General features: G+C 58.4%; 54 protein-coding genes, 2 tRNA genes and 1 rRNA gene (1 of these 57 running past the window's edge). 15 read left to right on the top strand and 42 right to left on the bottom strand.

The features are described from left to right. Window positions 1–1,284, top strand: the 3' portion of a protein-coding gene (locus MK745_RS12785; RefSeq protein WP_243613691.1) for a vWA domain-containing protein. The gene continues 567 nt to the left of window position 1, outside the view; only the last 1,284 of its 1,851 coding nucleotides appear in the window; its start codon lies beyond the left edge, outside the window; it ends in the stop codon at window positions 1,282–1,284. A 168-nt stretch (window positions 1,285–1,452) separates the two neighbouring features. On the opposite strand, the gene MK745_RS12780 is transcribed toward MK745_RS12785, so the two are convergent. From MK745_RS12780 to MK745_RS12740, 9 genes are all read right to left on the bottom strand, one after another. Then, a complete protein-coding gene (locus MK745_RS12780; protein ID WP_243613690.1) occupies window positions 1,453–1,920 on the bottom strand; it encodes an Hsp20 family protein in 468 nt (155 codons plus the stop codon). A 129-nt stretch (window positions 1,921–2,049) separates the two neighbouring features. Beyond that, complete coding sequence (locus MK745_RS12775; RefSeq protein ID WP_243613689.1) at window positions 2,050–2,802, bottom strand: trypsin-like serine peptidase; 753 nt, start codon at window positions 2,800–2,802, stop codon at window positions 2,050–2,052. A 62-nt stretch (window positions 2,803–2,864) separates the two neighbouring features. After that, entirely contained in the window at window positions 2,865–3,644 is a 780-nt protein-coding gene (locus tag MK745_RS12770; protein WP_243613688.1) for a trypsin-like serine peptidase, read from the bottom strand. Between the two features lie 52 nt (window positions 3,645–3,696). Next, window positions 3,697–5,019 (bottom strand): glycolate oxidase subunit GlcF, encoded by a 1,323-nt coding sequence (gene glcF, locus MK745_RS12765; RefSeq protein WP_243613687.1) that lies wholly within the window; start codon window positions 5,017–5,019, stop codon window positions 3,697–3,699. 4 nt (window positions 5,020–5,023) lie between these two features. Further along, a complete protein-coding gene (gene glcE / locus MK745_RS12760) occupies window positions 5,024–6,130 on the bottom strand; it encodes a glycolate oxidase subunit GlcE (RefSeq protein WP_243613686.1) in 1,107 nt (368 codons plus the stop codon). A 58-nt stretch (window positions 6,131–6,188) separates the two neighbouring features. Continuing rightward, on the bottom strand, window positions 6,189–7,628 hold the full coding sequence (locus MK745_RS12755; protein WP_243613685.1) for an FAD-linked oxidase C-terminal domain-containing protein: 1,440 nt from the start codon (window positions 7,626–7,628) through the stop codon (window positions 6,189–6,191). Window positions 7,629–7,789: 161 nt separating this feature from the next. After that, window positions 7,790–8,266, bottom strand: a complete 477-nt coding sequence (gene rlmH / locus MK745_RS12750) for a 23S rRNA (pseudouridine(1915)-N(3))-methyltransferase RlmH (RefSeq protein WP_243613684.1) — start codon at window positions 8,264–8,266, stop codon at window positions 7,790–7,792. Between the two features lie 20 nt (window positions 8,267–8,286). Continuing rightward, on the bottom strand, window positions 8,287–8,670 hold the full coding sequence (rsfS, locus tag MK745_RS12745) for a ribosome silencing factor (RefSeq protein ID WP_411028169.1): 384 nt from the start codon (window positions 8,668–8,670) through the stop codon (window positions 8,287–8,289). Window positions 8,671–8,822: 152 nt separating this feature from the next. Next, window positions 8,823–9,572 carry a phosphocholine cytidylyltransferase family protein gene (locus MK745_RS12740; protein ID WP_243613683.1) on the bottom strand — a complete coding sequence of 250 codons (750 nt, stop codon included), beginning with the start codon at window positions 9,570–9,572 and terminating at the stop codon, window positions 8,823–8,825. Window positions 9,573–9,661: 89 nt separating this feature from the next. Here MK745_RS12740 and MK745_RS12735 point away from each other — a divergent pair, with 89 nt between their 5' ends. From MK745_RS12735 to MK745_RS12725, 3 genes are read left to right on the top strand one after another with little or no spacing between them, the layout of a single operon-like run. Next, complete coding sequence (locus tag MK745_RS12735; protein ID WP_243613682.1) at window positions 9,662–10,768, top strand: glycosyltransferase family 4 protein; 1,107 nt, start codon at window positions 9,662–9,664, stop codon at window positions 10,766–10,768. 53 nt (window positions 10,769–10,821) lie between these two features. Next, window positions 10,822–12,360, top strand: a complete 1,539-nt coding sequence (locus MK745_RS12730) for a xylulokinase (RefSeq protein ID WP_243613681.1) — start codon at window positions 10,822–10,824, stop codon at window positions 12,358–12,360. Window positions 12,361–12,371: 11 nt separating this feature from the next. Next, the gene (locus MK745_RS12725) at window positions 12,372–12,989 is read left to right on the top strand and encodes a CDP-alcohol phosphatidyltransferase family protein (RefSeq protein WP_243613680.1); all 618 of its coding nucleotides are present in this window, start codon (window positions 12,372–12,374) and stop codon (window positions 12,987–12,989) included. Here MK745_RS12725 and MK745_RS12720 read toward each other — a convergent pair. From MK745_RS12720 to MK745_RS12710, 3 genes are read right to left on the bottom strand one after another with little or no spacing between them, the layout of a single operon-like run. After that, entirely contained in the window at window positions 12,953–13,726 is a 774-nt protein-coding gene (locus MK745_RS12720) for a Frag1/DRAM/Sfk1 family protein (protein WP_243613679.1), read from the bottom strand. The genes MK745_RS12725 and MK745_RS12720 overlap by 37 nt on opposite strands. A 2-nt stretch (window positions 13,727–13,728) precedes the next feature. Next, window positions 13,729–15,429 carry a cyclic peptide export ABC transporter gene (locus tag MK745_RS12715; protein WP_243613678.1) on the bottom strand — a complete coding sequence of 567 codons (1,701 nt, stop codon included), beginning with the start codon at window positions 15,427–15,429 and terminating at the stop codon, window positions 13,729–13,731. Between the two features lie 28 nt (window positions 15,430–15,457). After that, a complete protein-coding gene (locus MK745_RS12710; RefSeq protein ID WP_243613677.1) occupies window positions 15,458–16,450 on the bottom strand; it encodes a hypothetical protein in 993 nt (330 codons plus the stop codon). A 166-nt stretch (window positions 16,451–16,616) separates the two neighbouring features. Between MK745_RS12710 and MK745_RS12705 the strand changes: the two genes are divergently transcribed. Next, window positions 16,617–18,263: a glucosamine inositolphosphorylceramide transferase family protein gene (locus MK745_RS12705; RefSeq protein WP_243613676.1), complete on the top strand. Its 1,647-nt coding sequence runs from the start codon at window positions 16,617–16,619 to the stop codon at window positions 18,261–18,263. Between the two features lie 52 nt (window positions 18,264–18,315). Here the strand turns inward: MK745_RS12705 and MK745_RS12700 are convergent, their stop codons facing one another. The 5 genes from MK745_RS12700 to MK745_RS12680 form a co-directional block, all read right to left on the bottom strand. Then, window positions 18,316–19,437 (bottom strand): THUMP domain-containing class I SAM-dependent RNA methyltransferase, encoded by a 1,122-nt coding sequence (locus MK745_RS12700; RefSeq protein WP_243613675.1) that lies wholly within the window; start codon window positions 19,435–19,437, stop codon window positions 18,316–18,318. 60 nt (window positions 19,438–19,497) lie between these two features. After that, entirely contained in the window at window positions 19,498–20,487 is a 990-nt protein-coding gene (locus tag MK745_RS12695; RefSeq protein WP_243613674.1) for a hypothetical protein, read from the bottom strand. Then, a complete protein-coding gene (gene aepY / locus MK745_RS12690) occupies window positions 20,480–21,625 on the bottom strand; it encodes a phosphonopyruvate decarboxylase (protein ID WP_243613673.1) in 1,146 nt (381 codons plus the stop codon). Before aepY ends, MK745_RS12695 begins: the two co-directional genes overlap by 8 nt. Beyond that, window positions 21,625–22,899 (bottom strand): phosphoenolpyruvate mutase, encoded by a 1,275-nt coding sequence (gene aepX / locus MK745_RS12685; RefSeq protein WP_243613672.1) that lies wholly within the window; start codon window positions 22,897–22,899, stop codon window positions 21,625–21,627. The genes aepY and aepX overlap by 1 nt, the downstream gene beginning before the upstream one ends. 247 nt (window positions 22,900–23,146) lie before the next feature. Further along, a tRNA-Pro gene (locus MK745_RS12680) sits at window positions 23,147–23,223 on the bottom strand. A 127-nt stretch (window positions 23,224–23,350) separates the two neighbouring features. Between MK745_RS12680 and MK745_RS12675 the strand changes: the two genes are divergently transcribed. Next, window positions 23,351–24,946 carry a Na/Pi cotransporter family protein gene (locus MK745_RS12675; RefSeq protein ID WP_243613671.1) on the top strand — a complete coding sequence of 532 codons (1,596 nt, stop codon included), beginning with the start codon at window positions 23,351–23,353 and terminating at the stop codon, window positions 24,944–24,946. A 2-nt stretch (window positions 24,947–24,948) separates the two neighbouring features. Here MK745_RS12675 and leuB read toward each other — a convergent pair whose 3' ends face one another. Next, window positions 24,949–26,052: a 3-isopropylmalate dehydrogenase gene (gene leuB, locus MK745_RS12670; protein WP_243613670.1), complete on the bottom strand. Its 1,104-nt coding sequence runs from the start codon at window positions 26,050–26,052 to the stop codon at window positions 24,949–24,951. Between the two features lie 58 nt (window positions 26,053–26,110). Beyond that, a complete protein-coding gene (locus MK745_RS12665) occupies window positions 26,111–27,004 on the bottom strand; it encodes a LysR family transcriptional regulator (protein WP_243613669.1) in 894 nt (297 codons plus the stop codon). 93 nt (window positions 27,005–27,097) lie between these two features. Between MK745_RS12665 and MK745_RS12660 the strand changes: the two genes are divergently transcribed. Beyond that, window positions 27,098–27,967 (top strand): NAD-dependent epimerase/dehydratase family protein, encoded by an 870-nt coding sequence (locus tag MK745_RS12660; RefSeq protein WP_243613668.1) that lies wholly within the window; start codon window positions 27,098–27,100, stop codon window positions 27,965–27,967. Here the strand turns inward: MK745_RS12660 and MK745_RS12655 are convergent, their stop codons facing one another. The 5 genes from MK745_RS12655 to leuC all read right to left on the bottom strand — a co-directional run bounded on the left by MK745_RS12655 (window position 27,968) and on the right by leuC (window position 33,138). Further along, window positions 27,968–28,912 (bottom strand): endonuclease/exonuclease/phosphatase family protein, encoded by a 945-nt coding sequence (locus MK745_RS12655; protein WP_243613667.1) that lies wholly within the window; start codon window positions 28,910–28,912, stop codon window positions 27,968–27,970. Between the two features lie 107 nt (window positions 28,913–29,019). Continuing rightward, window positions 29,020–29,853, bottom strand: coding sequence for a hypothetical protein (locus MK745_RS12650; RefSeq protein ID WP_243613666.1), 834 nt, complete (start codon window positions 29,851–29,853; stop codon window positions 29,020–29,022). A 346-nt stretch (window positions 29,854–30,199) separates the two neighbouring features. Further along, window positions 30,200–30,805: a 3-isopropylmalate dehydratase small subunit gene (gene leuD / locus MK745_RS12645; protein ID WP_243613665.1), complete on the bottom strand. Its 606-nt coding sequence runs from the start codon at window positions 30,803–30,805 to the stop codon at window positions 30,200–30,202. A 51-nt stretch (window positions 30,806–30,856) separates the two neighbouring features. After that, window positions 30,857–31,735 (bottom strand): hypothetical protein, encoded by an 879-nt coding sequence (locus tag MK745_RS12640; protein WP_243613664.1) that lies wholly within the window; start codon window positions 31,733–31,735, stop codon window positions 30,857–30,859. Continuing rightward, a complete protein-coding gene (gene leuC, locus MK745_RS12635; protein ID WP_243613663.1) occupies window positions 31,735–33,138 on the bottom strand; it encodes a 3-isopropylmalate dehydratase large subunit in 1,404 nt (467 codons plus the stop codon). The genes MK745_RS12640 and leuC overlap by 1 nt, the downstream gene beginning before the upstream one ends. A gap of 250 nt (window positions 33,139–33,388) precedes the next feature. On the opposite strand from leuC, the gene MK745_RS12630 reads away from it, so the two are divergent. Beyond that, complete coding sequence (locus MK745_RS12630; RefSeq protein WP_243613662.1) at window positions 33,389–34,807, top strand: mechanosensitive ion channel family protein; 1,419 nt, start codon at window positions 33,389–33,391, stop codon at window positions 34,805–34,807. Here the strand turns inward: MK745_RS12630 and MK745_RS12625 are convergent. The 15 genes from MK745_RS12625 to MK745_RS12560 all read right to left on the bottom strand — a co-directional run bounded on the left by MK745_RS12625 (window position 34,722) and on the right by MK745_RS12560 (window position 49,764). Continuing rightward, complete coding sequence (locus MK745_RS12625) at window positions 34,722–35,891, bottom strand: LptF/LptG family permease (protein ID WP_243613661.1); 1,170 nt, start codon at window positions 35,889–35,891, stop codon at window positions 34,722–34,724. The two genes, MK745_RS12630 and MK745_RS12625, sit on opposite strands and share 86 nt — an antisense overlap. Further along, window positions 35,888–37,006, bottom strand: a complete 1,119-nt coding sequence (locus tag MK745_RS12620; RefSeq protein ID WP_243613660.1) for an LptF/LptG family permease — start codon at window positions 37,004–37,006, stop codon at window positions 35,888–35,890. The genes MK745_RS12625 and MK745_RS12620 overlap by 4 nt, the downstream gene beginning before the upstream one ends. 40 nt (window positions 37,007–37,046) lie before the next feature. Continuing rightward, window positions 37,047–37,931: a phosphatidate cytidylyltransferase gene (locus tag MK745_RS12615; protein WP_243613659.1), complete on the bottom strand. Its 885-nt coding sequence runs from the start codon at window positions 37,929–37,931 to the stop codon at window positions 37,047–37,049. Further along, complete coding sequence (locus tag MK745_RS12610; RefSeq protein ID WP_279391802.1) at window positions 37,928–38,722, bottom strand: SDR family oxidoreductase; 795 nt, start codon at window positions 38,720–38,722, stop codon at window positions 37,928–37,930. The genes MK745_RS12615 and MK745_RS12610 overlap by 4 nt, the downstream gene beginning before the upstream one ends. A 5-nt stretch (window positions 38,723–38,727) precedes the next feature. Next, complete coding sequence (locus MK745_RS12605) at window positions 38,728–39,840, bottom strand: inositol-3-phosphate synthase (RefSeq protein WP_243613657.1); 1,113 nt, start codon at window positions 39,838–39,840, stop codon at window positions 38,728–38,730. Beyond that, entirely contained in the window at window positions 39,837–40,472 is a 636-nt protein-coding gene (locus tag MK745_RS12600) for a DUF4833 domain-containing protein (RefSeq protein ID WP_243613656.1), read from the bottom strand. The genes MK745_RS12605 and MK745_RS12600 overlap by 4 nt, the downstream gene beginning before the upstream one ends. A 5-nt stretch (window positions 40,473–40,477) precedes the next feature. Next, complete coding sequence (locus MK745_RS12595; RefSeq protein WP_243613655.1) at window positions 40,478–41,728, bottom strand: aminotransferase class I/II-fold pyridoxal phosphate-dependent enzyme; 1,251 nt, start codon at window positions 41,726–41,728, stop codon at window positions 40,478–40,480. Window positions 41,729–41,845: 117 nt separating this feature from the next. Further along, the gene (locus tag MK745_RS12590; RefSeq protein WP_243613654.1) at window positions 41,846–43,501 is read right to left on the bottom strand and encodes a U32 family peptidase C-terminal domain-containing protein; all 1,656 of its coding nucleotides are present in this window, start codon (window positions 43,499–43,501) and stop codon (window positions 41,846–41,848) included. A gap of 66 nt (window positions 43,502–43,567) precedes the next feature. Next, window positions 43,568–44,296: an SDR family NAD(P)-dependent oxidoreductase gene (locus tag MK745_RS12585; RefSeq protein WP_243613653.1), complete on the bottom strand. Its 729-nt coding sequence runs from the start codon at window positions 44,294–44,296 to the stop codon at window positions 43,568–43,570. Then, window positions 44,293–44,847, bottom strand: a complete 555-nt coding sequence (locus MK745_RS12580; protein WP_243613652.1) for a DUF3833 domain-containing protein — start codon at window positions 44,845–44,847, stop codon at window positions 44,293–44,295. Before MK745_RS12580 ends, MK745_RS12585 begins: the two co-directional genes overlap by 4 nt. Further along, window positions 44,844–46,067, bottom strand: coding sequence for an MFS transporter (locus tag MK745_RS12575; RefSeq protein WP_243613651.1), 1,224 nt, complete (start codon window positions 46,065–46,067; stop codon window positions 44,844–44,846). The genes MK745_RS12580 and MK745_RS12575 overlap by 4 nt, the downstream gene beginning before the upstream one ends. Continuing rightward, on the bottom strand, window positions 46,064–46,540 hold the full coding sequence (locus tag MK745_RS19890; RefSeq protein WP_411028177.1) for a chalcone isomerase family protein: 477 nt from the start codon (window positions 46,538–46,540) through the stop codon (window positions 46,064–46,066). The genes MK745_RS12575 and MK745_RS19890 overlap by 4 nt, the downstream gene beginning before the upstream one ends. 43 nt (window positions 46,541–46,583) lie before the next feature. After that, window positions 46,584–47,744: an SAM-dependent methyltransferase gene (locus MK745_RS12570; RefSeq protein ID WP_243613650.1), complete on the bottom strand. Its 1,161-nt coding sequence runs from the start codon at window positions 47,742–47,744 to the stop codon at window positions 46,584–46,586. Then, on the bottom strand, window positions 47,741–48,490 hold the full coding sequence (locus MK745_RS12565) for a DUF1365 domain-containing protein (RefSeq protein WP_243613649.1): 750 nt from the start codon (window positions 48,488–48,490) through the stop codon (window positions 47,741–47,743). The genes MK745_RS12570 and MK745_RS12565 overlap by 4 nt, the downstream gene beginning before the upstream one ends. Beyond that, on the bottom strand, window positions 48,487–49,764 hold the full coding sequence (locus MK745_RS12560) for an NAD(P)/FAD-dependent oxidoreductase (protein ID WP_243613648.1): 1,278 nt from the start codon (window positions 49,762–49,764) through the stop codon (window positions 48,487–48,489). The genes MK745_RS12565 and MK745_RS12560 overlap by 4 nt, the downstream gene beginning before the upstream one ends. A gap of 97 nt (window positions 49,765–49,861) precedes the next feature. Here MK745_RS12560 and MK745_RS12555 point away from each other — a divergent pair, with 97 nt between their 5' ends. Together MK745_RS12555 and MK745_RS12550 are read left to right on the top strand one after the other, a co-directional pair. Then, entirely contained in the window at window positions 49,862–50,527 is a 666-nt protein-coding gene (locus tag MK745_RS12555) for a sigma-70 family RNA polymerase sigma factor (protein WP_431978974.1), read from the top strand. After that, window positions 50,524–51,159: a ChrR family anti-sigma-E factor gene (locus MK745_RS12550; RefSeq protein WP_243613647.1), complete on the top strand. Its 636-nt coding sequence runs from the start codon at window positions 50,524–50,526 to the stop codon at window positions 51,157–51,159. Before MK745_RS12555 ends, MK745_RS12550 begins: the two co-directional genes overlap by 4 nt. Window positions 51,160–51,216: 57 nt before the next feature. Here the strand turns inward: MK745_RS12550 and MK745_RS12545 are convergent, their stop codons facing one another. Next, complete coding sequence (locus tag MK745_RS12545) at window positions 51,217–52,719, bottom strand: alpha/beta hydrolase (protein ID WP_243613646.1); 1,503 nt, start codon at window positions 52,717–52,719, stop codon at window positions 51,217–51,219. Between the two features lie 216 nt (window positions 52,720–52,935). Between MK745_RS12545 and MK745_RS12540 the strand changes: the two genes are divergently transcribed. The 5 genes from MK745_RS12540 to MK745_RS12525 all read left to right on the top strand — a co-directional run bounded on the left by MK745_RS12540 (window position 52,936) and on the right by MK745_RS12525 (window position 56,431). Continuing rightward, window positions 52,936–53,286, top strand: coding sequence for an STAS domain-containing protein (locus tag MK745_RS12540; protein ID WP_243613645.1), 351 nt, complete (start codon window positions 52,936–52,938; stop codon window positions 53,284–53,286). Window positions 53,287–53,332: 46 nt separating this feature from the next. Then, window positions 53,333–53,560, top strand: a complete 228-nt coding sequence (locus MK745_RS19885) for a DUF1127 domain-containing protein (protein ID WP_431978973.1) — start codon at window positions 53,333–53,335, stop codon at window positions 53,558–53,560. Between the two features lie 118 nt (window positions 53,561–53,678). After that, entirely contained in the window at window positions 53,679–54,506 is an 828-nt protein-coding gene (locus MK745_RS12535) for an oxygenase MpaB family protein (RefSeq protein ID WP_243613644.1), read from the top strand. 167 nt (window positions 54,507–54,673) lie between these two features. Further along, window positions 54,674–55,747: a class I SAM-dependent methyltransferase gene (locus MK745_RS12530; RefSeq protein WP_243613643.1), complete on the top strand. Its 1,074-nt coding sequence runs from the start codon at window positions 54,674–54,676 to the stop codon at window positions 55,745–55,747. A 168-nt stretch (window positions 55,748–55,915) separates the two neighbouring features. Continuing rightward, entirely contained in the window at window positions 55,916–56,431 is a 516-nt protein-coding gene (locus MK745_RS12525) for an isoprenylcysteine carboxyl methyltransferase family protein (protein WP_243613642.1), read from the top strand. Window positions 56,432–56,628: 197 nt separating this feature from the next. Here MK745_RS12525 and MK745_RS12520 read toward each other — a convergent pair. Together MK745_RS12520 and rrf are read right to left on the bottom strand one after the other, a co-directional pair. After that, a tRNA-Met gene (locus MK745_RS12520) sits at window positions 56,629–56,705 on the bottom strand. Between the two features lie 199 nt (window positions 56,706–56,904). After that, window positions 56,905–56,990, bottom strand: a 5S ribosomal RNA gene (gene rrf, locus MK745_RS12515); the annotation flags it as partial.

Raw genomic sequence — 56,990 nt, 5'->3', positions numbered from 1 at the left:
AACTCGCTTGAGACCGGCACGTTGCCGCCGAAAGACGCGGTGCGGATCGAGGAAATGGTGAACTATTTCCCCTATGACTACGCCGCACCCGCCGGCGACACCCCCTTCGCAACGCATCTCGCTACGATGGTGACCCCGTGGAACCCGGATACCCGTCTCCTGCGCATCGCGCTTCAGGGGCGCCTGCCGGACATCGCCGCGCGCCCGCCCCTGAACCTCGTCTTCCTCATCGACACCTCCGGGTCAATGGACGCGGCCAACAAACTACCCCTCCTGAAACAGAGCTTCTCACTGATGCTCTCCGAACTGCGCCCCGAGGATAGCGTCGCCATTGTGACCTACGCAGGCTCTGCCGGACGTGTCCTCGATCCGACACCTGCCAGCGACCGCACCACGATCCTCGCCGCGCTCGACCGGCTGACGGCTGGCGGCTCCACCGCCGGACAGGCCGGACTGCAGCAGGCCTATGCCACTGCCGAAGCGATGCAAGACGGCGAAGAGATCTCCCGCGTGATCCTCGCCACCGATGGTGATTTCAATGTCGGCCTCTCCGACCCGGACGCCCTCAAAGACTACATCGCCAAGAAACGCGAGAGCGGCACCTACCTCTCCGTCCTCGGCTTCGGGCGCGGCAATCTCGATGACGCCACGATGCAGGCCCTCGCCCAGACAGGTAACGGACAGGCCGCCTATATCGATACACTGCACGAAGCCCGCAAAGTTCTTGTCGACCAACTCACAGGCACGCTCTTCCCCATCGCCGACGACGTGAAAATTCAGGTAGAGTTCAACCCCGCAACCATCGCCGAGTACCGTCTGATCGGCTACGAGACACGCCAATTGAACCGCGAAGACTTCAACAACGACAAGGTCGATGCGGGCGAAATCGGCGCGGGCCATGCCGTGACCGCGCTCTACGAACTGACCCCAACTGGCTCCCCGGCGCGGCAAACCGATCCGCTGCGCTATGGCACGGCTCCCGAATCCTCGGTTTCCGATGAACTGGGGTTCCTCAAACTGCGCTACAAAGCCCCCGGCGCATCCACGAGCCAGCTGATCGAAACACCGATCACCGCTGATCTCAAAGACGACACAGACGCACAGTTCGCTGCCGCCATCGCCGGGTTCGGCCAGCTTCTGACCGATGCGCGCTATCTTGGCGACTGGGGCTGGGACGAGGCCATCGCGCTCGCCACAGAACATCGTGGCGACGATCCTTTCGGCTATCGCACCGAGGCCGTGCGCCTGATGCGCCTCGCCCAAAGCCTCGCGGACCGCGATTGATCTTCACCTTTGTATAAATACTCCGGAGCGCGAGGCAGAGCCTCGCAACTGCACGCCCTGAAAGGGGCGTGCGAAACCTGCGCGCGCGGCACGCGCGCTCCGACAAAAAACCCCCGGCTGCGGCGCAACCGGGGGTCTCGTCCGGGAATTGGAAAACCGGATGCAGGCTTAGTTGACGGCTTTCGCGTCAACCACGTCCTTCTCGACCTCCTTGCCGTTCGCAATCGCAATGCGGCGCGGCTTGAGCGCTTCGGGAATCTCGCGCTCGAGGTCGATATGAAGCATCCCATCCTCATGGCGCGCACCAATCACGCGCACATGGTCTGCAAGATGGAACCGGCGCTCAAATGCGCGGGTGGCGATACCGCGATGAAGATAGGTTCTGGCATCATCCTCTTCCGCCTTGCGCGCGGTCACGACAAGCGCGTTTTCCTTGACTTCGATGCCAAGGTCATCCGCGCCGAACCCGGCAACGGCAATCGAGATGCGATAGGCATCTTCAGCGGTTTTCTCGATGTTATAGGGGGGGTAGCTCGGCTGTCCTGCCTCGGTCGACAGGGCACGATCCATCAGGCTGGCAAGCTGGTCGAAACCGACCGACGAGCGGTAAAGCGGTGCGAAATCAAAGTGACGCATGTGTCATCCTCCTTTGAGCGACAACTATGGTTTGGCCTTCCCATCGGGACAGGCGTTTGGTGACACGGAACCCTGTCTAGGCGTCCCGCTTCCCAAGAGATGTGTGCACCGAGGCGGCTTTTCAAGGGATCAATCGACCCGAAGAAACTTTGCCCCCGAGGCCTTGCGCGCACCGCCCACCATGACCCGTCGCGCGCCGTCTGTGCCCTTCACCGTAGCAAGCCCCTGCCCGCGCATCCGCGCCTTGAGCCGGGCCACGATCTGGGGGAGTTCCATCCCATAGCCTACTTTGCGCCCTTCCCTATCGCGCCCCATGGCCGACACGAGCGACAGGATTCGCACCCGGTTCCCATAGCGCGCGAAGACCGGCGCCCCAGACGATCCGAACGTGACATCGCAGTCAAAGCTCATCAAACCGCGTCCCCGCTCAAGGATCGCGCAGTCGCGCTGCCAGGAAAGATGCTCGCTGCGTCCCTTGCCATAGCTGAGAACTGAAACGCGGTCCCCCGCCTGGGGTTCATCATAGAGCGCAAAAGGATTCGCCTCACTGATCGTGATCGGAAAGGCGAGCCTTAGAAGCGCAATGTCGTGCCGCATCATTGCGGTCGCGATCCGCCCATCCCGGCTAGGCACGAACCCCTCTTCTGCAACGACCCGGTCCACTTTCCTCTCGGCAAGAGCAGACCCCGACACATAGCCCGCCTCGAACCGGATGCGCTCCGGCGGGATCGCCTGTCCCTCTTCGTCATAGACACAATGCGCCGCCGTCAGAACAAGTTCGCTCGAAATGAGCACCCCGGTGCAATAACCCTTCCCCGCAAGCGCCACGCGGCCCACGGCCTCCCAGCCGATCAACTCACCTCGGCTACGCAGCGCGCGCAAACCTTCCTCCCCAAACGCGGGCATCGCCGCGACACACGCCGCACCTATGACAAACCATATCCTCATGGCCTCAGGAATTTTGCCCCGGTCGCACCCCGGTCGCCCTCGGCATCGAGCGCCGCGATGAGCCGCTGCAGACGTCGATCCAGCGCCACGCCAAGCGCCACATCCCGCGCGCCAAGCCGGCTCTTGGCCGAGATCACAGAGATAAGCTTCGGCGTACCGCCCTCAAAGCTGAACACTGGCGCGCCGCTGCTTCCGAAATCAACGCGACAACTCGTGGCATAGACCCCCTGTTGCCGCCCGATCACTTCGCAGCTCTCCTGAAGCGCGGGCACGTCGTCCCGGTCGCGCGCGTAGGACACAACGCCAACCTTAGCGCCAGGCCGCATTGCCGGACCAACCTCAAAGGGCTGCATCTTGGGATTGCGCACCGGATGGTGCAGCCGCAGAAGCGCAAGATCGCGCCCCACTTGCCGGGCGCTTTTCTCGTCATCATAGCGATATTCAGGATGCACAACCGCCTGCCGAACCGAACGATAGGCCGCCGCGCGCCCGTTGCGCCATCCGGCGCGGAACTCGATCTTCCCGGCCCCGATCCGTTTCCGGCTCACCTTGTCAAAAAGACAATGCGCCGCCGTCAGAACAAGATCCGGCGCAATAAGCGCCCCTGTGCAGAACCCCTTGCCGCCAATCTCGAGCCGCCCGACAGCCTCCCATCCGCGCACCGCATCGCCGCTCTCAAGCCGCGACACTGCGGAATCCCCCGCCACCGCGCCCCGCGCGATGCCAAGCATAAGCACAAGCAATAATCCGACCTGCCGCATTTGGCTCCCCATCATGTGTCGCCCCTTGATACCGAACCGAAAAGGCGAAACTGGGGCAGGATCGCGACTACCGCAGGATCGGCACCTGTGGGGCGCGTTTGCCCGGCTCAGTGAGCGCCGCAGGTTGAGGCCCGCCCGTCGCCCAGTCGAGAAGTTCAACCGTATGGACAATGGGAATCTCCGTACCGGATCCGATCTGTACCATACATCCGATATTCCCCGCCGCGATGATATCCGGTTTCTTAGCCTCGAGCGTGCGCACTTTGCGCGCCTTGAGCTTACCCGAGATTTCCGGCTGCATGAGGTTATATGTCCCCGCCGACCCACAGCAGAGATGGCTATCTGCCGGCTCCACAACGGTAAACCCGGCGCGTTTCAAGAGATCCTTGGGATAGGTCTTGATCTGCTGTCCATGCTGCAACGAACAGGCCGCGTGATAGGCGACAACCGTCTCCTTGTCCGCTCCTTCCGGCAGGTCGAGCTTCATCAAGACCTCTGAGACGTCCATCGCGATGTCGCTGACCCGCTTGGCATCCTCCGCAAGCGCCTCGTTGCGGAACATATGCCCATAGTCCTTGACCGTCGTGCCACAGCCCGAGGTATTGATGACAATCGCATCAAGCCCCTCGCCATCCATCTCTCGTGCCCAGGCGCGAATATTCTTCGCCGCCGTGGCATGGCTTTCCTTCGCCTTGCCCATGTGATGTGTGAGCGCCCCACAACACCCCGCCCCCTCGGCAACAACGACCTCGCAACCAAGCCGCCTCAAAAGGCGGATCGTGGCATCGTTGATATCGGTATTGAGCGCCTTCTGCGCACAGCCCGTCATCAAGGCCACCCGCATTTTCTTTGGCGTGTCCGGCGCAAAGCTTTGTGGGTCGTCATTGCGGCTCACTGGCGGGATCGACTTCGGCGCCATCTCAAGCATCGCACGCAACCGCGCATCCGGCATCAGGAAAGCGAACGGCCGCCCGATTTTCGCCCCGAGTAGCGCAAGCCGGAACCGCGTCGGATAAGGCAATATGCGCGCCAGAACCCAACGCAAGGCCCGATCCATGAAAGGCCGCTTGTAATTGGTCTCGATGTACTCCCGCGCATGATCGACAAGATGCATGTAATGCACGCCCGAGGGACAGGTCGTCATACAGGCAAGGCAAGACAGACACCGATCCACATGCAAGACGGTCTTTTCGTCCGGCACTCGCTCGTTCTCGAGCATATCCTTGATCTGGTAGATGCGCCCCCGCGGGCTATCCAACTCGTCGCCAAGAACCTGATAGGTCGGGCAGGTCGCCGTGCAGAACCCGCAGTGCACACAGGCGCGCAAGATTTCATTCGCCCGCTGGATACCGGGGTCTTTCAACTGGTCTTCGGTGAAATGCGTCTGCATGTGCCTACCCCATCAATCCCGGATTAAGAATGCCGCGCGGATCAAACTTCTCGCGCAGGCCCCGACTGATCGCCGCAAGTGGTGCCGCCTCCGGCTGAAATGCTGGGATCGTCGCGCGGATCGCATCCGGCGCCCGTACAAGCGTCGCATGACCGCCAAGCCGCGCGACCTCTGCCCGCACCCGTGCCGCCGCATCCTCTTCGACCAAGAGCCAGACAAGGCCACCCCCCCAATCAAGGATTGCCTCCGGCCCGCCAAGCGCCGCGACAAGCGCCGGGCCGTCTGATGGCTTCACCGAAACGCGCCAGACCGTGCCTGCGCGTCCGGCAAAGGACGTCACATCGCGAACATCCCGCCAAAGCGCCGCGCTTGCCTCGCCCTCAACAACCTCCCAGCCTGCGCACGCGGCATCCAAGAGGCGTTTCACCCGGTAGGAAACAGAATCCCCAAGCCCCTCAAGCCGCACCAATGCCGCATCGCCGGAGACCGCCGCACCGCTGACATCATAAGGCGACCCAAGCGCAGCAGAGAGCACCTTGACCGCCGCCCCGGCCTCCATCCCGCGCCCCACAAGCGTCGCCTCCGCCTCCGGCACCGCCTGAACCTTCAAAGATACTTCGCTCAACACGCCAAGCGTTCCCCACGACCCGGCCATGAGCTTCACAAGGTCATAGCCCGTCACATTCTTCATCACGCGCCCGCCGTTCTTGAGCACGCACCCCATGCCATCGACAAACCGCACACCCAAAAGGGAATCCCGGCACGCCCCAACTTGGATTCGCCGCGGCCCCGAAACATTCGCCGCCACGACCCCGCCAATCGTCGGCGTCCCGTCGGTGCCAAGAAGCGCACGGTGATCCATCGGCTCAAACGCAAGGCGCTGGCCTTCCGCCGCAAGCACCGCTTCAATCTCGGCCACAGGCGTCCCCGCCTGCGCCACAAGCGTGAGCGCGCCCGGCTCATAGAGCGTCACGCCACTCAACCCCGCCGTCGAGAGCGCCTCGCCCACGACCGGCGCGCCAATATCCCGCGTGCCACCGCCGACAATCCGCAACGGCCCCTCCGCGCTTTTCACGATCTCGGCCAGTGCCGCTTCAGTCTCAGGTGTCATAGGCTTCTTCTCTGGAAAAATACTCTGGGGGAGGCCGCAAGGCCGGGGGCAAAGCCCCCTATTCCGCTGCCATCCGCCGGGCTTCGCTCGCCGCGAGCGGAAAGACCTTTGCCGGGTTCAGGAGCCAGCTAGGGTCAAACACGTCCTTGACCGCCATCTGTATCTCAAGGTCCTCCGGCGCATACTGATCCACCATCAGATCGCGCTTTTCGATCCCGACCCCGTGCTCTCCCGTCAGGCAGCCACCAACTTCGACACAAAGCTTCAGGATATCCGCCCCGAACGCCTCGCACCGCTCAAGATCACCCGGCTTGTTGGCATCAAAGAGGATCAGCGGGTGCATGTTGCCGTCCCCCGCATGGAACACGTTGCCCACGTCGAGCCCGTACTCTTTCGACATCTCCCCGATCCGTCGCAGCACATACGGAAGCTGCGAAACAGGGATCGTGCCATCGAGGCACATGTAATCGTTGATCTGCCCCATCGCCCCGAAGGCCGATTTGCGCCCAAGCCAGATCTTCGCGCTTTCTTCAGGGCTACCACTCTCACGGAGTTCGACCGGGTTATGCTTCCGCGCGATCGCCATGATCCGCGCGAGCTGGGCGTCGATCTCTTCCTCGCTGCCCTCGACTTCCACGATCAGGAGCGCCTCGCAATCGGGATAGCCCGCCCCGGCAAACGCCTCCGTCGCCCGGATACAAGGCCGATCCATGAACTCGATCGCGACCGGCAGGATACCTGCCTTGATAATGTCGCTCACGCATTCCCCGGCGACTTCGTTGCTATCAAACCCCATAAGCACAGGTCGCGCACCCTCGGGCTTGCGCAAGATGCGCAGCGTCGCTTCCGTCACCACGCCCAATTGCCCCTCGGAGCCACAGATCAACCCGAGAAGATCAAGGCCACCTGCATCAAGATGTGCGCCGCCGATCTCCACGATCTCACCATCCATCATCACCATCGTGACACCGAGAAGGTTATTTGTCGTCACCCCATATTTCAGGCAATGCGCGCCGCCAGAATTCATCGCGATATTGCCCGCGATGGCGCAGGCAAGCTGCGAGGACGGGTCGGGCGCATAGAAGAACCCGTCTTCCTCCACCGCGCCCGACACGCTGAGGTTCGTGCGCCCGGTTTGCACCCGGATGAATCGGTTTTCATAGTCGGTCTCAAGAACCTCGTTCATCCGCGCCACCCCAAGGATGATCGAATCCGCCGTTGGCATCGCCCCTCCGGCAAGCGATGTCCCCGCCCCGCGCGGCACGACTGGCACGCCCTCTTCGTGGCAAATCTTCAACACCGCCGCGACCTCTTCGGTTGTTGCAGGAAGAACCGCCGCGAGAGGCGGGCACCGATACGCCGTCAGCGCATCGCACTCATAGGCGCGCGTCTCGGCCTCGTCGTCGATCACTGCATCGCTGGGAAGAACACCACGCAGCCGCGCGACGATCCGCTCTTTGCGGGCAAGAATGGCCTGATTGGGGGCTGGCATCTGCATGGCGGGCTCCGCTCTCTTAGGATTGGTAAGGAAATATAACCAATTCCACCATCAGGCAAGCCCAAACGAGGCACCACGCCGCGCGCAGACCTGCAAACCCTTCCTCTTGCTGGAAATATCCCGGGGTGAATTGGGCCAAAGGCCCAAGAGGGGCTGGCCCCTCAGACCCGGTGGTACGGCGCGCCCGCGAGAATCGACGCCGCGCGGTAAAGCTGTTCGCCAAGCATCACCCGCACAAGCATATGCGGCCAAACCATCTTGCCAAACGAGAGCTTGGCATCCGCCTGTGCCCGTAGGCCCGGATCAATCCCATCCGCACCGCCAATCACAAAGGCCACGTCGCCGCGCCCCATATCCCGCCATCCGGCAAGCATGTCGGCAAACTCGGGCGAGGACATGAGCTTGCCGCGCTCATCAAGGGCACAGATCACCGCGCCCTTGGGGATCACCCCCTCCAAAAGAGGCGCCTCGGCGCTCATGCCGCCGCCCTTCTTGTCTTCGACCTCATGCACCGTCGCAGGGCCAAGGCCGAGGCCCCGCCCTGTGCGGTCGAACCGTTTGAGGTAGTCATCAAGGAGATCACGCTCCGGACCGGACCGTAGCCGACCCACCGCGCAAATATGCACGCCAAGCGCCATGTCTTACCTTTCGACGTGGATCAGGCGGTGCCGCCCGGTAGCCACATCTTTTCGATCTGGTAGAACTCGCGCACTTCTGGCCGGAAAACGTGAACAATCACGTCCCCCGTGTCGATCAGCACCCAATCGCCGGTTTCCTTACCCTCGACCTTGGAAAGCCGCCCGAACTCGGACTTGATCCGATCAATAAGCTTTTCCGAAATCGCCGCGACCTGCCGCGTAGAGCGGCCAGAGCAGATTACCATGTAATCCGCCATGGCCGATTTGCCGCGCAGATCAATCTGCACGATATCTTCGGCCTTGTCGTCGTCGAGTGAGGTGAGGATACGCGCGAGCAAAGCGTCGCTGGTCGCACCCTCGGTGGCGCCCGCTATGTCGGGCCCGGTATCAGCGGCTGGAGCCACGTCAGAATTCAGAGACAGAGATCTGCCCTCCTTATAGCGCACCGATCCGCCCCGGTGCCGGGCATGTTTTCAAGATAGCATTCCGCCTGCCCCGGCTCAATGGCACTGCGACATGTTGTGCTTTTCGGGTCACAAAACGGCGGGTCTTCGCCTTATCGCGCGCCGTCCCGCGCAACGATCTTTGGCCAAACCTCTTTGAGAGCATGGGCATACATGATCTCGCTATCGATCTCGCTCCATGCCAGATCCTCGATCTTGCGACAGGCGATATCCTGCGTTCTTGCCATGTGGATCACGGTCTCCTCGTAGTCCGCCTTGGGATCTTGCTCTAGGACTGTCTCCGCCGCCGCCTTGAGTCGCTCCGTATCTTCGGCCGTAAACCGGCTGATTCCGACCAGTTCGCCAAAGTGCTGTGCCTCCACTGCCGCGATATTCTTCGACATCATGTCAAAGACAGGTCCGCCATCGGCCCCTTCTCGCGTCCAGATATAGACCTCATCGCCCGCATTGGACTCGCCCGACACAAGGATACACGACTCGCCCTGATGCAAAGAGCCAAGCGCCGCTGCCTCATAGACGAGATCGGACTCCAAAAGGAGGACCGGCCCCGCCATCTCTGCAAGCCCGGTCATCATCGAAAGCCCGCTGCCTGTCGTCGCAAACGCAGGGTTATGAACAAGGTCAACGCCCTCCATATCGCCAAAGGCCGCCTCATATTGCTCGGCAAGATGGCCGGTCACGATCCGCACCCGCTTGACCCCACTTTTCTTGAGAAGAGCAACCGAGCGCGCAACAAGCGCCGTGCCGTCAATCTCCAAAAGACCTTTCGGTGTCATTTCCCCGCGCGATCCCATGCGGATACCTCGCCCTGCCGCTACGATCAGCGCGCTCACTTCGCTCATTTTAAGAAGCCCTTCCGAAAGCCCTCGAATACAGGGTTAACCCTATGGTAAGGCTATTTCATTCGCAAGTTGGGGCTCTCGCGGCGCGCATGAAAATCGTCCATATCACACCCTATGCCATGACCCGCCCCGGCGGCGTGCAATCCCATATCCGTGCGCTTGCAGGCTGGTGTGGGGCCGCGGGCCACGAAGTCCGCATTGTGGCCCCGCCCGGCGAAGGGGATGCCGCGCCGGATGTGCTCACGCTTGGGCGTGTGCGCAATATCTCCGTGCACGGCACCCGTTTTGAGCTGACCCGGGCAACCCGCGCGGAAATCTCCGCTGCGGTCGAGACCTTGCAGGACTGGGGCGCCGATGTGGTGCACCTCCACACACCTTGGACGCCGCTCCTGCCATGGCAGGTCTGGCGCGCGCTCAACCTTCCCACCGTGGCGACCTTTCACGCAACGCTGCCCGAAGGTGGGTTCGATCCCTTGACCTGGGCGCTCGGCAAGGCCGGTGACTATTTCAACGCCCGTGTGTCTCGGGTTGTCGTGCCCTCCCGTGCACCGCTGGACCAATGGCAACGGCGCGGCGCAGCCCCCCTTCCGTTGATCCTGCCGCCCACGATCGATCTCTCCGATTGGCGCGCCGCAAAGCGCGACATGCCTCTGCGGCGTGATGCACCGCAGATCGTCTATATGGGGCGCCTCGAAGAGCGCAAAGGCGTGCAAGTGCTTCTCGAGGCCTGGCCGGAAGTGGCCGCCGCCCTCCCCGGCGCAACGCTCACAATCGCGGGGAGTGGCGCACTCGAGGCCGATCTGCGCAACCGCGCCGCGCCCTTTCCCTCGATCCGCTTCCTGCCGCCACCCGATGCCACCGCCGCGCGCGCCTTGATCGCCGGCGCTGACCTGTTCGTCGCCCCGGCCCGCGGCGGCGAGAGCTTTGGCCTCGTCCTGATCGAAGCCATGTCCGCCGGAACAGTCCCTATTGCAGCTCAAAACGCCGGTTATGCCTCCGTTCTCAGCGGCGAAGGCACGGCACTTCTTGCGCCGCCCGGCAACGCCTCGGCTTTGGCCGAACGCATCATCGCTCTCGCCTCTGATCCGGTCGAACACACCCGCCTGCGCGATTGGTGCGCCACCCGCGCCGCCGAGTTCGATGTGTCGGCGCTGGGGCCCGACTACCTCTCACTCTACCGCGCAGCGCTTGCCTGAGGCCCGGTTCCATGCAAGCTTGCGCGCAAGATAAGACTGAAAGGATTTCTCCCGTGCCGAAGGGCGATCTCGTGATTTCCGCCGATTTCGGCACATCCGGCGTCAAGGTCGGGGTTGTTGATGACGATCTTCGGCTCCTCGCCCGCGCCACAGAAACCTACCCGCTTTCGCTTGCGACCGGTGGCATCGCCGAACAAAGCCCCCCCGATTGGTGGGACGCCCTCGCCCGCGCCTTGGCAACCCTGCGCGACGAGGTGCCTGCGTTGCGCGACCGTGCCGCTGCGCTCGTCTTCTCTAGCCAGCTTTGCGGCGTCATCTGCACCGACGAACAAGGCACCCCGCTACGCCCCTGCCTGACGTGGCTCGACAAACGCGCTGCCGAAACCGGACGCGCCATGATCGGTGGTTTCCCCTCGGCGCATGGCTACCGCATCGACAAGCTCGCCCGCTGGCTCCGCATCGCCAACGGCGCGCCCGCGCGCAACGGCATGGACCCCACGGCCAAGATCCTCTGGATCAAGTCGCAAGAGCCCGAGATCTACCGCCAGACGCGCTGGATCCTCGACGTCAAAGATTGGCTCCTGCACCGCGCCACGGGCCGCTTTACCACATGCCCCGAAAGCGCCAACCTCACATGGCTTATGGACACCCGCCCAGGCCAAGAAGGCTGGTCCCCCGCGCTCTCTGCCATGACCGGTATCGCGCTCGACCGGATGCCCGAGATGGTCGATGGCGAAGAGGTGCTCGGCCCCCTGACCAAACAAGCCGCCGAAGACCTCGGCCTTGCCCCCGATACCCTCGTCCTTGGCGGCACATCCGACGTGACGGCCGCCGCCCTCGGGTCTGGACAGGTCGCAGATGGCGCGCTCCATATCGCCGCCGCGACAAGTTGCTGGATCGCTGGCTTCATGCCGGGCCGCGTGCTCTCGGTCGCGTCTTCCTACGCCACCCTGACCTCGAGCCTCGCCTACCGCCCGCTCCTCATCGCCTCGCAAGAGAACGCCGGATCGGCCCTCGAATGGGCGGTCCGTGTGAGCGGTGGAGAAACCGAAGGCGAAGCCCTCAAAGGCGCTTTTGACAACATGGGAGCGCCACAAGAGGACGACCCGTTCTTCCTGCCATGGCTCGCGGGCGAACGCGTGCCCGTCGACAATGACGCGATCCGCGGCGTGTTCCATGGGCTTGCGCTGCACCATGATGCCTGCGCCCTGCGCCGCGCCGCCCTCGAAGGGGTCGCACTGAACCTGCGCTGGTCCTATGGCAAACTGATGCGCGAACGCGCGATCCATAAGGACGGCCCTATCTCGATGGTCGGTGGCGTCGCGGCCAACGCCGCCTTTGCCCAAACGGTTGCCGATGCGCTCAACCGCGAGGTCTGGGTCGGCGAAGCCCGGCACGCCGGTGTCCTTGGCACGGCGACCCTTGCGGCGAAAACCCTCGGCTGGGCCGCCTCGGCGCGCGACGCGGCAGCAACCCTGCGCACACGGACCACCGGCGTCTTCGCCCCCGATCCGGCCCGTGTCGAAGCCCTCGCCGCCCGCAATGCGCGCCTCGAGAAAATTCGCCGCCACATCCTCAAGAGCTATCCGTAGAAAGCCCCGCCATGATCGACGGCCTCATCAAATCCAAGATCGACCCGCTTTGGGAAGCGATGGCGACGCCCCTCGTGCGTGCCCGCATGACCCCGAACCAGGTCACCTTCGCGGGTCTGGTCCTCGTGACCCTCGTCTCCGGCCTCTACCTTTGGCACACGATGCCCGTGGTCTATGGCCTGACGCTCGCGCTCGCCTTCGTCTTTGATGCCCTCGATGGGGCCGTGGCCCGCCGCCGTGACATGCGCTCGCGCCGGGGCGGCTATTTCGATGCGATGGTGGACCGCTACCAGGAACTGATCGTGCTCGCGACGCTCGGCTATATGCATGACGCCTGGCCGCTGGCGATGTTCGCCCTCGCCGGAAGCGTTTTCACAAGCTACGCCAAGGCCCGCACCGCGATCGAAACCCCGATCAACAACGACAACTGGCCGGATTTTTTCGAACGTATGGAACGGGTGATCTTTCTCTGCGGGATGCTCGTCCTCGCGGGCATCCTCTCGGCCCATTCGGATCGCATCGTCGTCTACGGCCTCGCGCTCTTCGCGATCCTCGCCCATGTTACGGCACTGCAACGCGCCCGCCGGGCCGCTCAGATGCTCTTGGCGCTCGACCGCGACCGCAAATAGGCCCAAAGCGCCTGCCCCATATCAAAATGATAGGTTAGAACATAGCCAAGGAATGACGTGAGCAACACCGGCTCGGTGAGCGTATAGGTGAGATAGGCCGCGTCATAGATCGCGCCGAGGTCATACCCCTTGAGCACGAAAAGCGACAGGTACAGCACCCCAAGACCAATTGGCACCCAAACATACCAACGACGCAGGCGCGCCCCGGCATCGCTGAGAAAGCTCGCCCCGTCCGGCTGTCTCGCATAGGCACGTGAGAGCATCTCTCCGACCACGATCACAAAGGCCTGCGAAAAGAAGAAAAGATAAGACCCCTGCATGTGCAGGACGTGATTGTCTGGAAACCGGAAGTGGCTCAGCATCACCATCCCGACGGATGCCCCCGCCTGAAGTAGGACGACAAGCCCCGACAGAATCTGGATGCGACGCATCTCAGGCGCTGTGCCAAGCTTCGAACGCCGAAACTCGACCCACGCCGCCCACACGAGAAGCGCGACCCCAAGAAACAGGATCGGCGCACAGACGAGCATCCATGTCGCGAAAAACGGCCCGATATAGGCATCTGACAGGGTCTGGCTGATCGTTGCGGGCTGAAGCGCGACATACTCTGGATGATTGACCGCATAGAGGGCGCGTGCCCAATAAATCAGGACATTGACCGCCACGATCACGAAACCCGTCGCCACCATGGCAAGCGCAATGAGGCGCGCGGTCTGTCGCGTGACCGTCTGCGCCATGCTTATGCAACCTGCCGCGGTTTGGTGACGCTCTCGACCTTCCCATCCGCCATCTTGATAAGGCGATCGCACTTATCGAACTGGTGGTCGTCATGGGTGATCGCGATCACGAGTTGTCCACCTTTAGAAAGCTCAGGAATCAGGACATCATAAAAGAACGCCCTGTGCGCCGGATCTTGGTCGGCGGCGAACTCGTCAAGAACGATGATCGGGCGGCGTTCGGCAAGCGCCACTGAAAGCGCGAGCCTGCGTTTCTGCCCTGCCGAAAGCGCCAGCGTCGAAAACTTGTCCTCGAGGATCGTCACGCGCCCTGAGAGGTTGAGCTCCCCAACGCGCTTCTGCAACTGGTCAAGCTCTTCCGCCTTAAGACCATAGGCCCGCGAGAAAAGATGGAAGCTGCTGAACACCGAAGAGAACAGCTCACGATACGACGCGCGGCTTTCCGCGTCGAGCGGCACGCCATCAAGACGCACCTCGCCGCTATCGGGATGCCGCAAGCCTGTGATGATATCAAGAAGCGTCGTCTTGCCGGATCCGTTGCCGCCACAGATGAACACTGTCTCGCCAGGGGTGAACGTGAGGTCGACCGGGCCAAGCTGAAACGCTTCTCCGCCATGACCATCATCCTCGCCAACCCGCGCCGCGATCTGTTCGAGACGGATTTCCTTGAACCCGTCCGGAACCTCGACCGGACCATCAAGCGCAGAGGACTGCGCCTTGAGAAGCGCCTCTTCCACCGCTTGAATGCGATAGTAGGAATGCTCCGCCCGGCTCAGAACCGGGAAAGCGCCAAACATCATCTCGATGGGGCCGCTCGTCAGGAAGATCACCGTGAGCACCTGGAACATCACTGCCACGCCCCCACCCGGCAAAAGCGGAATCACGATCACCACGAAACATAGAAGAAGCACCACCGCCGCCTGCCCGATCGCGTTGCTTGCGGCATAGTATTTTTCAGCTGCAATCGTGTGCTGCGTGACCTCGCCGATGACTTCGATCGTCTCTGCCTCAAGCGCCTTGCGCCGCGCACTGCGCAGGCGGAGTTCTTTCCATCCCGACAACAGATCGCGCGCTCGGTCAAAGAACCGCCCCCGCGCATCCGACGCAATCGACATGCTACGACGTGCCGGACGGTCGAAGAACAGATAGCCGAGTGTACCCACCGTGATCGCCGCCACGGTCGCCATCCCCGAAGTCCAGCTGATCCAGAACAGGTAAGGTACGACAAAGATCACGATCACGAGCGCCTCAACGGTCTCGACCACGTTGACGATCGCCCCCGACATCTGGTCAACCTCGTGGGTGATCGCGCTATGAACCTGCCCGTGCGGGCTCGACTGCAGGAAATCGATATCCGCCCGCAAAAGTGTCCGTGCAAGCCGGATTCGCGTCGCCTCGCGCACCCGCGTGATGAGCTTGTGGAGACGAATCCGAAGCACATAGCCGAAGAACAACATCGCCAGCGCACAGGCGATAATTCCAAGCGCCCAATAGCTGATCCCGTCCTCCGCAGTGCGCGCGGTTTCGTTGATCGAATACATCAACCCCGTGCGCGACAGGCTGCTGAGAAAGGTCAGAACGATAATCGGATCCCGCACAACCCCACTTGTCACGAGAAGATAGCGTAGAACCGTGCGCCGCCGCTCAAGCGCGCTATCAGGGCGCGAGCTGTTCGCCACTAGATCGGATAGGGATTTGCTCACCAATGAACCTCGTCTTTTGTCGCTGACGCTACCGGGTTTCCCGCGCCTTGGCCAGAGATGGACCACCGACGCGCCACCGCTCTGCGTAGTGCCGGATCGCAATGGTGTTCGAGCGGTTTTCGAGGCTGCCATCGCCCGCGTTGATGTGGCCAAGCGCCGTATCCTGCAACTGCCCCCAATCCTTGCGCGGAATAAAGCTTAGACCGCGGGTCGGCACGACCATCTTCGGGGCCTTACATAGCGCGCTCGTGCGCACATCGTCGGCGAAGAAACAGGCCCGCGGGATATCGGAGAAATCCGCCAACACCGCGAGATCGAAGAACCGGGGCCGCAGGGCATAACCAAACACCCCAAGAAGCACGTCGGTCTCGCGCGGCACACGAAGGCGCGTCCCCCGCAATGGCGCGGGCGGCAACATGAAAAGATTGCTTCGGATCGTCGTCGGCGCATCCACAAGCGTTTCCGGTACGGTCCACCCCGCATAGCAAACCGCACAATCGGGAAGCGCCGCCGCCGCCTTCTCGATCCCCTCCACGGCATCGCGCGGATAGATCCGGTCATCGTCGACCACCATCACGACCTGATCCGCCTCTTCGGCAAGCAAGGTCGGGATCGCCTTGGTCGCGGGGCCCATATCCTCACAGCGCCGGATTTCGATGCCGCGCAATCCTTCAAGATGTTCTGGCACCTCATAGGCGCAATCTTCGCGCAACGACCGGTACGGCACATTGAGAACGATTTTTCTTGGCGGCCGACTCTGGTCGAGAAGCCCCTTGAGCGCGTGGTCTATGACGCCAATCCGGCTCGGGATCGTGGTCAGGCTAACAACAACATCCGCCTTGTCCTCGACCAAGGCCCAGCGCGCGTCCCATTCGGCAAGGCTCGCCCCGGCCAACCGCCGCTCACGGAGCCGATCTCGGACATAGCGCTCTCCCTCGAACAGGTGATGCACATACCATGCCCCCCCTGCGAGCACGGCCAACCCGCAAATCCCCACGATAACGCCAATGGCCAGGCTCATACCGACTTCCTTCTTTCAAAAGCGTTTTGCCCAAAACCAAGTCTCAGGGTCTGGCAGAACGCTTCAGGACAAGGGCTTTAACAGTCACCGCGCCTTAGGCAAACCACGAACTGGCAAACCCGGCAAAAACCCGGTTAAGTAACCTCAGACAGAGTGGAAAACCGGAATGACAGACCCCCACCCCCTTTACGTGACCGGCGCCGACGCGCGCTATGCGCGTTGCCTGCACCAACTCTTTGGCGCAGCCCACCGCAAAGGCTGGACGCGGGATGCGCAATGGGTGGTCTACGATCTCGGCATGACATTGGCGCAACGCACCTCTCTGACCGAACATTTCCCATGGCTGCGCTGGGAAACCCTCGATTTCGAGACCCTTCCGCCGCATTACCCGCCGCATCACGGCAATTACGCGTGGAAGCCCGAGGTGATCTGGCGCGAGGTCGCCGCCGCCCAAGGGCCCGTGATCTGGATGGATAGCGCAAATATCCCGCTCACCCGGCCAGATGCGATGCTCGCCCACGTGCGCGACAACGGTCTCTATCTCTTGCGCGGACAGGCCCCGATACAGGAACGTTGCAATCCCGAGGTGCTCGACCGGCTTGGCGCTCCACGCTGGACTTGGGGCATGCGTGAATGCGTGACTGGGATCGTGGGGCTCGACGCCACAGCCCCCCGCATTCGTGCGCTCGTCGAGGACTGGGCGAACCATGCCCGCGACCTCGAAACCATCCGCCCGACGCAACGCATCGAACGGCATATGAACGATCAGGCCGTCATGAACGCTCTCATTGCCGGGCCGGTCTGTCGCGGCGAGATCGTACTGCCCGAAGAAGATGTCGATATTAGTTCGGGCCGCCCAACCCGCCTGCTTTCGACCCGAAACAAGCTCAAACCGGATTTCCCTCTCTGGGCCGGTTTTCTCGCCCGCGCCTATTACCGCCTGCACAAACGCATCGATCAGTTCCTCTATCGTCTCGATGATTTTCATCTCGACCACAATCCGTTCTGGCGCATGTACAAAGAGGAATTCATCCTCCACTACAAGACAGGCGACGGTCCCACGCAGACAATCAAGGCTCCCTTCGGGCACTACTACGCCGACCCCTTCCTCATCGAGGAGAACGGCATCCTGTGGGCCTTCTTCGAAGACTTGAACTATTTCGATGACCGCGCCGCGCTCTCGGCCTTGCCATTGATTGATCCGCAGGGCCGCACAATTCCGGTGCTCGATCCCGGCGTGCACACCTCCTTTCCCTTCCTGTTCCGCCACGAGGGAGAACTCTACATGCTTCCCGAAACCGGCAAGAACGGACGGCTGGAGCTTTGGCGCTGTAGCCATTTCCCCGCCGAATGGCAGCGCCACCGCGTCATCCTCTGGGATGTGAATGCCGCCGATAGCGTCCTCTTCGAACACGACGGACGCTTCTGGCTCCTGACATCCCTCGAAAGCCCCTGCCCGGGCGGGATGTATCGATACCTCGCCATCTTCCATAGCGACGATCCCGTGAATGGCGACTGGATCGCCCACCCGATCAACGAGAAGGGCCATGACGTCACCGCCCGTGGCGGCACCGGGCGCAACGCCGGCGGCGTATTCCGTCACGAGGGACGCCTCCTACGCGCTGTTCAAGATAGCACCGCGTACTATGGCGAGGGTATGGCATTCCGCGAGATCGTCACCCTGACCCCCGAGGCCTTCGAGGAACGCCCGGCCGAGACGCCTCCCGGCCTCGAGATGTCAGAGGGTGAAGGCGTGCATCACCTGACCCGCCTTGGTGATACGATCATCTGGGATCAGCGCACCCGGCACTAACCGTGCGCGAAATCCGCACCACCGCGATACAGACGCAATACCGACGTTGGATTCAGAGCGGTTTCGTCTGGTAGAGACGCACCTTCAGACCGCCATGCGCAACCGGCGGACCGGGCGGCTCAAACGGCAACCCCGTCGCCCGCGCCAGGCTCTCTTCGGTGGTGACAATCCCCACGCGCCAGCCTTGGAAATGCTCTTTCAACCGCTGCCCCAAGGCGCTGTGCAACGCGAACAATCCCCGCTTGTCCCCGATCCGCGCCCCGTAAGGCGGGTTCACAATGACAAGCCCCGCAGGCCCTTCCGGCCGCTCAAGATCACCGACACTGCGCACGTCGAAATTGGTTTGCTCCAAGACCCCGGCGCGCGCAGCGTTGGCCCGCGCCGCATCGATCGCACCGGCATTTCGGTCAGAGCCAATAAAGCGCGTTTTCCCTTTGTTAGAGACTGTTTTTGTCTCTAACTCCGCTTGGATTTCTGCCCATGCATCGGCGTCGAACGTCGCGAGATGCTCAAAGGCAAAGGACCGCGCCCGCCCCGGCGCGAGCCCTGCTGCCATCTCCGCCGCCTCGATCACGAACGTCCCAGAGCCACACATCGGATCAAGCACCGGCTCCGCCCCGTCAAAGCCAGCCGCGCGCAAGAAAAGCGCCGCCAGGGTCTCGCGCATTGGCGCCTTGGCCACGGCCTCCTTGTAGCCGCGCTTGTGCAGAAGCTCGCCCGAGGTATCGAGCGAGAAGACACATTGGTTCTCTTCAATTCTGACACGGACCGAGACCGCTGCGTCTTCGCTCAGCGCAAGACCACGGCTCCCCAAAGCCCGCTCCACCCGCTCCCGCGCCGCCCCCGCATGATAAATCTTCGACCGCCGCGTCGTCACCTCCACCCGCACCGGCACGTCCGCGCGCAGGTACCTATTCCACGGCAGCTCTGAAGCCAGTTTCTCAAGTTGCGTCAGATGCATAGCCTGAAACGCAGCAATCCGCACCAACACTCGGCTTGCACCGCGCAGCACGAGGTTGGCGCGCCAGACATCGCTCCAACGCCCCCGGAATCGCACGCCACCGGCGGTTGCCTTGGGCTTGCGAAATCCCGCCTCGACGGCTTCGTCACGCAACACAACTTCCAGACCCGGCGTCGCCTGCAGGAATATCTCGAAAAGAGGTTCGTTTTTCATAGAGACTGTCTAAAGCACAAGCCGCCCCGGCGCGACCCACCCCTGAACGATTGGCAGCATCTAGGTCGCGACCTCGAGGAGGTCGACGATCTTGCCTTCTGCCCGCGCACCAAGATGGACCTCACCGATATGGCATGTGATGCTCGCCGCGCGTGTTTGGCGAGGAGCGTAGAGCACCGCTTGAGAATCCGTTGCCCGTATCCCCACATCGAGCGCCGTACAAAGCAAAGGCTGTTGCTCTGCACTGTAGAGCAGATGGTCACTGAACCGGTCACAAAAGACCCGCTTGTTGATGACAACAGCTTCACGGTGATCGGCGTGGTTTTCCAGAACAGGCTCGAGAGACAGGATCGCATGGTACGGGCCTGTCGTTTTCTTGTCGGCATAAGTCGAAAGATCGGCGATCATGTCCTCGACCGCATTCTCCGCATCGCAAGAATAGGAAATGAACCCGGCTCCGGTCAGGCCGAAAAGCCCCTTACAAGAGCTAAACGCAGTGACATCTGCAGCGTCGTGCCCGGTTTCAAGCCCGATAGACGCCGTCGCATCCAAGGCAAGCTTGCCGCCGACCCGACGCACCAGATTTGCAAGGCCAGAAATGGGAACGAGCGTGGCTTCGCTGGTTTCCGTGTAGACAGCGAGGACCCAATCATAGGAGCCACCCACATGGTCGATCTCTTGCCAGTTCACAATGTCTATCTTGCGAATAAACCCGTCCCGCTTGCGACGGCTTTCGGCGATCATGTGCAAGCGTTGCGCATAGTAGCCCGAGTCGACCACAAGCACCTTGCCATAGAGAAAATTGGCAATCATGACCTCGATCGCGCTTGTACCCGAACCTTGCATAGCCACTGTCTTGTCCTGCCCGGCCAACTTGGACACCATGTCGAGCACGCGCGCGTAGCTATCTAGAAAGGCTTGGTCTCCGCGCCCGAAACAAGGGCGCAAGGCCGCCACGTTTTCATAGACAAGGCTTGCAGGGCCCGCCGTGAAGAGCGGTTTCTCGGTATTGTAGGCGGCGATCCGCGCCGCAGAGAGCATATCAGTCATTTCTTGGTCCAAGCATATCCATAAAGGCGAGCTTACTATTAGATGGCGTGGCTTTGGGGCGTCCGAGATTGGATCGCGCACCGGGTGCGACCATGATCTCTAGAAGGCTTGCGTGACTTGATGCGAGCGCCCTGGACAGAGCAGGCCTGATCTCTTCCAGCGAGGTCAACCGTACCGCACTCCCATAACCGAGCGCTGTGGCTAGGTCGCTCAACGTCGCATCTGGTCCCGCCGTGGTTTGACCACCGACAGAGTCATGCACCCTGTTGTTAAAGACGATATGGACAAGGTTGTCCTGACGCGCCGAGGTCGCAAGACTTCCGGCATGCATGAGCACGGCCCCATCTCCGTCGAAACAGGCCACTTTATGCCCCGGTATACTCATGGCCAAACCGGTCGCGATCATGACCGCATGCCCCATACCTCCGACCGACAAAAAAGACGGACCACCAATGCTGTTGGCCTGCTGAATCTCGTAGACCTCGCGAGATATTTTGCCGGTTGTTGCAACAACCGGGGTCGCACCCAAAGCGTCAAGTGCTGTCTTGATGGCATCTTCGCGTGTTGGAAGGGTGGTCTGTTGGTCTACGGGTTTCTGCGCTGGAGCGAACGTGTTCTTGCGGATCACAAGCGCCACGGGTTTGCTCTGCAATTCGGAGAGGCTCAAAAGGTCGGCCACCTGTTTTCGCACCCCTTCAGCCTCATCGTCGGTTCCGATCACGGCGTAGGGCACATCAAGCAACTCAAGCATGCTGCAGGTAATCTCGCCTTGGAAAACGTGCTGCGGCTCGTCCTTAAGCTGACCCTCTGCAGTCATCTCGCCACGCCAGCCAACGAGGAGCAGCATTGGGATGCCGTAGACCTTGTCGTGCGCAAGCGAGGTCAGCGGGTTGACGGCGTTGCCGAGACCCGAGTTCTGCATGAATACGGCAGCTGGAACCTTGCTCCCGAGATAGCTGCCAATTGCAAGTCCGACTGCCGCCCCTTCATCTGCCGTGACTTCGAACCGGCAACGTCCATGCGCCGCCCGCGTCTCGAGGCCAACAATGAGGCTGCTGAGAAGAGAGTCTGGCACGCCAAAGAAGCGCTCTACGCCCAATGCCGAAAGGTCGGCGAGGAATTCCTCGGCATCTAGCATTACGTGGTGCCCGGTATCAGTTTCAGGATTTGTTTGATCGAGATGATATCATCTTCGATTTCAGCGGTGCGCCCATTGGCCAGAATCGCCCGCGCCACCTTCTCCATCGCCTTGTAGGAGGCACGGAGCATGTGGTTGGCGTAGATGATGACCTTGACCCCATGCTCCTGCAACTCATGATCCTTCACGCGGTTATAGGATGATGGCACGACAACAATCGGCACATCAGGGTGCGTTCTTCGGAACTGATCGGTAAAGGCGAAGACTTCGTCTGGTTCCTTTTCCTTGGAATGGATCATGACCGCCCCCGCGCCAGCACTGACGTAGGCATCCGCGCGCATCAGGGCATCATCGACACCCTTTCCAAGAATGAGGCTTTCGAGCCGGGCAATAACCATCAAGCCATTGTATTTCTGCCCTTCGATTCCGGCTTGGATCTTTTCACAGAATTCAGACACGTCGGCCTGCGTCTGGGGCACGTCCGTACCTAGAAGGGAGTTCTTCTTGAGGCCCGTCTTATCCTCGATGATGGCCGCGGCGATGCCCATACGCTCCATCGTTCTCGTCCGCAGTTCGAAATGCTCGGGCTTGCCGCCTGTATCTGCGTCCATCACCAGAGGTTTAGTCGTGACCTCATAAATCTCGTCTATGTTCTGCAAGCGTCGCGACACGTCGAGCGCTTCGATGTCCGGCAGGCCCATTTCCGTACTATCGGTCAAGGAACTCGACCAGAACCCGTCGAACTGAAGGATCTTGCCATCACGTTCGACTTGCATGTTCTCCCCGATGAGCGCTGCCAAAGGGCTATGAGCCTCGAGGATACGCACCAACCTCTGCGACTCTAGGAGGCGGCGAAATGCTTTCTGCCGGGCATAAGGAGAGGCAAGCGCCGCGGTCATTTGTGGCGCGATACTGCCGGTATCAAATTCATGGCTATAGGGGAGTTCAACGAATTGCCCACCATAGCTTTTGAGCTGTTCTATCACGCGGTCGCGCATCCCCTGCAACGGACCATCCCATTTGTCCCCGTGCACAAAGACGTTTGGCTTGTACTGCTCAAGGATAGCATCGAACCCCCAAGTATCCTGCGCAATCACTGCATCGACACAGTCGAGGGACTCGAGAATTTCCCGCCTCTGTTCAAAAGACAAAAGCGGCAGTGCTTTCTTGTTCTCAAGAGCGGCATCCGTCAGGAGACCGACGGTCACACGTCCATGTCGCTTTGCTTCCTTCAGGACTTTCAAATGCCCGTTGTGAAGAATTTCCATCGTCATGCTGACGTATACTTCGATCAAATGACCTGCCCCCTCGAAATTTCTTCGGATTTGACAGTATCTTGGCAGGCGACGCAACATGCGTCTCATGCGAATATCCAGAACAAGGCTTCCGATTTCGCACGTTGAAGCCCGTTGCACCTTTGCGAAGAGATCAATGCCGCGAACTTAGATAGCCCGAGCGCGCAAAGAGGTGTACTTACATTATCTTAGAAACAAGAAGGCGCCCGAAGGCGCCTTGTTTATTTGGTCGGAGTGAGAGGATTCGAACCTCCGACCCCTGCCTCCCGAAGACAGTGCTCTACCAGGCTGAGCTACACTCCGACCGTGGCGCGTGGATTATCCTTAAGGAATGCCTTTTGCAAGCGCCTTTTGGTGGAAAGAGCGGTGTTTTTCAGGTCTTCTTGCAGAGCATCTGTCTTTGGGTCAGACTTGGAAAAAAGAACAGAGCATGTCTGAAGACTTTTTCTACGCCTTAGGTGGAGTTGGGATGTTTCTCGTCGGGATGGAAATCCTGACACGTGCGCTACGCGATGCAACGGGATCCCGACTTCGAACGTTGCTCGCTCGATTCACTACGACCCCCTTGCGTGGTGTGGTGACGGGTGCATTGGGGACGGCGATCATTCAGTCTTCGAGCGCCACAACGGTTCTCACGGTCGGCTTCGTCGGTGCGGGCCTCCTAACTTTGGGAGAAGCCCTCGGGATCGTATACGGCGCCAATATCGGCACCACGATGACCGGCTGGCTGGTCTCGTTCATTGGTTTCAAACTCAATCTCGAGAACGTCGCATTCGCGCTTCTATTGCCTGCAAGTCTGCTAAGTCTGCTTGGGCGTGGCACCTCAGAACGCCTTGGACGGGTTGTTTCGGGGCTTTGCCTGCTCATCATCGGCTTGGACCTCATGCAAACCGGACTTGCCGACCTCAGCGGCACGGTGACACCGAGCCTACTTCAGGGACATGGCGTGGGAGGCTTCCTCTTTCTGATCTTTGTTGGGCTCGCCCTGACCATCGTGATGCAGTCTTCAAGCGCAGCTATGGCTTTGGCGCTTGTGATGCTCCAAGGAGAGGTAATCGGCTTGTTCCAAGCTGTCGGCCTTGTCATCGGCATGAACATAGGCACGACGTTTACCGCCATCCTTGCCTCGATTGGTGGTTCTCGCGCCATGAGACAAACGGCCGTGGCGAACCTCATCTTTAACTGTGTCACAGCCTTGCTTGCACTGCCGCTTTTGGCGCTTTCGGCGCCTGTCTTAATTTCGGTTGCAGAACACTACGATGCACTAACCGCGCTTCTCCTGTTTCATACTGGGTTCAACATCGCGGGCACGGTACTCTTTCTGCCTTTGACACCGCGTTTCGCAGCGGTTGTTTCCAAACTCGTCCCCCTTGAAGAGACACATCTGATTATCGAGCTAGACAAGAACCTACTCAAGCACTCCGACGCTGCGCTGGTGGGCGCGCAAGCCGCTACTGAGATAATCTCGCGCAAGCTTTTCGATGCTTTGTCCAAAGCCATGCAGACGCAACCGGACTATCGGGCCATTGCCGCTCTTGCACCTGTTTCAAATGCTCTGACAGAACTGGAGGACTATCTTTCGCATATTCGGCCTGACCGAGAGAATGCAGACGAAGAGCGCACGTTCTCTGCCCTGCTACATCAAACAGACCATATGGTACGCCTGTTGAATCGGGCGGGACAAACCGCTCATCCAAAAGAACTGATAGAGGACCCCATGCTCAAGCGCCCGACACTTGCGGTAGGTGCCGTTTTCCGTCGGTTAGCAAACGAACAGGATTTTGGCGAAGAGGCAGCGAGGTTAGGCCGACTGCACGACTTGGTGCGACATCGAAAGAACAAGCACCGAAGGGGCCTGCTCCTTGGAGAACACGCCGGGATCTACAACCTAAAAGAAGTCTTCGCACACACCGATGCCATGCGGTGGTTAGAGCGCAGCCTTCATCACGCCGAGCGCGTCGCGCACTACCAAACGGTCGCACGGCAGGGCTTTCCCTCGGTCCCGGTGGGGACCGAGGGGGTCTAGACTCAGAGGCTCGCGTCGAGCGCGGCGATGATTGCGCTGCCCATTTCGGAAGTCGACACCGGTGTGCCGCCGTCTGCCTGCATCAGGTCGGCCGTGCGCACGCCATCAGCGAGGACTTTCTCAACCGCCGCTTCAAGGCGATCTGCCTCGCCGCCCTGATCAAAGCTATAGCGCAATGCCATGGCGAAGCTCAGGATACACGCACTCGGGTTCGCCTTGCCTTGGCCTGCGATATCGGGGGCCGAGCCGTGAACCGGTTCGTAGAGCGCTTTCGGACGTCCGTTCTCCATAGGAGCGCCAAGCGACGCCGAAGGCAGCATGCCCAACGACCCGGTCAACATAGCGGCGCAGTCAGACAGCAAGTCGCCGAAAAGGTTATCCGTTAGGATCACATCGAACTGTTTCGGCGCGCGCACAAGCTGCATTGCGCCATTGTCAGCGTACATGTGCGAAAGCTCTACGTCCTGATAGTCAGCATGTACCTCGGTCACGACGTCGCGCCAGAGAATGCCAGATTCCATGACATTCGCTTTTTCCATGGAGCAGAGTTTCTTGTTCCGCTTCCGGGCAAGCTCAAAGGCCGCGCGCGCGACGCGATCAATCTCAGACTCGGTATAGCGCTGTGTATTGATCCCAACGCGCTCGTTGTTCTCGGTGAAAATACCCCGCGGCTCGCCAAAGTAAGACCCAGAAGTCAGCTCGCGGACGATCATGATGTCGAGACCAGAAACGATATCCTTCTTGAGCGAAGAGAACTCTGCCAAGGCGTCGAAACACTGTGCGGGGCGCAAGTTGGCAAAGAGGTCCATCTCTTTGCGAAGGCGAAGAAGGCCACGCTCCGGCTTGACCGAGAAATCCAGCACATCGTATTTCGGACCGCCCACAGCACCAAGCAGCACTGCGTCAACTTCCTGAGCTTTGGCCATCGTATCGTCATGCAATGGTACGCCATGTGCATCATAGGCTGCGCCCCCCACGAGGTCCTCGCTGACATCGAAATTGAGGCCACGCTTGTCGCCGAACCAGCCAATAATGCGCTGCACCTCGGCCATAACTTCGGGGCCGATACCGTCACCGGCAAGGATAAGAAGGGATGGGTTGCTCATGGGTTTCCGTCCTTGATGAATTTACTTGCTGTTGCCCTATCGGCAGACGGCGAGAAGATCAAGAAATGAAGGGGGCAAGCCCATCGACGAGCAAGTCCCAAACGCGGGAAACACGGGGGGTTTTTCGCATCGTCTGCTGCGCAGTTAACCAGACAGGCAGATCTGGTATCGGCAAGCCCGGCAGCACTTCCACCATTCCAGGCGTGGACCTTGCGATGTTGCTCTGACAGAAACCGATTCCGCAGCCTGCAACCACGAGCGCCCAATAGGCGCTTTGATTGTCACATCGCACGTTGAACCATTCTCGCGTCACAGGCCAACCGGCTTCACGCATTGACTGGATCATAAGCTCGTTCCGGTCGTATCCAATCAGATCGAAGTGCTCGAGGTCATCCGGTGTCTTGGGAAGCCCCTTGTGCTGCGCATACTGTTCGCTCACGAAAAGACCGAGAGAGATATCGCCGAGATGACGCGCGATCATGTCGAGCTGTGTCGGGCGGTACATACGCACGGCAATGTCGGCCTCTCTGAACAAAAGGTTTTCCGTGCTGTCCGTCGCGACAAGTTCAATCTGGATATCCGGTTCGGCGCGCCGGATATCAGCGACAATCTGTGGTAGAGCATATTGTGCCATGAAAACGCTCGTCGTGATCCGAACCACCCCCGCGTGTGCTTGGCTCGCCCCCGCGGCCATTATTGAGAAGGTGCTCATTGCATCGTGCATCTTGTGCGCTTCTGGCAAAAGCGCCGCCCCGAGATCCGTTAGCTCCAATCCTCGGGCGTGTCGGTGAAACAGCTCTGCGGCGCAAAGCGCCTCTAGCGCATGAACCTGCCGACCGACCGTTGGCTGACTTGACCCCAGCTTGTGCGCCGCTGCCGTCAGAGACCCCGTTTCTGCCACAGCGAGAAAGGTGCGAACGAGAGACCAGTCGATATTCTTCAAATTATCCATTCATTGGTGAATATCATATCGACAAAAATTGGCAATTCACCTCCACAATAGAATGCCTCATTCTTGTAGTGAACTCGGAGATGGGGAAAGCAGATGACAAAGACAGTGTTGGTTCTTGGTGGGCACGGTCGCTTTGGGCGCCACGCCGCAATCGCCTTTTTGAATGCAGGTTGGACCGTAAGAGCATTCGATCGGCGCAAGGATGACCTACTGAAAGCGGCGACAGGCTGTGACGTGATCGTCGCAGCTTGGAACCCCGCCTATCCGGACTGGGCAGAGCAAGTTCCAGAACTTCATAGGCGCATCATTGAAACAGCACAGGCAACGGGCGCGACCGTCATCATACCGGCGAACGTCTATGTCTATGGCGATGGAAGCCCTTCGATCCTGATGGCAGAAACACCTCACAACGCGACAAACCCACTCGGCCGCATCCGCATCGAAATGGAGCATGCATACCGCGAGAGCGGTATACCCGTTCTCTTCCTACGCGCTGGCGATTTCATCGACACCGAGCCCTCGGGCAACTGGTTCGATCAGATCATGGTCAAGTCACTTCACAACGGGAAATTGACCTATCCCGGCAAGGCGGGGATTCCCCACGCTTGGGCCTATCTGCCCGATCTTGCTCGCGCGGCGGTCTTGCTCGCAGAGAAACCCGATTTCCCATCGGGCGCCGAGGAAGTGCTCTTTCCCGGCTATCAGTTGAGTGGCGAAGACATCGCCTCAAATCTTGAGGCCATCACTGAACGGCCGATCCGCGTTCATCAGATGAATTGGCTTCCTATCCAACTTGCTGCGCCATTCTGGAAGATGGGGAAATGCCTCGCCGAGATGAGATACCTTTGGAACATGCCCCACCAACTTGATGGAAGCCGTTTCGACACCTTGCTGCCGGATTTCAAAGCGACGCCGATTCAAGAAGCGCTCTCCCGCGCAACGGCACATTTGCGCAGCGCATAGCTACATCTCAAGATCGACCCAAACGATCCTGTGGTGGCTCGCGTCTATGTCCTTGTAGGAAAGCAACTCGGCTATAGGCGCATCTGGAGCAGGCCAGAAAACACCTGAGCCGAGAATGTTCCAATCGTGGGATGGGAGAATATAGCTGGCCCGCATGTCGCCAGGCTCAGGCTCCGGCCAATTAACGGTATTGGCTTGAGCAAACCCGGACAAAGGCCTTGGGTCCTGCAAGCGGGGATCTTTCAGGAGGCTTTGTATCGCCTCCCGTCGACCCGTCCCGCGCGTCGGGTCGATGTTCGCGACACCCGCAATCACAAAACGCTCTTGGACGGGGTCACCAAAGACGCCATCGAGGTAGTGCAGCCAGAACCGGATTTCTGCCGCATTGCGCAACCCGTTCCGATCCTCTTTCCCATCGAAAACGGGTGGCGCCGCGTGAAACACGAGAAACCGCAGCTTTCCCCCGTTCGGAATATGGATCGGGACATTCCAGTGCCCCACGCTCGAAAGACGTTGCAGGGCTTGTGCTTCACTAGATGGGAAGGGGCGACCATCCGGCCATCGGGGTAACTGCGCTCCGGGCATATCCCTCCACAACCGACGACTAAAGTCCTCTACCTCGCTCTGATCTATGGGCCACCGTGATAGGATCGCCATGCCACGATGCCCAGAGAAACGACCGTATCCTTGCGCATCTCGTGGTCCGCCCCTGCGACCATCGCCATTCAGGTCAAGGTCAGTGGCCATCCCTGTGTTTGGGCGCAAGGCGAACTGATGGGGAAGCAGCAACCCTTCTTCGGCAACGGTTTCCCTCAGAGCCTGCAAACCACGTCCCGCAGCATCATAGTCAATGCCTTGCAATACAACGATATCGGGGCGGACATGCGCCAACACACGCGCCACGGCACGCGCTTGCGGATCGCCCCTCAGAATATCGCGCAGCATAAGACCGGGGCCATCTCGGGATAGTTCTGTCTGAAAGGTCGCGATCCGAAGCACATCAGCAAAAGCCGTATGTGCCAGCCCCCAAATCGCGACAGAAAACGCGAATATCAGGCGGCGTGCATGGCCTGAGCAGCGGCATATGCACGCCGCCTGTTCTCGTTGATCATCTCTGCGACGCGCCCCATGGCCATGCCGCGCATGATCAGACTTGCCGGGATGAAGGCCCATGCGCTTATCGTCCAGATCAATGTCATCGGATCGTCGAGATAGATCGGGTCGACAAGGTCCGACATCATCTGAACGATCGCTGGAATAAGGAATGGCATAAGGAATCCTAACGCAATGTTAAGACGCCCATCCCGTTGCAGACGCGGAAGGACATCACCACCAGCGGTCGGATCGAACAGAGGCAAGTTAACCCAGACATTGAAGGCACCATTGCGCGCAGGCCAGCCAAGAATACGGACGTAGAAGAAGAAGACCGTCAAGGTTGCGAGTGAGACGAGATAGGCAATGCCAGAGGCCGTGCGAACTGCAATAACAAGGTTTGCAGACGCGTTGTCCGGCAACATGATGACCATGAGCCGCACTGGGGAATAGGGAAAGTCGATCGCATCCCCAACAATCACACCGAGCGTTCGCAAGAAACCAGTCAGTGCATTGGGCTCATACTGCCCACGCGCGACAATCGAAAGCGTGAAGACCGTGAGGTAGAGCGCGATGAAGCGGAGCCGATTGAACGGCGGTGCGTAGCGGAACTCGACAATACTTGGATAGGTCGAGAAATACTCGATAAGGATCAAGCCACCGGCAAAGAGCGAGAACAGGACGACGATGTGGATCGAGTCCGTGCTGACATTCGGCAGAACGAGCGCAGGCGTCGCAAAAAGCAACGCCATAAGGACTGCGCGCGTCAATGCGCTAATCAGTTTTCCGACCACAACTCTTTTCCTTCAAACTGGACACTCACGATACGTTGCCGAGAGCTTGTTCCAACTTGATCCCGCCTGCTCAGACGGGGCGCCTCATTCTTGCCTTAATCTTGCCTTTATTCCCACCGTGGCTCAAGCCCTAGTTTCCGAGTTGCAGAAACCAGCACCCTGTCGATTGCGAAGTGATGCTCGTTTACACCAATAAAATAGTCTTGCTCGTCAAGCGCATATCGCACTTTGGTCATAGCTAGGACGACATGAACTCTTCGATTTACCCGGCATTCATTCACACAAGACAAAGAAGGGCGGCCATATTTCAAGCCGCCCCATCGCACATTCGACTGGAATAACTATTTCAGGCCCAGGGGCGCTCTGCCTCTGCCTTCGCCTCGAAAGCGTCAATTGCCGATACGTTTTCCATGGTCAGACCAATGTCATCGAGTCCGTTCAGAAGGCAGTGCTTCTTGAAAGTATCGACGTCAAACGGAATGACCTGACCGTCCGAGGTCGTGATTTCCTGCGCTTCAAGGTCGATTGTCATGCGGGCGTTCTCGCCGCGCTCCGCATCTTCCATCAAGAGGTCGACTTGTTCCTGCGGCAGAGCGATCGGGAGGATGCCGTTCTTGAAGCAGTTGTTAAAGAAGATGTCCGCGAACGAGGTCGAGATCACGCATTTGATCCCAAAATCGGCGATTGCCCAAGGAGCATGCTCCCGGCTCGAACCACAACCGAAGTTGTCTCCGGCAACCAGGATTTCGGCATTGCGATACTGCGGCTTGTTGAGAACGAAATCAGGGATCTCGTTTCCTTCTCGATCATAGCGCATCTCGTCGAAGAGATTCACGCCAAGTCCGGACCGCTTGATCGTCTTGAGGAAGACCTTCGGTATGATCATGTCCGTGTCGATATTGACCAGCGGCATGGGGGCCGCCACGCCCTGAAGTTTCTGGAACTTTTCCATTGCTATTCTCCTTGTCCAAACCCGTTCAAACACGGGTCACTGGGTTCAGCATTAAATCTCCGGGTATGCCGGAATTGATGAAGTCATGTCGCGTTGAACAGCGTTCCTATTGAGACCGCAGGCATCGAGATCGAAACCGATCTTCTCTGCGAAATTCGACATGAAACTGCCTTTGAGGGGGCGCACCCGCTTGTGAAGCGTGCGGATACGCGAAGTGTATAGATGAATGGCCATAGTGTCTTCTTTGAGCCAGCCGTCCATCCCGCCATGCGGGTTGAAATAGATATCGGCCATGGACCAAGGCAACGGATTGAGGACATGCGCGGGTTGCGCATTATGATCTTCTCCGTGCAGCGGGAGCATATACGTCATAGCCCTCGGACCCGCAGTATTCGGGATAAGGCGACAAGCTTCGTACAACCGCCGCCCCTTACCGAAACCCAGCGCTTCCTCACGAATGTGCGGAGGCAGCCAGTCCGGCACGAAAGAGGGATCCGAAAAACACTCGATCAGAGCATTGAGCGAACCGGAGTCCTCGGGCAGAAACAAGACGTTGTTGTTAATCATGCCACCATATTCGCGCCCAACGAGATAGCCCTCTCTCGGCACGAACGGTCGGTAGCAGAACACGTCTGTATCTGCCCAGATCATCCTTTCATCCCGGATCATCCGCAGCCTGAAGAAATCAGAGAAGACTGTCGGGCTCACACGCTCGCGAAGTTTGTCAGGATAGTCCCAAACTTCGCGCACGTTGATCAACTCAAGACCTGTCAGACCTGGATCTTCGATCTCATCGGTGTGAAAGAGAAACGTCGGATGCCCCATGTGCAGAAAAGACTGCAAGGACATGCGCGCGATCCAATTGAGCTGCGACCCGACCCAGACCGTTCCCACCGGAAGCAAATCCGTATTTGCCCCGGTGGGGGTCATTACATCATCTCCCGCACGTCAGTCAGCTTGCCAGTCAACGCAGCCGCAGCGGCCATTGCCGGCGATACAAGGTGCGTCCGCCCCTTGTAACCCTGACGCCCTTCGAAGTTGCGGTTCGATGTCGAAGCACAGCGCTCCTCGGGAGCAAGCTGATCAGGGTTCATGGCAAGGCACATGGAACATCCAGCAAGGCGCCATTCAAAGCCAGCCTCCTTGAAGATGTCTGCGAGGCCCTCTTCTTCGGCCTGCGCTCGCACGAGGCCAGAGCCCGGCACGATCATGGCGCGCATTCCATCTTTGACCTTTTTGCCCTTCACGATGTCCGCAACGGCGCGCAGATCTTCAATACGCCCGTTGGTGCAGGAGCCGATGAAGACGGTGTCAATCTCGATATCAGTCAACTTCTGACCCGGGGTCAGGCCCATATACTCGATTGCACGACGTGCAGCGTCGATCTTGCCACCAGAGAAATCCTCGGGCTTCGGCACAACCGCAGTGATCGGCAGCACATCCTCGGGTGATGTTCCCCAAGTTACGACGGGCTCGATATCTTCGCCACGCAGAGTCACGACCTTGTCGAATTCGGCACCTTCGTCGGTGAAGAGCGTCTTCCAGTACGCGACAGCCTGCTCATACTGACCGGCCTTGGGCGCGTGGGGGCGGCCTTTGACATATTCAAAGGTAGTCTCATCCGGTGCGATCAGACCCGCACGCGCTCCACCTTCGATCGCCATATTGCAAACGGTCATCCGGCCTTCCATCGACATGTCGCGGATCACGTCACCACAGTATTCGATCACGTAGCCCGTACCGCCCGCAGTCCCCGTCACGCCGATGATGGCGAGGGTCACGTCTTTCGGGGTCACGCCTGGCTTCAGCTTGCCCGTGATCTCGACCTTCATGTTCTTCGATTTCTTCTGAATCAACGTCTGGGTTGCCAGAACGTGCTCTACCTCAGAGGTGCCGATCCCGTGTGCAAGAGCACCGAAGGCCCCATGCGTAGCGGTGTGTGAGTCACCACAGACCACGGTCATACCGGGAAGCGTCCAGCCTTGTTCCGGGCCAACGATGTGCACGATACCTTGGCGCACGTCGGACACCGGGTAGTAGTTGATGCCGAATTCCTTGGCATTCGTGTCGAGCGCGTCGACCTGAATACGGCTTTCTTCGTTATCGATGCCTTTGGCACGATCAAGCGTAGTTGGCACGTTGTGATCCGGCACTGCGATCGTTTTTTCCGGTGCGCGCACGCCACGGCCCGCCATACGAAGGCCCTCGAAAGCCTGCGGCGATGTCACTTCGTGGACGAGGTGACGGTCGATATAGAGCAGGCAGGTTCCGTCTTCGGCTTCATGGGCGACATGTGCGTCCCAGATTTTGTCATAGAGTGTCTTGGGGGACATCGGTCCTCTCCCCTGGATTGTCATGAGTTTTGATTGGGCAACAGGATTGGGCGCGCCTTATAGACGAGCGAGAACGGTCAGCGTCGCGCCAAAAAAACGCCAAGGCAGGCGTGCGCGGTCATCCATGTCGAAAATCCGTGTCATGCGTGACGAGATATACCCGTTGACTGAGTCTCGCAAGAGGAACTGCCGGAAAGCCTTGTAGCAAGGGGGCAAGCCATGCAACGCTACATGTGCATCAGGGAAGACCATGACCGAAGTAACGACGACCGGAACCGAAATACCATCTGCATCCGCATCTCCACTGAACCAGTTGGCAGAAGGAGCTGCCCAATCTCTGCCTGATCCGAACGCACGCGAGATTGCGCTCGGCGTCTGGGAACAGGTTCTGGATTTCAGCACCGGCCTCATGCGCCCATGGAATGCATATCAAGCCGCGATCGCACTTGGCCTGTTTGCCACCGCCTATCTCATCTCTCGCTTCCTGAAGCCACGCCTATACGAATGGCTTAAAGCGCGGGAAGGCTGGCCGAAATGGCGCTACCGATACCTCGTGATGGCCCATCGACGGCTCGGACTGATCGTCTTCGTGGTACTTATCTGGATTGCCGTGCTCATCATGCGCGAGACGACCTGGCCGAGCCGATCCTATCTACTAGGTGTCTTGGCGAACTTGTCGACCGCTTGGCTCGTTGTTGTACTCGTTCTCCGTGTGGTTCAGAACGCCTTTCTGCGCGCCACGCTTCGCTACGGAGCCTGGATTTGGGTCACCCTGACCATTTTAGGCCTCTCGGAAGAGGCAGTTCAGCTTCTCGAGAAGATCGCATTCTCCGTAGGTGAGACCAGCATTTCCCTCTGGATCGTATTGCAAGCCGCTGTGATGCTTGGCCTGACTCTAGCGCTTGCTCGTTTCCTATCGCGCCATTCCGCGGAACGTATTCGCAGCAACCCCGACATATCACCATCTATGCAGGTGCTTTTCGTGAAGTTCCTCCAGGTGTTGCTTTATGCTGGCGCCTTCCTGATCGGTATGGAAATGATCGGCTTCGACATGCGCGGCCTCGCCTTCATGTCCGGTTTCATTGGGGTCGGGCTAGGCTTCGGGCTTCAGAAGGTCGTCTCCAATCTCGTCTCGGGCATCATCATTCTCCTCGACAAGTCGATCAAACCCGGTGATGTGATCAGTCTTGGAGAGACCTTCGGCTGGATCAATAGCCTAGGCGCACGCTATGTCAGTGTGGTGACCAGAGACGGGCGCGAATACCTCATTCCGAACGAGGATCTCATCACCGGTCAGGTCGTGAACTGGTCGCATTCAAATGCCTTTGTCCGCCTCGATATCCACTTTGGAACGGCCTATAGCGACGACCCCCACAAAGTACGCAGCATCGCAATCGATGCTGCAAAGAGTGTAGAACGTGTGCTCGCTCATCCGAAGGCGCCCGTCTGCCACATCGTTGGTTTTGGAGACAGTTCGGTCGACTATATCCTCCGCTTCTGGATCGAAGATCCGACTGGTGGCCTGACAAACATCCGCGGCAACGTCTTCTTGGCACTCTGGGACGCGTTTCAGGACAACGGCATCAGTATTCCTTTTCCTCAACGAGAGGTTCGTATGCTCGGCGACGATGCGGAGAGTACAGCCGCCCCATCAGGGCCAACTGGATAAGGCAGGCAAGTAAAAAGGCGAACACGAGAGGCGCACCGGCAGAGAACCAAGGCGCAAGCACCCCAAACTCACCCAGCGCCCAAAAGGACTTGACCGATACCAATGTGACATATCCCGTCGTGCCAAGCGGCAGGAGGCGCCACCAGGAAATGAACCGTCCGCTCCGCGCGGCCTGCGACAAGGTCGCTCCAAGGAATGCGAAGACACCGGGAAGCAAGAACGCAAGATACCTCCGCGCCACGGCCGTTTCGGCGTCGGCCCACTGAGCACGTTCCCGAAAATCCGCGATCTCTCGAAGTGGGGCACTCGGAAGATAGAACCCGAGCACCCCATGATATTGAAGATGGGTCGGCAAGAGCGGAAACACCATCTCAAGGCTCTCCAGTTGCTCCGGCTGCATGACCGCTCCCGGTTCCCCTTTCCAGAGCACGACATCTCGTAGAATCCAAGCCGTCGGTGTATCGCCCGGCACCGCAGTCTCGGCAAAGACGATGCTGTTCAGGGTTTCCTGCTCGATACCGTCAAAGACCATCACGTCGCGAAGTTCAGGAACATCGCTACGCATGACTTTGGCGCGGATGGCGCGGGTCTCATCCGTGAACCATTCGGGACCAATCAAGCCGCGCCGAAAGCGCCCCGCATATGAACCCAAATCGAGGTCTACCTGCGCCCAGATCGCGGTGGGCCGCAACCACCCCTCCAAACTCGCCTGGACGGACCCGATAAGCAGCGCCACTGTCAGAAGCGCCCCGTAGACGAGACTGGGACCGGCACCCGCTGCGGAAAGAATAACATTCTCCATCCGTTGATGCCGCAAGAGCTCGGCCAAGAATGCCCCCGCGAGGCTCGCCATCGGCAACAACCGCGTCACAATGTCGATCGCTCGATACCCGAGATACTTCGCCAGAAGTGGCACGAAAGGAGCACCCGCTTGCTCTGCATGGCGACGCACATCTTCCAAGTTGTTGGTCAGATCGATCGCAATTGCCACCGTTAGCAAGACGAACATCACGAAACCGATCATACGTAGATGCAAGAGGATGATCTGCCGCGCGGCAGTTCCAATATGGGCCCGCAAGTTCATGTCTTACCCCGAACGGGAAGCATCACGGCCTCGCCTCTCATCAACACGAACGCGAGCGAAGGGCCGAGATAGGCGAGGCATGCCCCGCACACCAACTGCCAGAAAGGCAAAACATCAAGAAGATCGCGCACTACGGTTCGCCCCAGCACATCAAACAACAGCAGAAGCAACGCTGCAGCGGGTAGCGTCAAAAAGCGCAGGAAACTTTGGCCAGAAGCAAGAACCGCGGCAACCGCTAGAAGCGCCGCCATCGGCACAAGAAGGCCGCGCGTAAGGACGTTGCCCAGACGGGGGTCCACGCCAGGCATCAGAGACACGGGGCTCTCGTTGTCCCTGTGCGCTTTTTTCGCGACTGGCAAGACTTCCTCCATACGAAAATCGACCCCGGTATTGCGAACCCGCACAGTTGATACGGCGGGCGGCTCTTCGGTTTCTGAACCAAAGCCGGGAGAGGTATACGCGACAGTCGTATTGAGTTTGATCACGTAGTTCCCGTCTTCGTCGGGACCAATGACATCCCAATCACGGGATTGCCCAGCGCGCCAAGACTGATCCGGGTGCATTTGGAACGCGAAGAGTTGGCCCCGTAGTTGGGCTTCATCTGTTGGCGGCGTTGCGATGTAAGTCATCTTGTTAATGGTTTGTCGCGAGTTGCGTGGTCCGGGCGCCGTGATCTCGCGCAGGACGTGGTCAGATCGAAGATCCGCCATTGCAATCCGCTCGGCGTAACGCGCGGTGGGAATGACATAGCCCGCTACGCCAATCGATAAGATCCCACCGAGAACCCCGAGAATAAGCGCAAAGCCGAGAACATTTGGCCACCCGACGCCGCTCGTCGCGAGCACAACGAGCTCGCCACGATCCCGCGCGTCCCACAGCGCAAAAAACAACGCAATCAGGACGCCGAGCGCAAGGGCCAGATCGACAATCTCTGGCGCCTGATATGCCAAGAGAAGCAGTACATCAGCACTTCCACCGCCATACCGCAAAGCCTCTTCCATAAGAGTGGTGAAGCTCTCAGCCAGAAACACCGCCACTACCAAAACCAACAAGAGACCCAGCCTTGCAAGGGTGGGGCGTGCGAGAATACGAGTGACGGGGCCAACACGGATCATAGTCTGATTGTCAACGCGCCTGCCTTAGGACGCAAGAGGATCATGATAGTACGAAGAGGATCGACAAGAGACTCAACCCAGCACCCGCTGCAATCCAGCTGTCAAAGATATCCAGGGCACCTCCCTGATGACCAAGAACCACAGGGAAATCCTTCACACCACCAACACGCTTGAGACGCGACGCACTGAGATCTCCGGCAAGGCCCAATATACCCACCAAGGCTGCTAGTCCTGCCGCACCTACAGGGGGGAGACTCATTGCTGTCGAAACCAAGACAACGGTCAGCACAAGGATGACCGCCCCGCCGAAGAGACCTTCTACCGTCTTGCGCGGGCTAAGTTGAGGAAAGGCTTTGTGGCGCCCGAAAAGCTTGCCGAACACGAGCGCATAGCTGTCAAACGTCTCGATCAGGATATAGGCAACAAGAATGATTGGTCGAAGCCCCTCATCAAGGGCACCGTGCGCCAAGAGGGCGACCGGAAGAACCGGATAGACCGCCAGTTCGACAAAGGGTTGGAACCGGCTCTCTGCACTCCACGACAGCCCAATCAAGCGCCCGAACAGCACCATCCAGAGCCCTGAGAGAGCAATCGCTCCTATCGGGCTGATCATGGCAATCAACGCTATCCCACCAGCTCCCAGAGCAAGCACCTTGCTGGCTTCCTCGCCAAGACGGACCTTCCCCGCTTCGAACCCGACCCGAACAGCCAAGGCGAGAAAGAACGCCCCGAGCACCCAGGTTCCACCAAGGAACGCCGCAAACAAAATGCCCATGGTGAGAACAAGGCTTCCAGCGGAGCCTGCCAGAGATTTTGCGAGCGGCCGGCCGCGCGGTGTAAGCATCAGTCCGCCCAGCACCATGAGACCGCAGCAAAGCAATGCTGCTGCAACCCAAGCCAATTGGCCCACTTGCAACCCGCTCATTTCTCGACCTTGCGCACGATCCGGTTCTGATGCCATCTCAGGGCCGGTGCGAGGACGCCTCCAAAGCAAAGAAGCATCTTCAGCTGCCAACCGATCGCAACGGTCGCTGCGCCGCGGTGCATTCCTCTCAGGAGCCGCTTTGCCACATCTTCAGGCTGCCACAAACCACCACCGTCGGTTATGATCTGCGTCGCGCGCGGCTTGGTGCGTTTCTCTTCTTCAAGTTGCGGGGTCTCAGTATCCGGCGGGTAACAAAGCGTGACTGAGAGTCCCAATGGAGCAAGCTCGATCCGCAGCACTTCCGCCAAAGCACGAATGGCGAACTTCGTCGGAGCATAGGCGCTATACCCATAGATCCCAAAGAAGGCTGCGCCAGAGGATATCAACCCGATGCGCCCATGTCCCGACTTTGCCATCTCGGGCGCAAGCGCTTTCACAAAGTGATAGCTCCCATAGTAGTTGACAGCCATATGGCGCTCTGCAAGCTCACAGTCCTGTTCAATGAATAGGCCCGGAACAGCAACGCCTGCACTTGCGATCGCCACCTCAGGAACGCCCAGCGCCGCGATCGCGCGCTGAATCGCCTGTAGGAGTTCAGCCTTCTCGCTCACATCGACCGGAAATACCTCGACACGGCAAGCTGGGAAGTCCGTTTCAAGACTGTTTTTCGCCTCATCAAGGCGGCCTTTACCGCGCGCGAAAAGAGCGAGGCTGTACCCCTGCTCCGCGAGTTGCCGTGCGGCAGCCAAGCCAATGCCACTTGACCCGCCGGTTATGTAAGCGACGGGCATATGCCTTACACGTCTTCGCCTGCGGCGAATTTCAGCACGAGGTCATGCGCGTTAGTATCTTCAACCTGTTCAGGCGGGTGCTTGAACAGAAACGCGCTCGCAGCATTTACCGGACCAGAGAGTCCACGGTCCCGAGCGATACGCGCACACCGGATTGCTGTGAGCGCTTCTGCGGCCGCGTTTGGACTATCTTCTACGTCGAGACGAAGTTCAATATTCGTCCGAGCCCCTCCGAACAAACGACCTTCAAGCCGCACATACGCGACCTTGCGATCATTGAGCCAAGGGATGTAGTCAGACGGCCCAATACGAATGTCATCATCCGCAAGACGATCTTCCATAACGGCCTGTACCGCTTCTGTCTTGCTCTCGCGTTTGCTCGTCAGGCGGGCCTGCTCCGACATATTGAGGAAGTCAGTGTTGCCGCCCACGTTGAGCTGATAGGTTCGGTCGATTTCCACACCACGCATCTCTGCAAGATTGGCAAGCGTGCGGTGCACGATTGTCGCGCCAAGCTGTGCTTTAAAATCGTCGCCGAGACAGGGAATGCCGGCCTTTTCGAAACGTGCGGCCCACACGGGGTTGGACGCAATGAAGACCGGAATGCCGTTCACGACGGCAACGCCCGCTTCAAGCGCACACTCAACATAGAACTCGACTGCTTTCTGCGATCCGACAGGCAAGAAGATAATCATGACCTCCGCAGCCGTCTCCTTCAGGATCGCAATGATCTCATCCTTGTCCAGAGCCGGTGTATCTGAAAGCCGGAAACTACGATCTTCAGGGCGGGCAAGCATGTGCGCCGCGACACCGTCGAGATCAGGCCCTCGGTGTACTGTCGCGGTCTGATCGCTCAACTCTGTGTAGAACCGCTCGGTGCAGTTCGGGGCTGCCATCGCCGCTTCGCCGAGTGTCCGACCGACCTTGCGCGCGTCTACGTCAAACCCGGCTACAAGTTCAACATCCGCAGGCGTATAGCCCGCGAGCTCAGGGAAACTCACGCCGACAGCGTCTTCGCCCCTTGCACGGCAATAGCTCACCCCCTGAATGAGAGAGCTGGCGCAATTGCCGACACCGACAATCGCGGTGCGAATAAACTTGGATTCTTGAGCAGTCATTGGCGAATGTCTCCACCCGAAACGGAAATCATGTGCGTCACGTATGCATCCTTTTTAGGATCGAATGTAAATAGGCGAAGGCGAACAACTTTGGCAATCAGGCCACTTTCGTCCAGATCGAGATACCCGTAGATCAACCGATACTCACGCCCCTGAATACGCACCCAAAGCGCCGATTTAAACGGTGCTTCCTGACGCAGTTCGGGCGCGAGCTTCGGAAGAGCTGCAAAGCGCGCGGCGAAGCCTTCACCGCTGCGAAGCGCGCGTGCCGAGATACCATATGCAAACAACCGCTCGACCACCTTCAGTCGGCGCGTTTGCCCTTCTTCGGCATAGCGCCTCCAATAGGCATCCAAAGGACGGCTGGATATCAAATCACCCGAGGCATCATATCGCGCACGATAGACCACGGTATTAGGGTTCATGGACCTCTGGATGTAGAAGACCTGCCCGGCATCGTTCGGACGTGGCCATTTCGGCTGAACAACCGGGAGGCGCTTTGTCTCCTTGGATTCGATGAGATCGAGTGAAGGATCCGCGCTGGCCACATGCGGCGCCATAGTGCACAACAACAGGATGCACCCAAGCAGTAGGGCCTGCCTCAACAGCCAATATGGTGAAAGCCCGATCATCTCACTTAACTCGCGCGCAGCCCCTCGATACTGGCTGATTGAAACGCAGCGCGCGCGGCAAGGATTGCGCTCACAGTCCGCTCGAAATCTTTTTGGCTGTGTTTTGCCGAGATGAAGCACCGAATGCGCGGCGCGTCTTTCGGAATCCCGACATGCACCACTGGAGGTGTGTAGATACCTTGCTGCAAGAGCGCTCCGGCGACAAAGACGCACTCTTCGGGACTCTCGAACAACACAGGGACGACGGCCTCGCCTATGGCATCTCCGGTGTCGAGGCCTGCCGCTTGTGCCATATTGAGGAACATGCGTGAATTCTCGCGCAATCTGGCTACGCGTTCTGGCTCACGTCTTAGAACGCCGAGCGCCGCGCGCGCCGATGCAACCGTCGAGGGGGCGAGGCCAACGGAATAAACAAAACCCGGAAGAGTGAACTTCAACCACTCAACAATGCGCGCCTCCGCAGCGATGAAACCTCCCGACGCACCGAAACTCTTTGAAAGTGTTCCGACTGCTAGCTCAATGCGCTTGGGATCGACGCCGAAGTGTTCAGAGAGGCCTCGACCCGTTTCCCCCAAGACACCATATGAATGTGCTTCATCGAGAAGAAGCCATGCGTCATGCGCGTCCTTGATCTCGAGCAACCTTGGAAGGTCGGTAATGTCCCCATCCATCGAAAAGAGCCCATCCGTCGCAATGAGCACGCGCCCGAATTCTTGCCGCCGCTCGCCGAGCAGAGCGTTCAAGGCCTCCAGATCATTGTGTGGGTAGGTCAAGAAAGTGCACTTCGCGGCCTTGCATCCGGAAATGATCGAATTGTGCGCCAACTCGTCCGCGATGACGAGGTCTCTCCCCGTCATCACATGCCCGATGATCGACATATTAGTCAGATAACCGGAGATTATCGAAAGGACACCTCCAACCCCAAGAAAAGCGGCAAGTTCCTTCTCGAAAGCGCGATGGATACTGCGCTCGCCTCCGACGAGCCGCGACCCGCCTGCACCGGTTCCAAAGCGATCGATCGCGCTCTTGGCGGCCGCTGTGACTTCCGGATCCTGCATCATACCAAGATAGTCATAGTGCGAGAGGCTTAGAAAACCCTCCGGCCACTGATCGGCAGATTCTTCAAGCAAATCCGTCTCAACGAAGTAGGGATGGTTCCCTCCTTCTACCAAGGCGCTGCCCGCCAACCTGTATCTGCGTTCAGCATAGTCCAGAAAGCTGGAGCGTTTTTCTTGCATTAAGTCCTCCGCCCACACCCTCGGGTATCGGTCTGACGGCTATATATTGTCCCCGACACCCTTCTAACGAATTCGTGAGGCTTAGCAAAACGCTTTGTTCCTGAGAGCGTTAGGCGAATAGCGGACACAGGGCACCTACTCAGCCGCAGGAAGGCGGAAAGCAGCAGCTTCCGCCTTTGTCAGCATGGCCCCTTGCTTGCGCTGAAGAAGGATTTCACGCGCCTTGGCATAACTGTCGTCTTGCCAGAAAATCAAGCAACCGTTGCAGCCCTTGCCACAACACCCTTCGGTGCCGACACGGTTTGTTTTGAAACGGCGCGTATTCGCATCACTCTCGATTGCCTCGACAAGCGCGTCGCGGCGGCGGCGATAGGCAGTTTCGCCCGTCGTGTCCTTCACTTCCATCGCCAGCGCCGTTTTGTCGAGTTTGAGGCGCGCCCATTGCTCTTCAGTCAGGGCGCGCTCTTTTCTCAGAACGGTAAACACAGGAAAGTTTGCACGAAGATCATCGGCATCCTCATGCTCAAAAAGGGAGAAAGGCAAACGGATGATTGTCTTGGTGCTACCGTGGATCACGTCTTTGATCTCTCCGGTTTCTGCGACCTCATACTCATAAGCGCGAAGCAAAACCGTATTGCGCGCGGTGGGTGATACGATCTCAATCACATCGCCAGGCTCGAGCTTGTTCTTCACTTCGACGTGGAACGCGTCATCGGTGACTTCCGTCACGACTCCCGCATATTCCCATTGCGCGATTGCCTGAGTGTGTTCGTAGCCATGCGCTAGATTTGTAAGGCGTCCCTTGTGAAATGCGAGCGTGTAGCCACGATTGCCCACGGTCTCAAGCTCTTCCATGTAGTCTGCCGCATTCCAGTTTTCCGGATCGGCATAGTAGTCATCGATCGCCATGCGATAGGCGCGCGCAACAATCGCAGCATAGTATTCCGATTTGCCGCGCCCTTCGACTTTGAGGCTATCGACGCCGATGCGCAGGTAGTCATCAAGCTTCGGCAGAAGGCAAAGGTCTTTAGAGTTCAGAATATAGCTCCCGCGTTCGTCTTCCTGAATCGGGAGGAATTCACCTGGACGCACCCCTTCTTCGAGCAAGAATTCAAACATATCGAGGTTGTCTTCATCGACGATCAGTTCCTGAACTGTCCCATCTTTTAGGCGCATATGGAACTTGTAGTTCCAACGACAGGAATTGGCGCAGTTCCCTTGGTTGGCACCGCGCTCAGCCATGAAGTTCGACAAAAGGCATCGCCCCGAATAGGTCATGCACATCGCGCCATGCACGAAGGCTTCGAGCTTGATATCCGGGCATTTCTCACGAATTTCTTCAAGCTCTGGAAAAGACACCTCGCGGGCGAGAACGACAAGGTCGGCTCCCTGCGACTGCCAGAACTGCGTGGTTAACCAAGAGGCGATATTGGCTTGCGTCGAAACATGAAGCGGGATCTCCGGCGCGCGTTCGCGGACATATTGAAACACACCCGGGTCAGAGATGATTAGCCCATCCGGCTTCACCTTGCGCACCGTCTCAAGGTATTCATCAAGCTTGGGAATATCCTTGTTGTGCGAAAAGAGGTTGAGCGTCAGATACGCCCTGCGACCATGTGCATGGCAGAACTCCACCCCCTCGATAACGTCCTCCAGCGAGAACTCGGATTTTGTTCTCAGGCTGAGGTCAGGCGTCCCTAGATACACGGCATCCGCCCCGTAGAGGACAGCCATCTTGAGCTTTCGAAGGTTGCCAGCCGGCATAAGAAGTTCGGAACGATGTTGGGTCATGACTCGCGCTTTCCATTCGGAAGGCCTCTCCATACATCAGAAACACCAGCAGAGCAAAGAACCCATTCAGGCCCCCATCAGCCTAAGAAAAAGACGCCGAGGCAGAAATTTTGATCCCATAAACAACAAGGCAAACGGCTTTGGGAAGCTTGTCGAAAACCGGCCAGATCGCATCGCCCGCAACACATGACGAGCCGCGCCTTCTGGCTCCATGATCTGAGGCATGGTGAAATCGTTCTTTGCGGTCAAACGTGTTCGAATGAACCCCGGATTGACGCGTTGGACGCGAACACCGCTCCGATGCAGGTCTGCATACATGTCTTCCGCGAGATGCATAAGAGCGGCCTTGCTGGAAGCATATCCAATGGCGCCAGGAAGCCCCGAGAAACCGGCCAAAGACCCGACAAGCACGATGTGCCCGTCTTTTCTTCGGGCCATCCCAGGCACGATATGGCCGAGCACCCGCAGCGCCCCCATGTAGTTGGCCTCGGCAATGGATAGCGCCCGTTCTGCATCCCAATCCTGCGCAGGCATTGGATCATAGAGTCCTACCGAATAAACGATCCCGTCGACCTCCCCGACCTGCTCCACTGCTTGTGCAACAGACTCCCCATCCGTCACATCCATTGCGACACCTCGGGCTCCGTCGATCTCTTTCTCCATTTCCTGTAGGCGCTCCGAATTGCGCGCAGACAGGATAACCTGTGCGCCTTCGGCGGACAGAAGCCGCGCAAGCGCCAACCCAAGGCCTTCGGACGCGCCAATAATCCAGTAGGTCTTGCCGTGGAGATTCATGGCGACACCGGGCGGATCGTGGCAATCAGCTCTGCAACTTTGACACCATACTTGCGCATCTCAGAGCGATTCATGATGACACCATTCTCCATCAGATACATCCAGTCCGTGACATCAAGGACATGCCCGCCAGCATCTTCGAGAAGTTTGATCCGGTATGTCAGACGCACAGTCGCCCCAGACACCTCACCATGTGCCGTGCCAATCACATCAGGGGCGGTCGCAGTGAACTTCCCGTTCTCACCAATCATCAGCGACCAACGACGCGCTTGTTCTTGCCCACTCCCTGCATAGACGAAATCTTCGGTTAGAGTGCCTGTCTCGCCTTCCCAGGTGCCGTTCATATCTGCGACGAACCTTGAAGACACGCGCCCGCGCGGGCCATAGATCATACCTTCGGATTTCATTGGGCCAGACAGATGCTTGCGCAGATCAAAGGCAGGGCCTGTGCCTGCATAGTGAGACGGCCTTTGTGTATGAAATCCAATCGCTAGCTTGAGCAGGACAATAGCGACAATGATAAGAATAAGGATAATCAGAAGCGACTTCATATTGAAACCTCATGAGATGGCAGGCGCAGCACAAGGGCCACCGCGCCGATTTTCAGGAAACAGGGGATCACCGCATATAGAAGCGTCAAACTCAGCAGCGCCGACGCTGTATTGTCACCGTCGGGTCGAAAGCCCGACCAATCGAGGATCGGCAAAGTCATCGCTGCGGCCATGGCAAGCGCAACCTTGATCGACGCCCCCCACCAGCCAAAAGCCCCCGTCTGCGAGAGACCAGCCGCATCCAACCGAGCCGAAAAAAGAGCTGGTAGGATCACCATATCACCGCCCAGCGCCGCGCCGGATGCAAGACAAATCCCCGCGAATAGAAGCGCCGCCCCTTCTGGAAGAAACGCAGTTCCACTAAAAGATAAGATCGCGAGGGCCATAGCCCACAAAAGCGACTGGCGCGCTCCGAACTTCACTATCAGGCGTGACCAAAGCGGAACCGACGCCGCGGCGGCTAGAAAAAACAAGACAAGGAAACCACCAGCCGCGCCCGGAAGCTGCAACCTATCCTCAACGAAGAAGAGGAAGAGCGTTGAAGTGACCGCCACTGGCAGATTGTTGATAAATGCCAGAACAAGCAAACGCCCTCCGCCCGCCTGCCTCAAGTCAGAGAAACGTAGTTTGGGGGTCGCTGGTCCCCGCATCTTCCAGAGAGGGAGAGAGATGGCCCAAGCCATTGCGATAAGAACGGCAAGCGCGAGGCCAAAGAAGGTGTAGGCATTTACACTTCCCCAGAGGAAAGCGCCAAGTGGAAGAAGCGAGGCGCCAATCACAATACCAGAGATCGAACCTACCTCGCGCCAGGCAGCAAGCCTCGGCAGGTTTGCGCGCTCACCTGCAATCGCAATGCTCTGGCTATAGAAAAGGATCGTCGCCAAGCTAAAGGCCGTAAAAAGCAGCAGAAGCGACACGAGCAACCAAGCCAAAGGCGCGAAAGGCGGCTCTACCGCGTATACCATGATGAAACCGACCCCAAGCCCAAAGCTGGCGAGCGCCGCAAGCAGGGGTAGCCTATCTTGGCAAGCTTCGACGAGTTTGCCGAGCAAAGGATCCTGAACGAAATCAAAGACCCTCAAGAACAACAAAAGCCCCGCAACAACCGCAAGATCGAGCCCAAGCTCGGTCGAGGCATATCGCGGCAAATGCAAATAGAGCGGTATTCCCGCGACTGCCGGTACGATGGCAAATATCATGACACGCCAAAGATGTGTCATTGGCCCGCGCCAACGCCTCGTAGCTTTCGCGAGAGCCCCGGATCGCGCGCACTATCCGATAGCCAAATGGCAAGGAACCTTCGCGCAAGGGAGGGGCCCTCCACAACGCAGGTCTGACGACCATTGAGGTGAAACGAGAGGTTATTCGGAGCGTGCGCAGTAGCCTTGAATCGATCCCCGGATGAAACGTCTCGAAAGCACGGACGCAACCGATCCATCGCTTGATCGACACCTTGCTGGCCACCTTGGATGCGTTCCAATTCCTTCCTCGTCGCACGTAGGAGAGACTCGCGATCGAATGACCTTGCATAGCGCAGCTCGAGAGCGTGTGGACGGTCAGGATCGTAGGTCCGCCCGCCGGGCGTCAACAATCGTGCATCGTAGAGCTTGAATCCGAACAACCGCACTTCTGCTGCGCCTACAACGACCGGATCACGTAGCTCTCTCGCTTCCGCGGTGACCGAGCAAATCATGAGTCCGGTGGCAACCATGAGCGTCGCGAAGTTTCTTGCTGTCTCAAGTCGCATGAGCCAACTCAACTTGCACAACATCTGTTTGGTTCACCGCGAAACTCGCGGCACAGATCTCAAGGTAATACTGCCAATTGCGCATGAAGCGTTGATCGTAGCCGAGTCGCATGATCCGCTCGCGCTCTGCAATCAGACGCTCTGACCAAACCCTACATGTACGAGCGTAATCTTGGCCAAAAGCAAAGCTCTCCTTGACCTCGAGCCCCGCTTCTCTTGCTGCCTTCGCGATCACAGCATCAGAGAGCAGCATCCCTCCGGGGAACGTATACTGTCGAATATAGTCCGAACCTTTCCGATAGATATCGAAATAGGAATCCGGGACAGTGATCGCCTGAACAACCGCACGACCACTCTCTGAGAGGTGCTTCTTAAGTGTCGAAAAATAGGTTGGCCAGTAACGCTCACCCACCGCTTCGATCATCTCGATTGAGACAATATTATCGTAGGTGCCTTCAACGTTTCGATAGTCGCAAAGGTCAATTTGCGCCCGCCCATCGAGGCGCGCATCGGCATAACCCTTTTGAGAAGGAGAGATCGTGACACCTTTCACAGAGCGCCCAGCCTCTGCCGCACGCTCTGCGAAACCACCCCATCCGCATCCAATCTCGAGAACGCGTTCTCCTTCACCAAGGCGGCTCAAAATCCGATCATATTTCCGGTTCTGCGCGGTTTCGAGATCATTGTCTCCCTCGGAAAAGAGCGCAGAGGAGTAGGTCATGCCGCGGTCAAGCCAGAGCTGGTAGAATTCGTTTCCAACATCGTAGTGACTACGGATATTGCGAGCCGCTCCGCGGCGGGAGTTCGCACGCATGATGCGGTCCACAACACGGTAGCGCAGCGTATTCCAAGGCGATGGGTGCGCAAACTGCTCGAAATTGTCGAGATTGCGAAGTGCGACGGCTGTAAGGTTCTCAATCGAGGGCGTATCCCAGAGTCCTTCTACGTAGGTTTCTCCAAGACCGACGTCGCCTCGTGCCGCCATTGCCGGGACGACTGACCAGTCGTGAAGGCGCATTTCGGCCTCTGGACCACCATCGCCAAAGACATGCTTTTCACCTTCCGGCGTCACGAGGTGCAGCGTCCCTTGTCGCATACCTTCACAACAGGAAAGAAACTCGTGCCGGACACGTTTGTCGAAAAAGTTCATTGAGAAACCTCCTGTTCGGGTGGCGAGGGACGACGCGTGTATGTCGCGCCTTTGAGCTTGAGGCGAATTGCCTGCCAGTGGATGAGCGCAATGGTACGCAGTGGCCCAAAGGGGCGCCTTATAGAAGCGCCAAGCAAACGCGCATTGCTAAGTCGCGCGCGCTCCCCACAGAGAGTCGCAATAAGACCTTCGCTGCCATTGATGTGGGCGATACGGATCGCAATTCGGTTCTTTGAGATATCGAACTTGAACTGGTAGTCGCCCTCGATGTGCTGGAAAGGCGACACATGGAAGACCTTCTTTGCATCTATCTGATCCTGCGCTCGAATGGGCGCAAATCCCTCCAAGTGGCAGAGATAGGAATGGCGGTCACCAAAGGTGTTGTTAACTTCGGCGATCACCGCCACAAGGTCGTCATCCCGAAATGCGAGCCAAAAGCTCACCGGGTTGAATACGTAGGTCAGGAATCGAGGCTGCGTCAGAAGCAGGATTTTGTCCGCGTTCAAACCGACCCCTTCAAAGACCTCCTTCGCCCAGGCCTTGCCACGTCCTGCGCCGACCGGACCGCCATGGTGGCGGTCGAGCACCGACGCGAGGTTCAGGCGGTTCCGTGAGAAAAGTAGAGGACCGTCGTTTGCATCTGGGTCAATCAGGACATAATCCACCCCATATCGGAACGTGTTTCCAATCGCTCCCCTTCGGGCATGTGTGGTCGACCCGCGAAGGTGTTCTGGCCAATCGTTCATTGGAGCACCCGCTCAAAATCACGAGCGACACGCACGGCGCTGGCAAATCCATCTTCATGAAAGCCATTGCGCAAGTAGGCGCCGGCGAACCAGGTATTGTTCTCACCCTGAATCGTCTTGATCTTGGATTGTGCATCCAATGCCGCGCGATCAAAGACCGGGTGGCGAAACGTTTTCTGATCGTAAATGCGGTCTTCCCGAACCGACTGCAAAGGATTGAGCGTCACAAAGAGCGGATCGCTTTCCGGGATGTTTTGAAGCCGGTTCATCCAATAGGTGACCCCGATGCCTGAAGCATCCTGATTGCTTTCGGCCTTGTAGACCCACGAAGACCAACACCCTTTCGCCCGCGGCATCTGGGCTTCGTCGGCATGCAAGATCGCGTGATTGTCCTGATATTGAATGGCGCCAAGGATCGCCTTCTCGTCCTTCGTTGGTGCCTCCAGAAGTCGCAGGGCCTGATCCGAATGACAGGCAAAGATCACGTCGTCGAATGTCTCCACACCGCGCTCCGAAGCGACACGCACAACGCCACCTGATCGCAGAACGCTCTGCACCGGTGTGGCTGAACGCAGATCACATCCAACGCTCGCAAGATGTGCCGAAAGTCGCGTGACATACTCTCGGCTGCCGCCGCTCACCGTCCACCACTGATGCTGACCTGTGGTGCTCATGAGCGCATGATTTCGAAAGAAACGCACAAGCGTTCGTGCGGGGAACTGGCCAATTTGGTCTGTGCCGGTCGACCAAATCGCCCCGCAGATCGGGCGGAGGTAGTAGTCACGGAACCAATCCCCAAGCCGAAGTTCCGCTACAAGCTCATCGATCGTGATTTCGTCGGATGAAGCGCTTTCCTCTGCCCGCTCGTTGAACCGCATGATGTCCCTCACCATCCGATAGAAACCGGGACGCGAAAGGTTGCGCCGTTGCGCGACGAGAGCCGAGAGAGATCGCAGACCGTATTCCACGCGTCCATTGTCGATTGTGGCGCCAAAGCTCATATCGCTTTTCTCGACCGGCACATCGAGATCACGAAACATCGCGGTGAGATGGGGATAGTTTGCGTAGTTGAACACGATGAAACCCGTATCCACCGCCTGATCCCCATTGCGCCCCGCTATAACGGTTCGCGCATGCCCACCAAGGTTCGCTTCAGCCTCGAAGAGCGTGATGTCGTTTTTCTCAGCCAGAAGATAGGCGGCTGCGAGTCCGGAAATACCACCTCCGACAATTGCGATCTTGCGACGAATGGGGATGGGGACATCAAATGACATTTGCGCTCCTAAAGGCTTGGCTTTTCTTATGTTACGGCCTTCTTCGGGAACCGGATCAAAAAATGATCCAAACCCCAGATAGGGGCGTATCTGGAGTATGCTGCTTGAACAGGGACACCAGATGAGCGTGGTCAAAGAGGGCCTGAGCGTTCCAACCTCTTTCTCCCCCATGCGGAGTAAAGAGCCAGACGCAACGCAAACCCCGACCGCACAACAACCGAGATGTGAGACGACAAGACTGATGTTGGCTGTAAGAGATCACCGCGACAAGCAAGCGTTTTCGAGCTTGTTTGACCATTTCGCCCCGCGCCTGAAGGGATTTGCTATCCGATCCGGCGTGACGAATGGCCAAGCCGAAGATGTTGTCCAAGACGTGATGCTGTCTGTTTGGAACAAGGCGCATCAGTTTGATCCAAACCGCGCCGACGTGTCTGGCTGGATTTATCAGATCGCCCGCAACCGTCAGGTCGATCTTTTCCGCAAAAATAGCAGACCTGTGCCCGAAGAGTTGATTTCTGACGATGTCGATACATGTGATGCAGAGCAGATCGTCGGGCTCGAACAGGAAGTTACTGCACTTCGTTCGGCGCTCACGCGTCTCACCCCGTCGCAGCGCGAATTGATTGAACAAGCTTACCTTGGCGAATTGAGCCATTCGGAGATCCAACTGACCAGCGGTATCCCATTGGGAACCATCAAATCACGAATTCGTCTCGGTCTGGAAAAACTCCGTCACGAACTAAAGGGAACGACGAGCAAATGACGCATATCTCCCATCACATATCGGACGCCTTGATGGCGGCCTATGTCTCGGGAAACCTGCCCCAGGCATACGCTTTGGTACTGGCGACACACATCTCGATGTGTGACTCCTGTCGTGCGAGCTACGCCGCGCATGCGAGTATCGGAGGTGCCGTCCTCGACGGATCATCAAGCGTTTCCGTATCGCCCGTCCTGCGGAACCGTGTTTTGGATATGCTTGATACGCCTCCGCGTGAAGACAAACCATTCCGCGCCTCGGGCATTTTCCCCGCGCCGCTTATGCAGGCCATGAACGGGACTCCGCCGCGCTGGCGTGCGCTTGGTGCTGGCATCCGTCAATCCGTCCTCTACCGTGAGAAGTCCTGTTCTGCGCGCCTTCTCTACATCCCGGCAGGCGAAGCGGTGCCAGAGCATGGTCATGGGGGCCTTGAACTCACGCTGGTGCTGCAGGGAGCCTTCGAAGACGAGACCGGTCGTTTTGGCGTCGGTGATATGGAGATCGCTGATGGTGAGCTCGACCATCAGCCGGTCGCCACGGGTGATGTCCCGTGCATCTGTCTGGCCGCAACGGACGAACCGCTGAACTTCAAATCTCTCCTGCCTCGCCTTTTGCAGCCGGTCTTCCGGATCTGACGGACAGGGGTACTTTCGGGAACTCGGGGACTTTAGTCTTAAGAACCCTCACGCGTGTCACAAACCTTGGTCTGCCAAGAACTCTGCCATGGTCTCGGCACACACCTTCCAAGCTGGTTCGTCTCCAACGAGAACATGGTTTCGGCTCTCAAGAGGGACGAACCGAGCATCAGGTATCCCAGCGGCGAGCGCTCGACCGGTGGCGAGCGGTATTCGCTGATCATACTTCGAATGTAGCACCAGAGTAGGTGCGCGCACCTGAGAGAGGCGATCACGGACATCAATGTTGCCGAACGCATCCTGAAACCGCGCGGCATTGCGCGGCGACGTTGTTTGGCGCTGAAGCTCATCGAACCAAGCAAGGGTTTCGGCGTGTGCATCTGGCATGAAAGTCTGTGAAAAGATGTGGCGATAGGCTGGGTTGTCTGTGCCCCACCCCACTTCCGTCAAGGACATAACCGCCTCTCGCCGAGCGCGTTCTTCCTGATCAACCGTATGCCGCCAGCCCGCCGCATACCCTCCAAGCAAGATCAAAGCCGAAACCCGCTCGGGGTGACGCACCGCATATTCTATCGAAACGGCTGCGCCCTGCGAGATTCCAAGCAAAGGAAAGCGCTCGAGGCCAAGCCTGTCGGCAACGGTTTCAAGATCTTCGACAAAAGCATCAAAACCAAGGTCATCCACATCCCAATCCGAAAGGCCACATCCACGTTCATCATACCTGATGAAGCGACGGCCTTTTGCAATCTCTGCGAAACTCCGGCCCCAGATCGGGCTCTGCCAATCAAACTCAAGATGAGTGAGCCAATTGGCTGCCTTGAGCAAGGGTGCGCCTGATCCGATTGTGGCGTAGGCGATTTTTGTGCCGTCGCGGACCTCGCAGAATCCGATTCTCTGCTCCTTGAGTGCCTCGGCTTCGCGCGGCCTTGAATGTCTCTCTGCCGTAGGTTGAGAATTGGCAACATCGGCGGCCTCCTCAGAAACGGATCGGGCATACTCGTCCGCGCCCTCAGGATTGGCCTCGCGCCAAAGTCGCCGCCATTTCTTCGCTGCAAACTCGCTGATATCTGGATGAGTGGCGAGTTGGCGAAGGACCTCCACGCGCGAGATTTCGATGTCCTCGCGTTCACTTTGAAGCCATGCTTCGAACAGGTCACTCCCCGCCCCATCAAGGCCGTCAAACGGCGTCTGCTCGAGCATTCGGGCCATTCTCTCAAGCGTCTCAATGCTTGTTTGACCGCGGCGCTGCAATTCGCCGTGAATCTGCCAAAGGTCGATCTCGACAGAACCCGTATCGATCTCGACTCGTTCGCGATCGGCGATAATTCGGACTTGGTCAGGTCTATCGACGACTTGGCGCAACTTGGAAAGCGCCCAACGAAGTGCCGCACGGGGGTCATCCGGAAGATCCCAGAACATCTCGCACAAACGCTCGCGCCGGTGTGGACGAGATGTAGCGAACATGAACGCAAGCAAAGCGCGTGCCTTGCGCGAGGAGGGCAGCGGCAACTCGACATCACCATCAAGTACACGGAGTTCACCGAGCAAAAACACGCGCATGTTGCGGCCCCAACAAGAATCAAAAACAACGGAACTTCGGCCAGTTACCACCCGCAATACAACGCTTGCAACAACCTTCCTCTGCGAGAAAGCCGCCAAAGGTAACACGGCGCCAAACAACCATAACGTGCAATCACCATGGTGAGCAGCTCAGTTTCGGCCCAAGCCTCTGCAAGTATCTCGACCGTCCTGGCCATGAAATGAAGGAAAACTCGAATGGACCTGTCCATCAAATCAGACATCGGCTCTCAGAGACTTGCGGTCTCAGGAGTGATCAACAGCTCTGGAGCAGGACAACTCCTAGACGCAGTGGTTGCTGCCTGCCTTCAGGCACCCGGCGAAACGTTGGTAGTGGATCTCACCGGCGTCACACATGTGACTCGCGCTGGTGTGCGCGGCTTGGTTATCGCGGCCAAGCTAGCCCAGTATCAGAACGGTGCTTTGAAGATCATCGGCTCTCGCCCGTCCGTAGATCAGGCGCTTTCTCGGCTCGGTTACAATCACCTTTTCAAGCATAAGCCCGAGACTGAGGAGCGCCGCGCAATTCTCATGCACAAGGCGAGCTGATCCCCAACACCAATCTCAGGAAACTCGCACCTCAAGGAACCTCTCGATGCGGACATCAGCACTACTTCACCCCTCTTCAAGAACACAACGCAACGCATCTGGGCATTTCGCATCGCACCGTGATGCATCTTTGCTCTCGATCTGTCTGGCTGCGGTCAACGCCCACCTGCAGCGACAGAAAGACCAACGCCACTTGGAGCGTCTGCCAGACTACCTGCTCAAGGACATAGGCCTGTCCCGAAGAGACGTTTGCAGACATTTGTGGAAACTCTAACCGATACCGCACCGCGATTGTCGAACCATGGCAACTCGACCACGCCTTTGCCCCACAGCCAGAGCATATCAATGAAAAGAATGAACGCCCAATATGGAAGCCCAAGAAAGGTGAACGTGTGGCGGACCGCATTGCCTTTCTTGACCCAAATGAGAAATTTGAAGAGATCGCGCGACTGCTATACGCCTATGAATTCTCCTGGGATATCGAGCGCGCCCTAGAGTTCGCTCTTTTCCGCACCTATGCCGTTCCTGCCATATCAAGCCTCTTGGCAAAAACGGGGGAGTTCGAAAACCGACCTCGCAAGCGCTATGACGATACTGAGATCATCCTAGCCGAGACAATGGAACACGGGCTTGAAAGCCGGCGGGGGACAGAGGCAATCGCGCGAATGAACGAGATGCATGCGCGCTACCGGTTATCAAACACTGATATGCTCTATGTTCTGTCCACTTTCATCTGCGAACCAATCCGCTGGTTGGATCGATTTGGCCGCCGCCCCATGACGAACAGGGAACAGCTTGCGTGGTTCCGATACTATCGCGGGCTTGGATCGCGGATGGGGATTTCAGCGCTGCCAGATTCCTTAGAAGACATGGTTCGTTTCAATGTGAACTATGAGACCGAACGGTTTCGCTTCTCAGAGACGAACGCGACGGTCGCCCAAAGCACGGTGAACCTTCTCTTGTCTTTCTATTTGCCCCGCCCACTGATTCCTTTGGGGCGACCTGTTGTGCATGCGCTGCTTGATGCTCCGTTGCGCGAAAGCATGGGGTTTCAAAAGCCTCCCTCTTGGCTATGTCGCGCTGTCCCGACCGTATTGCGGTTGCGCGCTTTCGCGCTTAGAGGGTTGCCGCTTCGCCGGAAACCCCGCCTCCTGACACAAGTCCCTAGGCCCACCTATCCTCAAGGCTACGACATCTCGCGCCTTGGTACGTTTCGCTGAGACGCGACCGAGCGAACCGTGCAGCTGCCCGCAGTAACGAAGCCGTGAGAAACAAGGAAAAACAACGGTTCCTCTGAGGACTACCACGGACACGACAACGGTCGGGCACACGCCTTAGCCCTATTCGATCGCTCATCACGAGATTCCAACATTGAAAGGAAACAACCATGCGATCGCATGAACCGCGGGCGACTGTATTTGAAACCGCAGCACAGGCTGCAGACTCGCTTAAGCAATTCAAGGACATCAAACACGCGCTAAGAAACACGGCATCCAATACCGGCAAGGCACCAACTCTCCAGACCAACGAGGCCAAGGAAGAGCTCGCACAGGTTCTCGACACTGCGGCTTTCTTCCTGAACGGCGGCCGCGACGCTGGCTATCTGGTCGAATGCCTCGTCTTGCAGCTGCACGATCTGCGTTCAGAGTGCTCCCCTGAAACGTGGAAAGAGCTTGTACCGTTGGCACAGGCACACCCCATTCGCGACAAATTGATGGCTGACCCTTTCACTCGCCGGTCTTATGAGAAGCCACGTGGGTACTCCGGTGATGGCGTGCTTCTCGATCTCTTGTACCGCCATCCCGCCGCTCAGGAGGAAGTAGAAAGCAGCAGCCAATTCGGCCAGGACATCTATGCCTACACCAGCATCTCATCGAGCGCTCTCGCATTGCAAGAACGCCGCGAGATCTTGGCGCAGTTCGTCGATGAAACGGCGGCGCGCCGTGGCGGCGCAGAGATTCTTACGGTCGCCTGTGGCCACCTTCGCGAAGCCGAGTTTTCTTCCGCGTTGGCAGGTAAATCTCTGTCGCGTTGGGTTGCTCTGGATCAGGACGAAGCGAACCTAACGGTGGTTGGAAAAGACTTCGCAGAGACTGTCGTTGAGCCCATGGCCGGAAGCATCAAGGGCCTAATGGCACAACAGTATGATCTCGGTCTGTTCGATCTCGTCTACTCTGCAGGCGTCTATGACTATCTTCCCTTCGAGATTGCAGTCGCCCTGACACGGCGTCTTCTTGATCTGGTCAACCCCGGCGGGACACTTCTCGTAGGGAATTTCAGCACCGAGGTCGTCCCTGCAGGCTATATGGAAACTTTCATGAACTGGTCCCTTCTGCTCCGCGATGAATCGCAGATGCGAGAGATCGTTGTTGCCGCCTGCGCTGGACAAGATGTCGAAACCGAACTGTTCTTCGGGGAAAATCGGCACATCGTCTATGCAAGGATGTCCAAGCCCGCCTAGAGCATCGAAACCAGAGAACGAGGAGACAGTCATGCGACTGTCTCCTTTTTTGGTTTCTAGGGGATGGCATCAACGCGATCGCCTCTCTCCAAGAAATCCAGATTTCTTTCACGAAACAGCCCCTCCGAATTCGCTCGCCCGCAGTTCGCAGGGATCCAAAGGACACACATGTTCGAAATCATCTTCATCATAGCGGCCGTCGCTGTTCGCTTTCTTTCTCTCTCTATCTCAATGCGCAATGAGCGCCGCCTGCGAGAGGAGGGCGCCGTGGAGTACGGCGCGAACGCTTCCAAAGCGATCGCTGCTGGTCACATAGCCTTTTATCTCGCTGCGATCACAGAGAGCTATTTATCCATTTCGAGCTTCACCTGGGGCAATGGCATCGGAGTCTGTCTCTACGTCTTGTCGATTGGTGTGCTTTTCTGGGTAATCGCAGCACTTGGGAGGCTGTGGACCGTGAAACTCTACATCGCGCCCGATCACTGCTTGCGGACGAGTTGGCTTTTCAAGCGCTTCCGGCATCCCAACTATTTCCTGAACATATTGCCGGAACTCGTCGGGTTCGCGATCGCTCTGAATGCTTGGCGCACCCTTTTGATACTTGGTCCGGTGTATGTGGTGATCCTCTCAATCCGCATACGTCAAGAAGAGCAGATCATGCGAGAGACTTTTCCGCAGTACTAAAGCACGCTCTTCGGTCCTGTGGCGTGGGGAGAGAGCCACCCTCCACGCCACAGCACAGAGGACAGTGACCGCTACAGGAGTGGGCGAGATACCCGTATGTCGCGGCTCGGGCATGCAGACATCTTGAACGGAATGGCATGCCCGTTCCTTAGCTGACGCATCTAAGGAAAAGCATCTACTTGTGAGTATCTTGTGATTGGTTGCGGGGGTAGGATTTGAACCTACGACCTTCAGGTTATGAGCCTGACGAGCTACCGGGCTGCTCCACCCCGCGACAAGGTGATGGATACCTATTTCAGCATGACCCGAGTTTCAAGAGCCTTGCCTCACATCTGGCGCGTTTCCGTTCTTTGCCGTATGGCGAATTCAGAAACGTTTGAGCTGTGACCTTGCCATTCGCATTGAGCGAACCATCATTTTTGGCAAGGATTTTCATTCAGAGAGGTACAAATTTGTTATTTGGTTCTTACTAGGTTTGGCGGTGACCTACTCTCCCACGTCTTGAGACGCAGTACCATCGGCGCGACGGTGCTTAACGGCCGGGTTCGGGATGGGACCG

It is taken from the genome of Shimia aestuarii (assembly GCF_022814865.1).
GTDB lineage: Bacteria > Pseudomonadota > Alphaproteobacteria > Rhodobacterales > Rhodobacteraceae > Shimia > Shimia aestuarii_A.
The sequence above is the reverse complement of the archived record's forward strand: the minus strand, read 5'-3'. Positions and strand labels throughout refer to the sequence as shown.

Coding starts and splice junctions, on each gene's coding strand:
- MK745_RS12780 (WP_243613690.1), bottom strand. CDS start 1,920: ATGCGTCACTTTGATTTCGCACCGCTTTACCGCTCGTCGGTCGGTTTC.
- MK745_RS12770 (WP_243613688.1), bottom strand. CDS start 3,644: ATGATGGGGAGCCAAATGCGGCAGGTCGGATTATTGCTTGTGCTTATG.
- glcF (WP_243613687.1), bottom strand. CDS start 5,019: ATGCAGACGCATTTCACCGAAGACCAGTTGAAAGACCCCGGTATCCAG.
- glcE (WP_243613686.1), bottom strand. CDS start 6,130: ATGACACCTGAGACTGAAGCGGCACTGGCCGAGATCGTGAAAAGCGCG.
- MK745_RS12755 (WP_243613685.1), bottom strand. CDS start 7,628: ATGCAGATGCCAGCCCCCAATCAGGCCATTCTTGCCCGCAAAGAGCGG.
- rlmH (WP_243613684.1), bottom strand. CDS start 8,266: ATGGCGCTTGGCGTGCATATTTGCGCGGTGGGTCGGCTACGGTCCGGT.
- MK745_RS12740 (WP_243613683.1), bottom strand. CDS start 9,572: ATGAGCGAAGTGAGCGCGCTGATCGTAGCGGCAGGGCGAGGTATCCGC.
- MK745_RS12735 (WP_243613682.1), top strand. CDS start 9,662: ATGAAAATCGTCCATATCACACCCTATGCCATGACCCGCCCCGGCGGC.
- MK745_RS12725 (WP_243613680.1), top strand. CDS start 12,372: ATGATCGACGGCCTCATCAAATCCAAGATCGACCCGCTTTGGGAAGCG.
- MK745_RS12720 (WP_243613679.1), bottom strand. CDS start 13,726: ATGGCGCAGACGGTCACGCGACAGACCGCGCGCCTCATTGCGCTTGCC.
- MK745_RS12710 (WP_243613677.1), bottom strand. CDS start 16,450: ATGAGCCTGGCCATTGGCGTTATCGTGGGGATTTGCGGGTTGGCCGTG.
- MK745_RS12705 (WP_243613676.1), top strand. CDS start 16,617: ATGACAGACCCCCACCCCCTTTACGTGACCGGCGCCGACGCGCGCTAT.
- MK745_RS12700 (WP_243613675.1), bottom strand. CDS start 19,437: ATGAAAAACGAACCTCTTTTCGAGATATTCCTGCAGGCGACGCCGGGT.
- MK745_RS12695 (WP_243613674.1), bottom strand. CDS start 20,487: ATGACTGATATGCTCTCTGCGGCGCGGATCGCCGCCTACAATACCGAG.
- aepY (WP_243613673.1), bottom strand. CDS start 21,625: ATGCTAGATGCCGAGGAATTCCTCGCCGACCTTTCGGCATTGGGCGTA.
- aepX (WP_243613672.1), bottom strand. CDS start 22,899: ATGACGATGGAAATTCTTCACAACGGGCATTTGAAAGTCCTGAAGGAA.
- MK745_RS12675 (WP_243613671.1), top strand. CDS start 23,351: ATGTCTGAAGACTTTTTCTACGCCTTAGGTGGAGTTGGGATGTTTCTC.
- leuB (WP_243613670.1), bottom strand. CDS start 26,052: ATGAGCAACCCATCCCTTCTTATCCTTGCCGGTGACGGTATCGGCCCC.
- MK745_RS12665 (WP_243613669.1), bottom strand. CDS start 27,004: ATGGATAATTTGAAGAATATCGACTGGTCTCTCGTTCGCACCTTTCTC.
- MK745_RS12660 (WP_243613668.1), top strand. CDS start 27,098: ATGACAAAGACAGTGTTGGTTCTTGGTGGGCACGGTCGCTTTGGGCGC.
- MK745_RS12655 (WP_243613667.1), bottom strand. CDS start 28,912: ATGCTGCGCGATATTCTGAGGGGCGATCCGCAAGCGCGTGCCGTGGCG.
- leuD (WP_243613665.1), bottom strand. CDS start 30,805: ATGGAAAAGTTCCAGAAACTTCAGGGCGTGGCGGCCCCCATGCCGCTG.
- MK745_RS12640 (WP_243613664.1), bottom strand. CDS start 31,735: ATGACCCCCACCGGGGCAAATACGGATTTGCTTCCGGTGGGAACGGTC.
- leuC (WP_243613663.1), bottom strand. CDS start 33,138: ATGTCCCCCAAGACACTCTATGACAAAATCTGGGACGCACATGTCGCC.
- MK745_RS12630 (WP_243613662.1), top strand. CDS start 33,389: ATGACCGAAGTAACGACGACCGGAACCGAAATACCATCTGCATCCGCA.
- MK745_RS12625 (WP_243613661.1), bottom strand. CDS start 35,891: ATGAACTTGCGGGCCCATATTGGAACTGCCGCGCGGCAGATCATCCTC.
- MK745_RS12620 (WP_243613660.1), bottom strand. CDS start 37,006: ATGATCCGTGTTGGCCCCGTCACTCGTATTCTCGCACGCCCCACCCTT.
- MK745_RS12615 (WP_243613659.1), bottom strand. CDS start 37,931: ATGAGCGGGTTGCAAGTGGGCCAATTGGCTTGGGTTGCAGCAGCATTG.
- MK745_RS12610 (WP_279391802.1), bottom strand. CDS start 38,722: ATGCCCGTCGCTTACATAACCGGCGGGTCAAGTGGCATTGGCTTGGCT.
- MK745_RS12605 (WP_243613657.1), bottom strand. CDS start 39,840: ATGACTGCTCAAGAATCCAAGTTTATTCGCACCGCGATTGTCGGTGTC.
- MK745_RS12600 (WP_243613656.1), bottom strand. CDS start 40,472: ATGATCGGGCTTTCACCATATTGGCTGTTGAGGCAGGCCCTACTGCTT.
- MK745_RS12590 (WP_243613654.1), bottom strand. CDS start 43,501: ATGACCCAACATCGTTCCGAACTTCTTATGCCGGCTGGCAACCTTCGA.
- MK745_RS12585 (WP_243613653.1), bottom strand. CDS start 44,296: ATGAATCTCCACGGCAAGACCTACTGGATTATTGGCGCGTCCGAAGGC.
- MK745_RS12580 (WP_243613652.1), bottom strand. CDS start 44,847: ATGAAGTCGCTTCTGATTATCCTTATTCTTATCATTGTCGCTATTGTC.
- MK745_RS12575 (WP_243613651.1), bottom strand. CDS start 46,067: ATGACACATCTTTGGCGTGTCATGATATTTGCCATCGTACCGGCAGTC.
- MK745_RS19890 (WP_411028177.1), bottom strand. CDS start 46,540: ATGATTTGCTCGGTCACCGCGGAAGCGAGAGAGCTACGTGATCCGGTC.
- MK745_RS12570 (WP_243613650.1), bottom strand. CDS start 47,744: ATGAACTTTTTCGACAAACGTGTCCGGCACGAGTTTCTTTCCTGTTGT.
- MK745_RS12565 (WP_243613649.1), bottom strand. CDS start 48,490: ATGAACGATTGGCCAGAACACCTTCGCGGGTCGACCACACATGCCCGA.
- MK745_RS12560 (WP_243613648.1), bottom strand. CDS start 49,764: ATGTCATTTGATGTCCCCATCCCCATTCGTCGCAAGATCGCAATTGTC.
- MK745_RS12555 (WP_431978974.1), top strand. CDS start 49,862: ATGCTGCTTGAACAGGGACACCAGATGAGCGTGGTCAAAGAGGGCCTG.
- MK745_RS12550 (WP_243613647.1), top strand. CDS start 50,524: ATGACGCATATCTCCCATCACATATCGGACGCCTTGATGGCGGCCTAT.
- MK745_RS12545 (WP_243613646.1), bottom strand. CDS start 52,719: ATGCGCGTGTTTTTGCTCGGTGAACTCCGTGTACTTGATGGTGATGTC.
- MK745_RS12540 (WP_243613645.1), top strand. CDS start 52,936: ATGGACCTGTCCATCAAATCAGACATCGGCTCTCAGAGACTTGCGGTC.
- MK745_RS19885 (WP_431978973.1), top strand. CDS start 53,333: ATGCGGACATCAGCACTACTTCACCCCTCTTCAAGAACACAACGCAAC.
- MK745_RS12530 (WP_243613643.1), top strand. CDS start 54,674: ATGCGATCGCATGAACCGCGGGCGACTGTATTTGAAACCGCAGCACAG.
- MK745_RS12525 (WP_243613642.1), top strand. CDS start 55,916: ATGTTCGAAATCATCTTCATCATAGCGGCCGTCGCTGTTCGCTTTCTT.